Raw genomic sequence first — 57105 nt, forward strand, 5'->3', positions numbered from 1 at the left:
AGCACATCCGCCGACAGGCGCTTGGCGGCGAGCTCGAAGGTGGCCCGGGTACGCGTGGAGTTCTCGAAGAACAGATTGGCCACCGTACGCCCCCGCAGCAGAGGCACCTTCTTGACCTCGGCATCACCGATGCCGCGGAAGTGATCCGCCGTGTCGAGAATCTCGGTCAGGACTGCACGCGGCAAGCCTTCGATATCCAGGAAGTGGCGCATACGCCCCTGCTCGTCAAGCTGGACCTGGGACGGGGAGGCCGCACGCACCTCTGCGCTGGCCTGGGTGAGATCGAACAGGTTCATGCCGCACTCTCCCCGGTATCCACCAACGTCAGACGCAAGGCATCCGGCCCTTCCAGCTTGATGCGCTTGCCGGGCGCCAGGGCCAGACTGGCGCCCAGCGCATCCGGCTGAACCGGCAGTTCACGCCCCGGCAGCTCCAGCAGACAGGCCAGCAATACGCGTCGTGGACGCCCGTAATCGAACAGTTCATTGAGCGCAGCACGCACGGTGCGACCACTCATCAACACATCGTCGACCAGCAGAAGATCGCGATTCTCGATATCCGGCAGCTGTGAGCCCTTGCCGGCGTCCGGCAACCCCTTGTGCCCGAAATCATCTCGCCAGAAACCGATGTCCAGCGTCGCCAACGCTTCGCTGAGCCCCAGACGCTCACGCAGTGCCTGGGCAATCCATACCCCGCCGGTATGAATGCCGACAGGAATCAGCCGCTCACGCTCGATCTCACGACGCTCGAACAACAACTCGAGCTCTTCGGTCATCGCCTCGAGAAGCGCTTCCACATCGGGCAGCGTCTCGTGGTCGTCGTGTACCTCGGAATGTTGCATGGGTATCGCATCCTCATACTTCCGCCAGCGGCGGCAGACAGACAAAAAAAACCCGCTTCCGTGAAGGAAGCGGGTGGGGTATTCAGTAACCGACAAGGTCGCCCTCGCCTCGCTGGCTTGCAAACCAGCTCTCGAGTATCAGCTGAGCGGCGAGGCCATCCACGCCATCATCACGATAGTTGCCGCGGTGACCGCGTTCACGTGCCAGCCCCTTGGCCGCCTTGGTGGAACCACGCTCATCCCACATCTCCAGCGGCTTGCCATATCGGCCGTACAGACGCTTGCCAAACTTGCGGGCACGGCTGCACATCAGGCTTTCGGTGCCGTCCAGCTCCAGTGGCAATCCCACCACGAACAGATCCGGCTGCCACTCCTCGATCAGACGAGTGACCACATTCCAGTCCGGGATACCGTCACGCACGTGCAGAGGCACCAGCGGTGAGGCCGTGCCCAGCATCTCGGTGCCCACTGCCACCCCGATACGGCGCGTACCGAAATCGAAGGCCAGTACCGTCCGGCTGACGACCCGCTCAGCCATGCCCGATCTCCCGTGACATCAGGCTCATGTTGACACCCAGCTTGCGGGCCGCTGCATCAAGGCGCGACTCGCTGTCGGCATCAAAGAGAATGCCGCTGTCGCCTTCGACGATCAGCCAACTGTTCTCCTTGAGCTCATTCGTCAGCTGGTCAGGCTCCCAGCCAGCACAGCCGAGGCAGACCATGAAATCTTCCGGCCCCTTGTTGTCGGCGATCGCCTTGAGAATATCCAGCGAGGTCGTAAGGGCCAGCTCATCCGTCACCTGCAGGCTGGAATCCCATTCCGCGGACTGGCCACGGTGCAGGATGAAGCCGCGGTCCTTGTGCACGGGGCCGCCATAATAGACGACGTCTTCCAGGCACTCGCAGCTGTCCGCCGCGATCTCGAGCTGCTCGAACAGACCACGCATGGTCAGCTTGATGGGCTTGTTGACGATGACACCCAAGGTGCCCTTTTCATCGTGATCACAGAGGTAACTCAGCGAGCCGGAAAAGTTGTCATCATCGAGATGAGGCATCGCCAGCAGGAAATGGTCTCGCAGACTTTGCATGGTCCTCCCGAGGCGTCAGGGCGCGCCAGAATCGTTGCCGGGGCCGAATCGCCAGATGCGGGTGATGGTCAGTTGGCTCATGCCCCTGAGACTCTCATCGAAGGGAGCATAGGGGGCCGCGCCATAGACCGTATCCAGAGCCGCCTGGTCGAGCTCGGCATGTCCCGAGGATTGTAACACTTCCGCGTACTCAAGCTGACCGCTGGGCAACACGACGGCACGAATGCGCAGCTCCCCGCTCAGATTGGCGGGCGCGGGATAGTGGAGATTGCCGAAGGACTGCACCGTGCCGGTCCAGTCATTGATGTAGCGAGCCCGCGCCGAGGCGCGGGCCGCCTTGCGCGAGGCCACATCACCGGCCACCTCGCGGGTCTGGCCCGAGGCCTGGATCGCCCCGACATCCTGCTCGATGGCTTCCTGCTCATTGTCCGGCGTATCCGGCAGGATCTCGGAATGCGAGACCTGCTGTGGCGAATCATTGCGGGTCGCGATGACCTCCGGGATGCGCTCCGGCAACACCAGGGGCACGGCAGCTGCCTCGGGCACCGGGGCCTCGCCGCTGACGGGAGCTCTCTGCTCACCCGCCCGGGGGGGCGTCTGACTGGCTGGCCCGGCTTGCACCGCCGCCTCACGCCCGCTTCCACTGGCCTGCTGATCCTGCTCGGCGACGACATCCGATGTGACGGCACGTGAGCTGGCCTGGCTGACCAGCGTGACGTCGAGCATCACCGGGTCAGGCAATGGCGGCACCTGAGGAGGCACCATCAGGCCACTCCCCAGCAGCCACCAGCCGACCACCGCATGCACCCCCAGTGCCGCGCCCCAGGCCACCACGCGACGATGCATCCGGGTCACCGGCACGTAGGTGATCGGATCGGTCACGCTATGGTTGACTCCCCACCACTCGACGGGTGCTGCCATGCCCCACTCCCTGTCTGCGAAACCCGACGGCAATCAAGCGGACTGCTGCGCCGTGAGGCGTGCCTCGATGGCATCCATCAGCAGCCCGGCGATGTCCGTACCGCGCTGGTCATCGATTTCACGCACGCAGGTCGGGCTGGTGACGTTGATCTCGGTGATGTAATCCCCGATCACGTCCAGACCGACGAACATCAGTCCCAGCGACTTCACCACCGGCTTGACCTGCTCGACCAGCCAGTAATCGCGATCCGTCAGCTCACGCGACTCACCACGTCCTCCAGCCGCCAGATTGCCACGCGTTTCTCCGGCGCTGGGAATGCGCGCCAGACCGAACGGCACCGGCTCACCATCGACCAGCAGGATGCGGGTATCGCCGGCACTGATCTCCGGCACGTAACGCTGTGCCATGATCTGACGCTGGCCACGCAGGGTCAGCTGCTCGATTACCGATCCCAGATTGCGACCATCTTCGGCGACGTGGAAGATACCGCTGCCGCCCATGCCATCGAGCGGCTTGAAGATGACATTGCCATGCTCCGCGTGGAAGGCGCGCAACACCTTGTCATTGGCCGAGACGGTCGTCGGCGGAATGCACTGGGTGAACTGCTGCGCGAACAGCTTCTCGTTGCAGGTCAACAGCGCGGCCGTCGGGTTGACGACCAGCACGCCTTCACGTTCGGCGAAGCCCAGCAGGTGGACCGCGTTCAGGAAGTGCTCGTCGACGGGCGGGTCCTTGCGCATCAGAATCACGTCAAGCTCGGCCAGCGGCGTCGCGACGACCTCGCCCAGCTGATAGAAGTGATCAGGATCCCGATAGACCTCGAGATCCCGCATCCGTCCCATCGCACGGCCATTCTCGAGATAGAGATCTTCCTGCTCCAGGTAATGCAACGACCAGCCACGCTGGGCGGCGGCCCACAGCATGGCCAGGGTGGTGTCCTTCTTGTAGGTGACGCTGGACATCGGGTCCATCACCACGCCGATCTTGAGCTTGCGAGCAGTCATCGAGGCAACCTTCTGACGACACTGCCGACCCAGAGCGCGGCAGATCGCCGAAGCGCTGCTGCAACAGCGTCAGCGCGACCACCGGCGCCGTCTCGGTACGCAGTATCCGTGGGCCCAGCCCCAGGACGTCACACCCCGCGCCAGCCGCCTGGGTGACTTCTTCCGGCGTGAAGCCGCCCTCAGGGCCGATCAGCAGGCTGGCACGCGTCACGCCGCCCTCGCTCTCGGCGGCATTCAGCGCCTCGGCACCGCCCGGCTGCAATATCAGGCGAAGTGGCTCATCGCGCTCATCCAGCCACTGGGCCATGGGAATCGGCGCATGCACCACCGGCACCACGCTGCGACCGCACTGCTCACAGGCGCTTGCCGCCACGCCCTGCCAATGCGCGAGTTTCTTGTCGGCGCGCTCGCCCTTGAGCTTGACGTCGCCACGCGCGGTGTAAAGCGGGGTGATGGCAGCGACCCCGAGCTCACAGGCCTTCTGGATGGCGTAATCCATGCGATCGCCCTTGGAGATCGCCTGGCCCAGATGCACTGCCAGTGGCGACTCGCTGTCATTGGCGACCGCCTCGATCACCCGCACGCTGACCCCCTTGCGGGACACCTCCTCGAGCGACACGCGCACTTCCTGCCCGTGCCCATCGAACAGCTGTGCTTCGCTGCCCACCCGGGCCCGCAACACCAGACCGAGATGGCGTGCAGGCCCCTCGGGCAGTGCAAAGGTCGCCCCGGCGCTGACATGGAGATCAAGATCGGGACAGTGCAGACGAATGGCCATGGGTCATTGCCATCTCACGGCCATTGCTGGCCGTCTCACGGATCAGTGAGCGGTGGCTTCACCCGCCTGTTGCGCTTCACGCTGCTTGCGCTGAGCGTACATGGCTTCGAAGTTGACCGGTGCCAGCATCAGCGGAGGGAAGCTGCCGCGGTTGACCAGATTGTCGACGGCTTCACGCGCGTACGGGAACAGCACGTTCGGGCAGAAGGCCCCCAGGGTGTGATCCAGCTGCTCGGCGGACAGACCGGCGATGCGGAACAGACCGGCCTGCTCGACCTCGGCCAGGAAGGCGGTGGTCTGGTCTTCACCGTTGGAGACCTGGGCGGTGACCTTGATGGACACCTCGAAGAGCTCTTCACCGACCTGCTGGTGCTCGGTATCCAGTTCCAGGCTGACCTTCGGCTGGAACGGCTGGGAGAAGACCGCCGGAGAATTCGGCGCTTCGAAGGACACGTCCTTCACATAGATGCGCTGCAGGGCGAACTGGAGCTGATCCTGAGCCTGTTCGGCACCCTGTGCCGCCTGTGCGTTCTGTTCTTCAGCCATGAGACATATCCTTGAATGTACGGAGAATTATTGTTGGGCCATCGGCCTGCTTCCCGCAGGTCGCTCAGCGAGTCACGACCGGCAGACTGTCGGCTTCCCACTGACCCATGCCACCCTTGAGCTTGACCGCCTGCTTGAAGCCGGCCTTCTCCAGGCGCGCCACCAGCGGTCCAGCGGTCTGACCATGCTTGCAGACGATGATCACCGGACGGTCCTTGTACTTGTCCAGCGGCGTGGTCGCGCTGGCAAGCTGACTGCTGGGAACATTGACGGCACCGGCGATGTGGCCGGCCTTGTATTCCTTGCTGTCGCGGATGTCGATGAAGACACCCTCTTCGCGATTGACCAGTCGCGTGGCCTCGCTGACGCTGACCCCGTGGTTGCCACGCATGGTTTCCATGACGATGAGGGCGACCAGCAGGGCGACGAAGGCGCCCACCAGCAAGGGATGATTCTGCGCGAACTGAAGCAGCTGTTCGATCATGAGACGGGCTAACTCCGCTGTGACGTGCATGCCGGTACGTACGCGGCAAAGGAAATAGACCGCTACCCGAGGTAACGGAGCCAGCATTATACATGACAGCCCCTGTCATGAATGCCCGATAGGGGAATCCAATCTTGCCGATACGCTTCCAGCACTTGCACTCGGCACCTTACCGCCTCTCTAATAGAGGTCAGAATGAGCAGGTAGTTTTATCACTACATCTTGCCTCACCCGTCATTCGTCATCACAGCGAGGAAGTCATGGCAGCTCAAGCACAAGGTCCGCGTCCCGTCGCCCTCATCATTCTCGATGGCTACGGCCACAGCGAGGAAGAGAAGGACAACGCCATTCTTGCCGCCAACACGCCGGTCATGGATCGCCTGCGCCAGCAGTATCCCAGCGATCTGATCCATACCGACGGTGGCCATGTCGGCCTGCCGGATGGCCAGATGGGCAATTCCGAGGTCGGGCACATGAACCTGGGGGCCGGGCGCATCGTCTACCAGGACTTCACCCGCATCACCAAGGCCGTGCGCGAGAATGCCCTCAAGGACAACACTGTCCTGACCGCGCCTCTCGATGCCGCCATCGCGGCTGGCCGTGCCGTGCACCTGATCGGCCTGCTGTCTCCCGGGGGCGTGCACTCCCATGAAGACCACATCCTCGCCATGGCCGATCTGGCCGCCGAGCGGGGCGCCAAGCGCATCTACCTCCACGCGATTCTCGATGGCCGCGACACCGCGCCCAAGAGCGCCGAGGCATCCATCGCGCGTGCCGATGAACACCTGGCAGGTCTCGGACTCGAGGAAGGCCGTGTCGCCACCCTCGTCGGTCGCTACTTCGCGATGGACCGTGACAACCGCTGGGACCGTGTCGAACAGGCATATCGCGTGATCGCCGAAGGGCAGGGCCTCCACGAAGCCGCCAGCGGTGTGGAAGGACTTGCCGCCGCCTACGAGCGTGACGAGACCGACGAATTCGTCAGCGCCACGCGTATCGGCGACGCCGTCCCCATGCAGGAAGGCGATGCTGCCCTGTTCCTGAACTTCCGTGCCGACCGTGCCCGCGAGCTGACCCGCGCCTTCGTCGAGCCGGACTTCTCCGGCTTCGAGCGCACGCCGCCCAAGCTGGCCCATGACGGTCTGGTGATGCTGACCCAGTACGCCGCCGACATTCCGGCGCCGGCTGCCTTCCCGCCCTCCGACCTGCCCAATACCCTGGGGGAAGTGGTCTCCAATCGCGGCCTCACTCAGCTGCGTATCGCCGAGACGGAGAAGTACGCCCACGTGACCTTCTTCTTCTCCGGCGGCCGCGAAGACGAATTCGAGGGCGAGACCCGCATCCTCGTGCCTTCACCGCAGGACGTGAAGACCTACGACGAGAAGCCGGAGATGAGCGCCGGGGAGGTTACCGACAAGCTGGTCGAGGCCATCGAATCCGGCCGTTATGATCTGATCGTCTGCAATTACGCCAATGGCGACATGGTCGGACACACCGGCAAGTTCGATGCGGCCGTCAAGGCGATCGAATATCTGGATGGCTGCGTCGGCCGCGTGGTCGAGGCGCTGGAGAAGGTCGGTGGCGAATGCCTGATCACCGCGGACCACGGCAATGCCGAGCAGATGGTGCACCCGGAGACCGGCAACCCGCAGACGGCGCACACCACCTTTGAAGTGCCGCTGATCTACGTCACCCAGCGTGACGTCAAGCTGGCCTCCGAGGGACGCCTGTGTGACCTCGCCCCGACCCTGCTGACCATGATGGGGCAGGCGGTCCCCGAGGAAATGGACGGCAACGTGCTGGTCGATTATGCCGGTGCCTGATAGCCCCTTGCAGGGCGCGCCGAGTGGCGTACCCGGCGCCTCCCCCGGTCCGGATGCCTGTCTGGCATCCGGACCGGGCAGACGCTACCGATTCTTCAAACGCCGGAGCCCTGTCTCCGGCGTTGTGCTGTCTGCCTGCCTGCTGCTCATGACTCCGCTGCTGGCCCCCTCCTCGGCACTGGCCGCGGACAGCAGCGCGACCCTGACCCAGAAGAAGCAAGCCTCCGAAGCCGACCTCAAGCGTCTCAAGCACGAGATACAGGCGATGCAGGGCGAGCTGAAGGCCACTGCCGCGCGGCGCAGCGATACGCGCAATGGCCTGGAGAAGATCGAGCGCCAGCTCAACGAGACTCGCCAGCAGACCGGCAGACTCGAGGATGAGCGCGACGACATCACGCAGCAACTGACCAGGCTCACGCGCCAGCGTGAGACCCTCATCCAGCAGCAGACGGCGCAGAAGGCTGCCGTGGCCGAGGAGATGGCCGCCCTGTATCGGCTGGGTCGCCAACCCGAATTGAAGCTGCTGCTCAATCAGGATGATCCGGCGCGTCTCGAACGCCTGCAGGTCTATCTGAATCACTTGAGCGATTCGCGCCGGCAGGCGCTTGAGCGCCTCGCCAGACTGGATGCCTCACTGGCCAGTACCCGCGCCAGTCTACTGGCACGCCAGACACGACTGGAGGAGGTGCAGCAAGGCCTCAAGCAGCAAGCCAGCAAACTGATGGCCCAGCAGAATGAGCGCGCCGCTCTGCTGCGCACCCTGGATGCCCGCTATGCCAGCCATGAGGCGAAGATCGCCGAGCTGGATCAGGACCGCGCCCATGCCAACCAGATGATCCAGACGCTCGAGAAGCGCCTCAAGGCCATCAAGAGTGCCCCGCCCCCCAGGACACGCATCACGCGTGCGATGGGCAAGATGGACTGGCCGGCCCCCGGGCGGGTCATCTCGGCCTATGGCGGGGGAGAAGGCGTCAATCGTGATGGCGTGCTGATCCAGGCGTCCCAGGGCACGCCTGTGACGGCGCCGCATGCCGGTCGTGTCGTCTTCGCGGACTGGATGCGCGGCTACGGCAACCTGTTGATCATCGACCACGGCGACAACGTGCTGACGCTCTACGCACATCTGGCAAGCTTCAGCGTCGGCCCCGGTGACAGCCTGTCACGCGGCCAGCAGCTGGGGAGTGTCGGCAGCAGTGGTGGCCGTGACGGTGCCGCGCTGTATTTCGAAGTACGCCGCGCCGGCAAGCCCGTCAACCCGCAACGCTGGCTGTCGAGCCGCTGAGCCAGTCAGCCATGGCGCAACATGGCGACAGGCTAGGCGGCAGGTACCCGGGCGGGATATGCTCGCAGTCATCCGTGACTGCGAGCGTCGGGGTCGCCTCTTCCCCTCTGGCTGAACTGCCAGGCGCTTCGGCATCAGTCGAGCCAGTCTCCGTCGAGAAGGAAATCGCATGTCCGCATCGTCGTCATTCCGTCCTGCCCCGCGTCGCCTGCGTCAGCTGGCGGTCAGCGTGCCGCTGAGCCTTGTTCTGCTGGGCGGCGGAGTGCCGGCCCATGCTGAAGATGGGCCAATGGCCTGCCGCTGGAGGAACTGCGCACCTTTGCCGAAGTCTTCGAGCGCATCAAGCGCACCTATGTGGATGAAGTGGATGACCGCACGCTGCTCAAGAATGCCATGCGTGGCATGCTGGCAGGGCTGGACCCGCACTCGGCGTATCTGGATCAGGATGACTGGCAGGACCTGCGCGAGAACACCGATGGGGAATTCGGCGGTATCGGCATCGAGGTCGGCATGGAGGAGGATGGCCAGCTGACCATCATCGCCCCCATCGACGACACCCCGGCCTCACGTGCCGGCCTCCAACCACGTGACGTGATCCTCAAGATCGACGACACGCCGATGGAGGGTCTGTCGATGACGGAATCCGTCAAGCTGATGCGTGGCGAGGAAGGATCGACCATTCGCCTGCTGGTACTCTCGGAAGGCGCCGACATGCCCCGCGAGGTCGTGCTCAAGCGGGCCATCATCAAGAGCAGCAGTGTCAGTCAGCGCCTGCTGGAGCCGGGATATGGCTACCTGCGCGTCAGCCAGTTCCAGAGCGCGACGGGCGATGAGGCGAAACGCGCCCTTGCGGAGCTGCGCGAGGAAAGCGGCGATGTCGCGCTGAAGGGTCTGGTGCTGGATCTGCGCAACAACCCCGGGGGGCTGCTGTCAGCGGCCGTCGAGATAAGCGACCTCTTCCTCACGAGCGGCCGCATCGTCTATACCGAAGGGCGCCTGCCGGACAGCGAGCTGTCCTTCTCGGCCAGAGCCGAGACACCGGCCGGTGATACGCCGCTGGTGGTATTGATCAACGGCGGGACGGCCTCAGCTGCGGAAATCGTCTCAGGTGCCCTGCAGGACCAGCGCCGCGCCATCATCATGGGCACCGAGAGCTTCGGCAAGGGCTCGGTACAGAACGTGATGCCACTGGGCAACGGCGACGGCCTCAAGTTGACCACGGCACTCTACTTCACGCCCAACGGGCGCTCGATCCAGGCAGAGGGCATCCGCCCGGATGTCGAGGTGGTGCGCGGACGACTGGAGCGCGACACGCGGCGTGATTTCAGCGTACGCGAGGCGGATCTCGACGGACGTCTCGACAATGCCAATGGCGACTCATCGACGCCTTCCAGCAAGGCACCGGACAGCCCGGTGGTCGCCGAAAGTGATTACCAGCTGGGGGAAGCACTCAACCTGCTCAAGGGCATGAACGTGCTGGGTCGCAGCGCGGCTCTCAAGGCCACGCTTCCCGCCACCTCGGAGCAATCACTGTCAGCGTGGTCGGCAGCTCTCCGGCAACTCCCCACGCTCCCCCATCGCCTGGCGCATCAGCAGGCGCTTGAGCTCGACGCTGCCATCCACCCAGCCAAGTCCCAGGTTACGCACCAGGCGTACCCCCGGCTTTCGGCTGCCGAACAGCAGGCGGAAGCCATCCATCATCTTCAGCATCACGGCATTGTCGCTGCGCCGGCGTCGACGATAGCGCTTCAACCAGCGCTCATCGCCCAGTGCGACGCCGCGGCGGTGCCCATCCAGCAGTTCTTCCGCCAGCACGGCGACATCCATCAGGCCAAGATTGACCCCCTGCCCCGCCAGCGGGTGAATGGCATGCGCGGCATCCCCCACCAGCGCCAGCCCCGGCAGCACATAATCCTGCGCATGACGTTGATGCAACGGGAAGCTGAAGCGCTCGGCACTGTATTCCACCGTGCCGAGCTTTCCCTCGAAGGCTGCTTCGAGCTCATGACAGAAGTCCGTCTCGGGCAATGCCAGCAGGCGCTCGGCTTCCTGCGGAGTGGTGGACCAGACGATGGAGCAATGGCGCTGGGCGCCGGATGCCTCGCCCTCGGGATGTGCCAGGGCGGAATTGACCGCCAGCGGCAGGAAGGCCAGCGGCCCGGAGGGCAGAAAGCGCTGGCGGGCGACGCCCTGATGCGAATGCGCCGTGCGCACCGTGGTGACCAACGCCACCTGGCCGGTATCGTGCTCACGGGTCTCGATGCCCGCCAGCTCACGCAGACGGGAACGCGCCCCGTCAGCCGCCACCACCAGCCCCGCCGCGACACTGCTACCGTCGCTCAGTGTCAGGCTTGCTGCCTCGGCCCCCTCAAGTTGGTAAGCACTTACCACCAAGGCTGACCCCGTCCTGGGCAATCCCAGACCGCTGACCCGGACACCATAACGGCGCGTGATCGAGGGACACCGGGAAATCGCTTGCTCAAGCGCGGCCTGAGTGACCCGATTCTCGACGATGTGCCCAAGCTCCGACACGCCGCTTTGCTCGGCACTGAAGCCTATCTCGCCATTGCCTTCGGCATCCCAGACCTGCATGCCGGTATAGGGCATCAGACGACTCTGTGCGATGTCCTTCCAGACCCCCAGGCCGCTGAGCAATTGACGCGAAACCGGCGTCAGCGCACTGACACGCGGCTCCGGTGCCAGCGCCGGCTGCCAGTCGACGATGCCCTCGCGACCCTCGATCAGAAGGACGCGCAGGCCGCCCTGCCCCAACAGCAGCGCCAGCGTGGCGCCGACGATACCGGCGCCCACGATGGCGACATCCACCTCATGCGGTGCATCCAATCTCCGATGCTCGTTCATGCCTGCTCCCTGTTGGCAAGTACTCGCCACGCCTAGCGCTCAATGCCCATCGAGCGCCTTGCCAGCAGGCGCTTGAGCGGTGACACCAGATTCAGGCCGATCAGCCCTGCCGCCCGAGCATGCCCCAGCCAACGACTCTCGACGCCGAACAGGCGGATCAAGCCATCACTGAACAGCACGACATTGTCGCGGTCCGCGCCGCGCCGCGACTCGAAATCACTCAGCACGCTGACATCGCCAGCGGCATCACCACGTGCCTGTCCCGCCGCGATGGCGGCCACCAGATCCGTCACGCCGCGCAGCGCCAGATTGAAGCCCTGCCCTGCCACCGGATGCAGCGAGTGAGCGGCATTGCCGAGCACCGCAAGTCCGGGACGTGTCCCCTCGCTGGCACGTATCAACGACAAGGGATAGGCATGGCGCTGCCCGACCCGCCGGAAACGGCCGGCCCGCTCGCCGAAGGCAGCCTGAAGCGCCTTGAGAAACTCGGGCTCCGGCATGTCCATCAGCGCAGCCGTCTCGTCAGGAGAACGCGTCCAGATCAACTCCATTCGACGGCCACCCAGCGGCAGCAGCGCCATCGGTCCTTCGCTGGTGAAACGCTCATAGGCCACCCCCGCGTGGGGCTGGCTCATCTCGACGGTGGCGATCAGCGCCTGTTGTTCGTAGGCATGCGTCTCGCTATGGATGCCGAGACGCTCCTTGAGCCCCGAGCGCCCGCCATCTGCCAATACGGTCAGTCCCGCCTCGATCAGGCGACCATCCTCCAGCAGCAGGCGGTGCCCCTGCGCACTGACGCTGATCTGCGCCACGCGTGCCGGGCAGTACCAGGTCAGCGGCAGTTCCGCCAGACGCCGATGGAGCACGCGCCCCATCCAGGCATTGGGGATCACATGCCCCAGCGCGGGAACCCCCAGTTCCTCGGCCCGCATGCGTGTGGCCCCGAGATGGCCGCGCTCGCTGACATGGATGGTACGAATCGGCGTGGCGTGCTCACGCATCGCCTCCCACAGCCCGAAGGCGATGAAGCGCTGGCGTGAACCGGCAGCGATGGCACTGGCTCGCGCATCGAAACTGGGCTGGAAACGCCCGGTATCCTCCGCATCAAGGGTGCAAGGGCACAGGCCAGGCTCGCGCCCACCAGGCCACCACCGATGATGACGACATCGAATCGCTCCGGCGCAGACGTTACCGGGGATGCTGCCGCTGGCTCACTCATGATGTCAGGCTCCTTCGCGCATCAGTGCCTCGATGGCCTCGACGGATTTGGGAACCGTGGCGCTCAGCACTTCGTGCCCGTCCGCGGTGACCACCACATCGTCCTCGATGCGAATCCCGATCCCTCGATACTCGGCTGGAATGTCACTGGCGTCCGGCACATAAAGCCCCGGCTCGACCGTCAGCACCATGCCGGGCAGCAACGGACGCGGCTCACCGTTCTCGCGGTAACTGCCGACATCGTGCACATCCAGTCCCAGCCAGTGCGAGGTGGAGTGCAGATAGAAGCGGCGATAGGCCTCATCGGCGATCAACGCCTCCACTTCACCTTGCAGCAGGCCCAGTTCGACGAGGCCGGCGGTCAGGTCATGCACCACCTGTTGGTGAATGCCCACCAACGTCGCTCCCGGCACCACGGCGGCCACTGCACGTTCCTGGGCCTTGAGCACGATCTCGTAGAGACGCTTCTGGGGCTCGCTGAAGTGGCCATTGACGGGGAAGGTACGGGTGATGTCGCCGGCATAGAGTGCGTACTCCGCGCCAGCATCGATCAGCACCAGCTCGCCATCGATCAGCGGAGCACGGTTCTCGATGTAATGGAGCACGCAGGCATTCACGCCACCACCGACGATGCTGGTATACGCGGGTGCCGGGGCGCCCTGCCACTGGAATTCATGCTCGATCTCGGCCTGCAGATGATACTCGTGCAGCCCGGGGCGGCTGGCCCGCATGGCACGGATGTGGGCGCGAGCGGAAATCTCCGCCGCGTGACGCATCAGCGCCAGCTCACGCTCATCCTTGATCAGGCGCTGCTCATGCAACAGCGGGGCGAGGTCTTCAAAGGCGACCGGCGGGCGGGCACCACGACGCACGGCCGCGGCCAGCTCCTCGCGCAGCGATTGCGCCAGCGCCAAGGCTTCGTCGTCCTCGAACAGCACGAAGAGACGCCCACGGCCATCCAGCAGACCGGCCATGACATCCTCACGCTGATCATTGGTGAAGGCCTGGTCGAATCCCGCCTGCGTCACGGCCCCTTCGGCACCGATACGGATACCGGTCCAGGCTTCCGCCAGCGGATCCTTTTCCTGACAGAACAGTACGCTCTCGCCTTCCGCGCGCCCCGGCAACAGCAACAATGCCGCTTCCGGTTCCGGCCAGCCGGTCAGGTAATGAAAGTCACTGTTCTGACGGAAGGTGAACCCACTGTCACGATTGCGCTGTGCCAGGCCGGACGACAACACCAGTACCGCGGCATCACTAGGCAGCTGCGTCATCAGACGCTGGCGACGCGCCGAGAAGTCATCAGCAGTCAGCGCCGCCGGCGCAGGCAGGATTTCAGGGACGATCATGGCGTTCTCCGTCGGGGTCCTCAGTGAGTGTCGTTGCGCGAGCTGACCCCGAGACTGCCTTCAAGTCCGCCTTCCGGCAACTGATCGTCACTGGGCTTCTCGACGTCCGGGTTGCCCGGGTGCTGCTCGGTATACAGCAGCAGGGCCGCCATGCGCACGTGGTCGGCCAGCGCGAACAGATCCGCCTCGTCCTCGGCATTGTCGTCATCCAGGTCCTCGGCGTTGGCCAGGCCGCTCGAGATGGCCTCGACATCGCTCAGCGCATCACGCAATGCCTGGCTCCAGCCCTTGCGGACCTCGCCATCGACGCCTGCCAGCTCTTCCTGGAAGCCCAGCGTCCACTCACGCAGGCTCTGGCCACGCTCGGCCAGGGAGAACATGTCGTCCGGCAACAGCGGCTCGAAGCTCATCTCGCTGGCCGCCAGGCGCTCCTGGTTGCGCGTGCGCCAGCTGAGGAACACCTCGCCCGCTTCACGGGTGGCCGGTTGCTCCACTCCCAATGCGGCACAGACGCGGCTCAACCAGTCTTCCGCGCTGATGTCATCCATCGCCAGGGCAGCGACCAGCTGTCCATCAAGGAAGGAAGGGTTGTTCAGGCTGCCGTGAACCAGGAACTGGTCCGCGACGAGAGAGAAGTCGAAGGTATCGTTGATGATGGCCATGGTGCGGGTCCATTGAGTCGGTGAGAAGACAGCCGCACTGCGCAGCGCGTTGACCCTCCAGAAGCGGCTCTCTATAGTGGCTCGAGAATGCCCCCATCTTACCGCACTGGCCCTCCTTCTGGCTTGCCGTCCTCACTGCGAGGTGACGCCCAGTCAAGGACGCCGCCGTCAATCAGGACGACGCCGGACATGGCCCGAGAGGACTGACATGAGCGACTCCACGACTCCCCGCAATACCACCGAGATCAGCCTGCTCGGCCGCAGCTATACCGTCAGCTGCCAACCCGGCGAGGAAGATGGTTTGACCCGTGCGGCGGCCTACCTGGATCTCGCCATGCAAGGCATCCAGCAACGTGGCAATACCATCAGTGCCGACAAGGTCGCCCTGATGGCCGCGCTCAACATCTCTCACGAACTGATCAACAGCCGCGACAGCGAACGCGCCATGCAGCAGGATTTCGAGACACGCCTCACGGCGCTGGATCGCCAGCTGGATGCGGCCCTCAAGCAGGTACCAGCCGAGTCTGTCCAACGTGCGAAGGCGCGTGCTGATGAAGCAAAAAACGCTTGAGAATCAAACAACTGATAAATTTCAGCAACAGTCTGTTCCCGACAGGATTAAGCCTTGGGCCGGCAGACGGGGTTTGGTAGACTGAAGGAGTTCTCTGGGGTGTACGACAGTTGCCGATGTCCCTCGAGCTTATAAGCTATTCCCAGGGAGTCCACTGCGCAGTGCTGTGTGCATGTCCGTGCGTCGGAAAGCCTGATGCGCTGCGCGGGACTACCCACCTTGAACCGCTGGGTTCAAGGGCCCCCGGTAACACCGGCACCTTGGAGAACCCTGTCTGACGGAGAATGTCAGGCATGCTCAAACCCCCTGCGGCTCGCGCCGCCCTCGCGAATCACTATTCGCCTCCCTCGCTTTCACGTGATGTCACGCTCTGGCCATTGTCCAGCGAGCTTGATCACCCCACTGCGGATCGCCGCGCCCTGAGACGCTTGCTACGCCAACGGCGACGCCAGTTGACGGCCCCCGAGCGCCGTAATGCCGAGCAGGCCCTGTTGCGACGACTGAAGCGTCTGCCGGAACTGCTGCGTGCCCGGGACATCGCCCTGTACCTGCCCAATGATGGCGAGATCGACGCCACCCGTCTGTGCCGATGGCTGCAACGTCGGGGAGCACGCGTCTATCTACCGGTCCTGCGACCCTTCGCGGTCAACTCACTCTGGTTCGTCCGCTACGACGACCATACCCCACTGGTGAGCAATCGCTTCGGCATCGCCGAACCTGACACGCGCTTCGGAGCCCACAAGGGCCGACGCCTGCCGGCCTGGGCATTGGATATCGTGCTGATGCCGCTGGTGGGGTTCGATGAGGCTGGCGCACGGATCGGCATGGGGGGCGGTTTCTATGACCGCAGCTTCGCCTTCACCCGTCGCGCCGGGCCAAGACCGAGGTTGATCGGCCTCGCCCATCACTGTCAGAAGGTGCCGGCCTTGCCGGTACAAGCCTGGGACATACCGCTGGATGCCATCGTCAGTGATCGCGAGATCGTGCGCCCAGGCCGCGAAGGCGGCAGTGCACGATTCAGGAACCCATGACGGTCTGGGCGTAGCCGGTGGCGACGACACCAATCCCGAAAATGAATACCAGGGCCATGACCAGATCGGGCTTGCGTTTCATGAGAGCGGGCTTCTTCTTATATCGTCAGTGGCTTTCGCGTGACGGTTGTCGATGACTGTCTTCCTGACAGTGCCCACGATGATAGGCATCTGACCTGCGTATGACAATCACCATGCAGCCGTATGAATGAACGTTTTTCCACGCTCATGACAGGAAAAGGCGATAGGCCGGATTGTCGCTTTCCTTCCAGAAGCGATAGCCGATCTCCGCGAAATACTTCTCGACCTCGGCGCGATCCCCATTGGGCACCTGCATGCCGATCAGGACTCGCCCATGGGACGCGCCGTGATTGCGATAGTGGAACAGCGAGATGTTCCAGTCCGCAGGCAGATGGGTCAGGAAGTTCATCAGGGCACCAGGACGTTCCGGGAACTCGAAGCGATAGACCTCCTCCTCGAGGTCGCTGCTGGTGCGCCCCCCGACCAGATGACGCGTGTGCAGCTTGGCCAGCTCGTTGTCGGTGAGATCCTCCACCGCGTAGCCCGCCTCACGCAGCTTCTCGACCACCGCTGCGCGGTCTTCCCCGCCCGGCTTGACCTGAACACCGACGAAGACGTGCGCCTCCTCCGGGTTGGCATAGCGGTAGTTGAACTCGGTGACCATGCGCTTGCCGATCACCTTGCAGAACTGCTTGTAGGCCCCGGGGCGCTCCGGCAAGGTGACCGCCAGAATGGCTTCCCGCTGCTCGCCGAGCTCGGTGCGCTCGGCGATGTGCTGCAGGCGATCGAAGTTGGTATTGGCCCCGGAGTTGATGCAGACCAGCGTCTGCCCTTCCGCGCCAGTCTGCTGGATGTACTTCTTGAGGCCCGCCAGCGACAGAGCGCCGCTGGTCTCTGACACGGCGCGCGTGTCCTCGAAGATATCCTTGACCGCCGCGCACATCTCATCGGTATTGACGGTGATCACTTCATCGACGGTATGGCGGATGATCTCGAACGGCGCCTCGCCGATCTGCGCCACGGCCACTCCCTCGGCGAACACGCCGACCTGGTCCAGCACCACACGCTCGCCGGCCTCCATGGCCGCCTTGAGGCAGGCCGCATCCTCAGCCTCGACACCGATGACACGAATGTCCGGACGCAGATACTTCACGTAGGCCGCGACACCGGCAATCAGGCCACCGCCGCCCACCGGCACGAAGATCGCATCGATCTTGCCCGGGTGCTGACGCAGGATCTCCATGCCCACCGTCCCCTGCCCGGCGATCACGTCCGGGTCATCGAAGGGCGGAATGAAGGTGTAGCCATGTTCTTGCATCAATGCCTGGGCATGCGCGAGCGCCTCGGGAAAGGCATCGCCCTTGAGCACCACGCGTGCGCCGCGTTCACGCACCGCCTGCACCTTGATCTCCGGTGTGATACGCGGCATGACGATGACGGCCTTCACGCCCATCAGCTTGGCTGCCATCGCCAGCCCCTGGGCATGGTTGCCCGCCGAGGCGGCAATCACGCCACAGGCCTTCTGCTCATCGCTCAGCTGCGCCATCTTGTTGTAGGCGCCGCGAATCTTGAAGGAGTAGACGGGCTGCAGGTCTTCCCGCTTGATGAAAATCTGGTTGCTGAAACGACGTGACAGCATCGGGGCTGACGAGAGCGGGGTTTCATGGGCGGCTTCATAGACACGAGCCGACAGGATTTTCTTGACGTAGTGTTCGAGCATTATAGGAATGTCCTGATGTGTCGCAGCGCGGGCCGCATGGGTGCGACCGAACCCCCATTGTTATCAGACCGCCGGCGAGAGCGTCCAGCGCCATCGCGACGTTTGCCGTTATAATGTGGCGTTTTCTCGCGTTGCGTCGCCCGGCCACTCTCCACCCCTGCCCCACCGACCCGAGGTATGACATGACCCAGGATGAGCTGAAGCAAGCCGTGGCCCGCGCTGCCCTTGATGAGATCCGCCCGCTGCTGAACCGCGACACCATCATCGGCGTCGGCACCGGCTCCACCGCCAACCTGTTCATCGATGCTCTGGCGGAGGTTCGCCACGACTTTGCCGGCGCCGTCGCCAGCTCCGAAGCCACTGCCCAGCGCCTCAAGGGCCACGGCATCGACGTCTACGAGCTCAACCATGTGGGCACCGTGCCGGTGTACGTGGATGGTGCCGACGAGATCGATCCGCGTCTGGCGATGATCAAGGGCGGTGGTGCGGCGCTGACCCGCGAGAAGATCGTCGCGGCCTGCGCTGAGCGTTTCGTGTGCATCGCCGATGGCTCGAAGCAGGTCGACATCCTCGGTGGCTTCCCGCTGCCGGTGGAAGTCATTCCGATGGCACGTTCCTACGTCGCGCGCGAACTGGTCAAGCTGGGCGCGGACCCGGTCTATCGTGAAGGCGTTCTGACGGACAACGGCAACCGCATCCTCGATTGCTACAACTTCCTGATCGAAGACCCGATCACCATGGAAGCCCGCATCAATGCCATCGTCGGCGTCGTCACCAATGGTCTGTTCGCCGCCCGTGGCGCCGATGTACTGCTGGTCGGTCGCGAGACAGGTGTCGAGCGCATCACTGCCTGAGGAGAGCCCGGTGCTGATGGCAGACAGCCTGCCGATCAGCTCTCCGACGACCATCACGCTGGATAGTGGCGTCAAGGTGCTGCTCAAGCCGGACCACAGCTGGGAGTATCTGCTGGACAGGTGTCAGCTTCCAGGTGTCAGACGCCAGAGCAGCCAGACGAAAAACGGGAAGCCCTGAGGGGCTTCCCGTTTCTGTTTGCGCGCCGGTCGCTCATCGAGAGCGAAGCGGTGATCAGAACTTGTAGTTGATGCTGAAGTAGTTGCCGAAGCCGGTGGTGTCCTGACGCACGCCGGTGGCGGTGGAGCCATCGGTGAAGAACGCCATGTTGTTGTAGTACTTCAGGCCGTAACCCACCGCGAAACGCTGGGTGTGGTAGTAGATGCCGTTGAACCACTCCATGCTGTTGATGCTGCGACCGTCCTGGCTGCCCACTTCATCGGCATCGAACTTGTAGTCCAGATAGCCCTGATAGGCGATGAAGCTACCGTCCTCGAAGTTGACGAACGGCTTGAACCAGTTGGTGGACGCCATGTAGCCGTCCCACTTGCTCTCGTCTTCACCGCCGTAGTTCTCACGCACGTAGCGGGCGTAGAGGTTGAAGCCCATCTTGCCGAACCATGGCACCTGCACATCGCTGCCCAGACCGACATAGTGCTCCCACAGACCGCCGAATGCGCCGTTGTCACCGATGTTGGTGACGGTGGCGATGTAAAGCTCGTCCACCGGGCCGAAGGACAGGTCGTGACCGGTCATGGCGTCCAGCGAGAAGCGCGGGGCCAGCTTGGCGAAGAAGTTGTCGCCGCCATTGAGGTCATCCGAGCTGTCATCGAAGATGTCGAAGAAATCGACATAGCCGTAGAGATCGACGATGCCCGAACGGCCTCCGAATTCCATTTCCAGATAGGTATCTTCACTGTTGCGGAACGGCAGACGGTTGTCCTCGCTGCGCATCAGATTGAAGGTCAGCCACTTGTAGTCATTGGCGTGGATGTCGCCATTGAAATCGGTGGCCTGGGCTGGCGCGGCAGCCGTCAGGAGGGTAGTGGCGGCCAGTGCACTGGCCGCGACGGTCTTGAGCATAGTCATCGCGAAATGATCCTGTCTTGAGTAATCAACTGTTCTGAATTGTTGTGGTTCGGGCTGCGCCGGATTTGCAAAGGGCGCGATGTTAGCACTTCCTCGCAAAAACGATAGGGCGACGTTTGGCGGATCGCCCATCCACTGTGAGATGGGCGACATCCCGATCAGGCCGCCAGCGCCAGGAAGAAGCCGGCGATCGCCGCCGACATCAGATTGGAAAGCGTACCGGCCAGTACCGCCTTGAGACCCAGACTGGCGATCTCATGCCGGCGCGTCGGGGCCAGGCTGCCCAACCCGCCGAGCAGAATGGCGATGGACGACAGGTTGGCGAAGCCGCACAGCGCGAAGGACAGCACAGCCATGGTGTAGGGCGTCATCACCGCACCCGTGGCGGCCACGAGACTGTCGCCACTCAGGTAGGGCGCCAGATTGATGTAGGCGACGAACTCGTTCACCACCAGCTTCTGACCGATGAAGGACCCCGCCAGCGTCGCCTCGCTCCATGGCACGCCCAACAGGAAGGCCAACGGCGCGAAGAGCGCAGCCGAGAATCATGTCGAGACTGCAGCGTGATGTCCTGATAGCCGAACCAGCCGCCGACACCAGCCGAGAATGCCGTTGATCAGCCCGATCAAGGCGATGAAGGCCAGCAGCATCGCGCCGACATTGGCGGCCAGTTTCAGGCCGGAAGACGCACCGGATGCCGCAGCGTCCAGCACGTTGGACGGTGCGATCGTCATCCTTGAGCGAGGCATCCGCCACGGCGATCGAGTCATCCGGCTTGTCAGTCTCCGGGAACAGAAGCTTGGCAAACAGCAAGCCGCCGGGCGCTGCCATGAAGGACGCCGCCACCAGATACTCCATCGGGATGCCCAGCGCCGCGTAGCCACCCAGTACGGAGCCGGCGACGGATGCCAGACCACCACACATCACGGCGAACAGCTCGGAACGCGTCATGCTCGCCAGATGAGCGGCTTGACCACCAGCGGTGCCTCCGTCTGTCCGACGAAGATGTTGGCGGTCGCGGAGAGGGATTCCGTGCGCGACTGTTCCCGAGCACGCGCTGCAGGCCGCCCACCCAGCAGGCGAATCACCCACGTGCATGATGCCGAGGTAGTAGAGCACCGCGATCAGCGACGAGAAGAAGATGATGATCGGCAGCACCTTGATGGCGAAGATGAAGCCGACACCGCTGCCCGGATTGGCCAGACTGCCGAACAGGAAGCTGATGCCTTGATCGGCATAATTGACGACCTGACTGACGGCGCCTGAGACACCGGCCAGCACACCCTGGCCGAAGGAGGTGTAGAGCACGAAGGCACCGATGGCCAACTGGATGGCAAAGGCACCCCCGACGGTGCGCAGGCGGATAGCGCGTCGATTCGATGACAACGCCACGGCGATGAGGATGAGCGATGCCATCCCGACCAGACTCATGAGGGGATTCATTGGGAAGGTCCTGAGCCGCATGAACAACCAAAGCGCTGCACGCCTTGACCGCTTGCAGGCCATCCTGCGCGAGGGCAGCCCACTGCAGCTCAGCGACGCCGCGCAGCTCTGCGGCGTGTCCGAGATGACGATTCGCCGTGATGTCACTCACAGCAACGGGCTGTTGGAGATACTGGGGGGACGCCTGCTGCTGGCGGAATCTTCCGCCAGCAGCGTCTATCGCCTCGACCGCGAGATCGATGCCAGCGCTCCTATCAAGCAAGCGTTGTGCCAGCGACTGGCCAGTCACATCGAGGACGGCGATACCCTGTACGTGGATTGCGGGACGACCCTGGTCCACCTGGCCGCGGCACTGGATCGTCAGATGACACTGACCCTGGTGACCTGCGCCCTGAATGTCGCCAATGCCGTCGGCCACCTGCCCGGCGTGCGACTGGTCATGCTGGGCGGACTGTTTCATCCGGCCACCCAGTCCTTTACCGCCACCGACATGCCGGAAGCCATTCGCCGTCTGGGCATCAACAAGGCATTTCTCTCGGCCGGTGGCGTGCACGCCGAGCGCGGCGTCAGCTGCTTCCACTTTCATGAGGTGGCGGCCAAGCAGGCCGCGCTGGAAAGCGCCATGCAGCGCTTCCTGATCATCGATGCCCGCAAGTTCGAGATGGTACGCCCGGCCTTCATCGCGCCACTGGAAAGCTTCGATGTGGTGATCAGCAATGCCAGCGCCGCAGCGCGCGATTGCCTGGAGGGTCTGGATGCCGACATGGGCGTGACGGCGCAGCTCATCGAGTGCTGAGCGGCAACAGGTCTTCCAGCTGCTGCAGTGTCCCTGCCAGCGCCCCGCGATTGCGGGCTACCCGTTCACGCGCCGCCTGCCCTGCCCGTTGGCGCTGCGACTCATCTTCCAGCAGTGTGATGACGGCCTCGGCCAGCGCCTCGGCATCATCGACGACCTGCAGAGCTCCTTCCGCCGTCATCACCTCGGCGATCTCACTGAAGTTCTCAAGCGATGGGCCACTCAACAGTGGCAGCCCAAGCGCGGCCGGTTCGAGCAGATTATGCCCGCCGATGGGCACCAGGCTGCCGCCGACGAAGGCGACATCGCTCGCCGCATACAGGGCGAGCAGCTCGCCCAGGCTATCGCCGACCAGCACCGACATGTGGCTGCGACGCAGGCAGGTTTCCCCGCGTGACTCACACCAGCTCGCACTCTGTGCGGCGACCGTCTCGAAGCGTTGCGGATGGCGCGGCACCAGCAGCAGCAAGGCATCAGGATGCCGAGCACGCACGGCTGCGTGGGCATCCAGCATCAGGGCATCTTCCCCCTCGTGTGTCGAGGCGGCGATCCACACCCGCCGCCCCTGGAACTGCTCGCGCAGTCCCTTGCCTGCCGCGACGGCCTGTGGCGATATCTCGAGCTCGAACTTGAGTGAACCGACCGTCTTCCCCCGCGCCGCAGGAAGCCCAAGCGCGATGAAACGCTCGAGATCTTCCGGCGCCTTGGCCGTCAGCGCGCTCACCTGCGACAACGTCTCGCGCATCAAGGCCCCGACCTTGCGGTAGCGTGTGAAGGCGCGCGGTGACAGCCGCGCATTGACCACGCTCACGGGTATCCTCTGGCGCGCACAGCTTGCGATCAGATTCGGCCACAGCTCGGTTTCCACCAGCACGACCAGGGCCGGCCGCAGGCGAGACACGAAGCGACGTGCGCTGCAGGGAAAGTCCAGTGGCAGATAATGATGCCGCGCAGGGGCAAGCTCGGGCGTTCCCTCAGGCGTGTGCAACAGGCGAGCCGCCTGGGCAGCCCCCGTCGCGGTCATGGTGGTCACGATCAGCGGGCGGAGGGGATAGCGGCGCCGCAACGCCTCGATGGCGCTGGCCATCATGACCATCTCGCCCAACGAGGCCGCATGCAGCCAGATGGGGCGCTCGCGGTCCGGCGCGGCGGCAGGCGTGGCAGGGAGGATGCCCAGCCGCTCCAGGCGCGAGTGCCGATCATCGTGCTCGCGCCAGACCCGCTGCCAGATGAGGGGAGACAGCAGGGTCAGTGCGGTGCTGTAGAGGCCACGGGCAAGGCTCACGCCTAGTCCTCGCGATCAAGAATGGTGGCGATCATCGCCGTGGTGGAGACGCCATCCTCGAAACCGAGCACACGCACCTCGCCACCGTTGGCGATCACCGCCTCGCCCCCGGCGATCTCTTCGGGACGATAGTCACCGCCCTTGACCAGCACATCCGGCAGCACGGCCTCAATCAGGCGTGCCGGGGTGTCTTCGCTGAAGGGCACGACCCAGGCGACCGCGCCGAGGCCCGCCAGCACCTGCATGCGACGCAGTACCGGGTTGATCGGACGCGTCGGCCCCTTGAGGCGTGCCACCGAGGCATCGTCATTGACCGCCACGATCAGACGGTCGCCCTGACGTGCCGCCTCCTGCAGGTAGGCCACATGACCGGCATGCAGGATGTCGAAGCAGCCATTGGTCATCACCACGCGCTCGCCGCGTGCCTGAGCGGCCTTCACTGCCGGGATGAGCGCGGACTCCTGGATCACGCCGAATTCCGCCAGCTTGTCACCATGCAGCGCGGTGTAGAGCTCGGCGACCGACAGGGTCGCGGTGCCCGGCTTGGCGACGACCAGGCCTGCGGCCAGATTGGCCAGCATCACGGCCTCCGGGAAGGCATGGCCAGCCGCCAGCGCCAGACCCAGCACGCCGATCACGGTGTCACCGGCACCGGTGACGTCATAGACCTCACGCGCATGCGTCGGCAGATGCAGCGGCTGATGGCCCTCGCGGATCAAGGTCATGCCCTTCTCGCTACGCGTCACCAGCAGGGCTTCCAGCTCGAGCTCGGCACGCAGCGCCTCACCCTTCTCGGCCAGTTCCTCATCGCTGCGGCATGGCCCGACGATGGTCTCGAATTCGGTCAGATTGGGCGTGATGATGCTGGCGCCACGATAGCGCGAGAAATCACTGCCCTTGGGGTCGACCAGCACACGCTTGCCCGCCGCGCGCGCCGCGGCGATCAGCACCTCGACCTGATTCAGCGAGCCCTTGCCGTAGTCGGAGAGAATCATCACGCCACTCGCAGCCAGCTCGGCCTCGACCTGGCGCACCAGCGCGCTGGTATCCACCTCGTGCAGCGGCTCCTCGAAATCAAGGCGCAGCAGCTGCTGATTGCGGCTCATCACGCGCAGCTTGGTGATGGTCGGCACGCTGTCACTGGCCTGGAAGCGCGTGATGACATTGGCGTTTTCCAGTGCGCGGGTCAGGATGGCGGCGTTGTCATCCTGACCGACCACACCGGCGAGAGTGGCATGCGCACCGAGCGACGCGATGTTGAGCGCGACGTTGGCGGCACCGCCCGGGCGGTCTTCACTCTCGCCGACGCGCACCACCGGCACCGGGGCTTCCGGCGAGATGCGTGAGGTGCCACCGTGCCAGTAGCGGTCGAGCATCACATCACCCACGACCAGCAGGCGAGCCTGTTCAAGCGCAGTCAGATCAAGCTTCATCAGGCGTCTCCGCGTGCAGAGGGAAATTCAGAAGAAGAGATGTCAGTAGACGAGACAGCCGCGACCGGCAGACGTTCGCAACTCTGGCCGCGAATGACGCCATCGGTGTCCGCCAGCAGCTCAGCGAGGCGCGCGATGACATCCTCGGCGCGGATCAGGCTCATGGCGTCCTGATGGCGTACGCGCTGGCCCCAGTGGATCTCGTCCATCTGCTTGTGCAGATAGGTTTCCACCGCATCCGGATAGCGATTGACCACCAGATGCTGCCAGCAATAGGGCGCCGCACGCTCGGGGTTGGTGGTGGCGTACAGGCCGATCACCGGTGTATTGAGCGCATTGCCCATATGCACGGGGCCGGAGTCCGGCGCGATCACCGCGACGGCGCGATCGATCAGCGCCAGCAGGCCCTTGAGCGAGGTACCACCGATGGCATCGATGACCGCGCCTTCACTGACCAGCGCCTTGATGCGCGCGCCCATCTCGCGTTCCTGCGGGCTGCCGCCGCCGGTCATCACGCTGCGGATGCCGTATTGCTGCCAGGCATGATCGACGACCGCCGCATAGCCCTCGGCCGACCAGTTGCGGAAGTTGCGCAGGCGCGGATTGGCACACGGACTGATGACGAGATAGGGCGCCTCACCGGTCACGCGCGCCGCCTCACCATAGGCCTCGGGCGGCACATCGAGACGCCAGTCGAGCCGGCAGTCCTCGACACCCAGGGCACGTGCGAAGTCCATGAACGACTCCAGCACGTGAGCGCGCTCGCGCGGGGTCAGCTGATGGGAGGTAAAGAGGTACTGCCAGTCCTTGGCGCGCGCACGGTCGTAACCGATGCGCACTCGGGCCTTGAGGCCCAACGACAGGGCGCTGGCCCGCAGCGCCTGCTGCATGTGCAACAGCACATCGAAGTGCGTGTCCTTGAGCTGGCGCCAGATGGCGCGCATGCCCGCAAGGCCGGTGGACTTGTCGTAGACCACGAACTCGACCCCGGTCAGGCCGGACAGTAGACTGTGCTCCCCCTTGCCGACGATCCAGGTAATGCGGGCCTCAGGCCACTGACGCTGCAAGGCGCGTACCGTTGGCACAAGATTGCAGACATCGCCGAGAGCGGAGAGCCGGAGCACGCAGATATGTGCGGGCTGGGCAGGGAGAGGATGCTTCATGCGGATGGCAGTTTTCCGAAATGAGAATGCCCACATTCTATATGATGGCGAAACAGCGCCACAAATGACGCCGGACTGGTTCATGCCATCGTTCTGGCGCGAACACGGCGCCGTGACCGGCGAAGCACCGGGGCGCGGGGCGAGTCTGTTCCTCGATGTCTGTCGTTTGCCCGCTGAGCTGCACCCCGTCCATGCCACTGGCGCCCCGGCTCAACGCTGGGCGCTGCGCCCCTATCGACGCGGGGGGCTGATCGCGAAGATCGCTCGTCAGCGCTACCTCTACACCGGCCTTGAGCGCACCCGCGCCTTCGCCGAGCTGCGCCTGACGGAAACGCTGCATCGCCAGGGGCTGCCGGTGCCAGAGCCGGTCGGCGCCTGCGTATGGCGGCATGGCCTAAGCTACGAGGCCGCCCTGATCACGGTACTGATTCCCGGCGCGCGCGCCTTCGCCGATGATCTGATCGCCCTCGAAGCACAGCGCCTGCCTGCCGGGGCCGAGCTGCCCGAATCCCTGCTGACAGTGCTGGAGACGACAGGTCGCGCCATTCGCGCCGTACATGACGCCGGGCTCGAGCATGTCGATCTCAACGCACGCAACCTGCTGGTCGATGAAGGCGGACGCGCCTACGTGATCGATCTCGATCGCTGCCAGCTGCATGACGAGGCTCCCGCCGACGCACGCTGGCGCGAGAACAACCTCTCACGCCTGGGGCGCTCGCTGGCGCGCTTCACGCCGAGGCACCATGCCACGTGCCTGGCCGCCATTCGCAGCGCCTATCACGAGGCATCGGTGCCCATGCAGTGTACGATAGCGACATGAATCGTCGGCAGGCGCCCCCGACCGCCCCTCCTTCCGATGGCAAGCTGCGCACCGCCGTGCCCATCACCGGCTGCGTCATCACTCTCAATGAAGCCCACAACATCGAGGACTGCCTGCGCTCGCTGGCCCAGGTCTGCGATGAGCTGATCGTGGTCGATTCCGGCTCCACGGATGCCACCTGCGAGCTGGCGCGCGCCATGGGCGCCGTGGTGATCGACCAGCCCTATCTGGGCGACGGGCCGCAGAAGAACGTCGGACCGAGCTATGCCAGCCACCGCTGGGTGCTGTCACTGGACGCCGATGAACGCCTGACCGACGGCGCCGTCAGCGCCATCCGGGAACTGGCACTCGACAGCACGCCCCACGACGGCTTCGCGCTACGCCGTCGCAACTTCATCGGCTCACGCTGGGTGCGACATGCCGGCTGGTACCCCGATTACTGCCTGCGCCTGTATGACCGCGAGAAGCTCGCCTTCCGCGATTCGCGCCAGCACAGCTCCGTTCAGGCCAGCCACCCCTGCGAGCTGGATGCGGACCTCGAGCATTACAGCTTCGCCAATCTGGGTGAGCTGTTCGTCAAGGCCAGTGGCCGCTTCTCGAATCGCGCCGCCAAGATCATGTATCAGAAGGGAAAACGCGCCAACGCCTTCACGCCCTTCCTGCATGCCAGCAATGCCTTCATGCGCAAGTTCGTCTTCCAGGCCGGCTTCCGCGATGGCGTCGATGGCTTCTCGGTGGCGCTGTCCGCCAGCGTCAATGCCTACCTGAAATACGCCAAGCTGCTGGAATTCCAGCGCGACGCCAAGGTGCGTGAGGCGGAAGACTTCAACAAGGTATGGTGACCATGACCTCTGCTTGTGAGCAGGCGGCGTCGCAAGCTCCGTCTCGGCCGCTGCACGTGCGCCACGTCAATCTGGCCCGCGGCTTTCGCGGTGGTGAACGCCAGACGCTCAACCTGATCGCGGACCTGGCGCGACGCGCCAGCCCGGGAGAGAACGGCGAAGCCGGCGCGCCGATCCGTCAGTCGCTGGTGTGCCTGCAAGGCTCGCCATTGATCACCGAACTGGCGGCGCTTGAGCTTGCCGTCACGGTGGACGTGATCGAGATCCACGGGCGCTTCAGGGGCCATCTCGGTCAGCCTCGCGCCGATATCGTGCATGCTCACGAAGCCAAGGCCGTGCACTGGGCGTGGCTGCATCAGCGCCTCACCGGCACGCCTTATCTGCTGACCCGCCGGGTGCCTCAGCCGGTGAAGGACAAGTGGTTCAATCGTCTGACCTATCGCGCCGCCGCCCGCCGGGTGGCGATTTCCTCGGTGATCGAGTCACACCTGCGTGAGCGCCAGTGGGGGGAGACGGCTCTGATTCCCAGCACCCTCGCCCACCTGCCCAGCGATGAGACAGCCGTGGGCAGACTGCGGGAGCGCTTCGGCAATACGCCCGCCGGGGGTCGCTTCGTCGTCGGGCATGTCGGCGCGCTGGTGGACCGCCACAAGGGCCAGCGAGTGCTGATCGAGGCGGCCCGTCAGCTGCGCGACAGTCACCCGCAGCTGCTGTTCGTCTGCCTGGGCGCGGGAGAGGATGAAGCCGCCTTCAAGGCGGAGAGCGCCGATCTGGACAATCTTGTCTGGGAGGGCTTCCACACCAATGTCGGCGACTATCTGGAAGCCTTCGATCTGTTCGCCTTCCCGTCACGCAATGAAGGACTTGGCTCGATCCTGCTCGACGTGATGGACCACGGCGTCCCGATCATCGCAAGCGAGGTGGATGGCATCCCCGATATCGTGCATGACGATGCCACCGGCGTGCTGGTGCCCACCGGCAATGCACCCGCGCTGGCTGCCGCCATCGTGGCACTCGGCGATGACGCACCACGTCGAGAGCGGCTGGTCGCGGGCGCGCGGGCGCATCTGGCACGCTTCACCCCCAGCGCCATGGGCGAGGCCTATCTGGGGCTTTATCAGCGACTGGCACGCTAGACCGCTTCTCGCCTCAGGCATCTATCGCCCAGGCATCTATCGCCCAGGTACCTGTCGCCCAAGTACCTGCTGGGGCTTTTTCGTTTTTATAAACAACAGGTTATCGGCTCAACTGCCGGAATTTGCATCCTCGAGTCCACGCAGATCCGGCCACCCCTCATCCACTCCCAGCACGGGATAGGTCTTGGGGTCCAGCGGGCCGGGTTCGCTTTCGGGACGACACTCTTGCAGCGCAGCCTGCAGACGCCGCAGAGCCTCATCACCTTCGGCACCGGCGGTCACCTTGTCCCAGAACTCACGATGTACCGCCTTGATGACGACAGGCACGCGGGGCACTCCCACCTGCTGCGCCATCGCCAGGCGATGCAGGCCACGATTGATCTTGAGCAGACGGCCATCACGCGTCACCGCGACGCCCATCTCATCCTTGGTGATGCCCTGGCGGAAGCCATTGGCGGCCATGTCCTGCAGATAACCGCGATAACAGCGCAGGTAACCGAGAATCTGTTCCTCACTGTCCATCAGCAGGCCATCACGCGGCGATGCCCAGGGCTTGCCCGCCTCCAGCAAGGCCTTGAGCTGCTGATAACGCTCGGTCACCGTCAGATCATCACCATGCTCGATCAGGTCACGCATCAGGCGCGAGCGTGAGCCGAAGCGGAAGGCGCCACGCCGCAGGTCCCAGTCACCCTCCCAGATGAAGGCATTCGAGGAAGGCCGCTTGCGCTTGTCACGCCCGAAGTTGACGTCGCGCACCAGTTCACGCGGATTGATCCACAGTGTCAGCGCCTCTGGTCCCATCACGTCTTCCACGGCATGTCGCGGCAAGCCACGCTGCTCAAGCCCCTGATGGCGCGAGCGATGCCGGCACCAGCGCACCAGCCATGCCCGGCTGAACGGCAGTACCAGGTGCTGCTCACACCAGGCACGCCACGCCTCGATACGCTGTGCACGCGTCATCGCCCCGCGCATCCGCGGATGGATCAGATCATCCGTCGTACGATTCTTCGGCAAGCTCACCGCTCATCCTCATCCAGCGCGATCGCCGTCAGCAATCGCTCAGGCGCGATGTGATTCAGGCAGTTGGTATGCCCCAACGGACAGACGCGCTTGAAACACGGTGAGCACTCCAGCGCCAGCCAGTGAATCTCGCGATTGGCCGTCAGCGGTGGCGTGTAATGTGGTGACGAGGAGCCGTAGATGCCCTGGATACGGGCCCCTACCGCGGCCGCCACATGCATCAGGCCGGAATCATTGCTGACCACTTCCCGACACTCGGCGATCAGATCCACCGCATCCGCCAGTCGCGTCTTGCCACACAGGTTGTGGACGCCGGCCAGCCCCTGGGCAATCTCCTCACCGGCCGCCACATCCTTGGGACCGCCAAAGATACGCACCTCCGCCCCGGCCTGCGTCAGTGACTCGGCAAGCTCGCGAAAGTGCGCCAGTGGCCACTGCTTGGCCGGCCCGTATTCCGCGCCCGGCATCATGCCGATGATGGGGGCCGGTGGCGCACTCAGGCCCAGCTCCTCGCGCAGACGCCGCTGATTGGCGCTGTCGGTGACGAGACAGGGTTCGGGGATGCGCTGCGGCGGGTTGGCCTCGTCCAGCGGCAGGCCCAGTGAGGTGAAGCGCTTGACGGTCTGATCGAGAATCGACTTGTCGAGCTTGCGGCACTCGGTGAGCAGGCCGTGGCGCTGCTCACCGGTGAAGCCGACCCGCACTGGAATACGCGCGAAGAATGGCACCAGCGCCGACTTCCAGGAGCGCGGCAGCACGATGGCGCGATCGAAACGCCCGCGCAGCGAGCGCCCCAGTCGCCAGCGCGCCTTGAGGGCGAAGTCGCCATGCCCCGCCGGCAGTGCCAGCGCTTCCTCGACCTCGGGCATGCGCTCGATGATCGGTTGCGACCAGGCGGGCGCCAGCACACTGATCCGGCAGCCGGGCGAGCGCTGCTTCAACGTCATGAACAGGCTCTGCGCCATCACCATGTCGCCGACCCAGCTGGGCCCGACCACCAGAATGCGCTCACTCATGCCTTGCTCCTCTTCACGGCCAACCCTCTTTGCGGATGCGCTTGCCCTGCCCCATCGCACTTGCGATGCAGGCGCCCATGCTCATTCCACACGCGCTTACCCTCAGTCCACACGTGCTCAGTCCACACGTGCTCAGACTCAGCGATTCAGCCATTCGAGATAGGCGCGAGTGCCCTGGGCAACGGTCTTGAACTCGACGTTGCAGCCGGCCTTGCGCAGCTTGCCGATGTCGGCACGCGTGAAGCTCTGGTAGCGGCCCTTGAGGTTTTCCGGGAAGTCGATGTACTCGATCTCGCCCTTCTCGTAGTACTCGATGACGGTCTCGGCGATCGCCTTGAACGGCTCGGCACGGCCGGTGCCCAGGTTGAAGATGCCGGAGGCTTCCGGGTGATCGAGGAACCACAGATTGACGTCGACCACATCACCGACGTAGACGAAGTCACGGCTCTGCATGCCGGCTTCATAGCCATCGTAGGCGCCGAACAGCTTCGGGTTCTCGCCCGCCTTCACCTGGGTGTGATGGTGGTAGGCGACGCTGGCCATCTTGCCCTTGTGCTGCTCACGCGGGCCATAGACATTGAAATAGCGGAAGCCGACCACCTGGGTGGTCAGGCTGTCCCAACGCTGGCGCACGTGCTGATCAAACAGCAGCTTGGAGTAGCCGTAGACGTTGAGCGGCCCTTCGAACTCCGGTGTTTCCTTGAAGACCTGGCTGTCGCCATAGGTCGCCGCGGAGCTCGCGTAGAGGAAGGGAATCTGATTCGCCTCACAGAAGTTGAGCAGCACCTTGGAGTACTCGAAGTTGTTCTCGAGCATGAACTGGCCGTCCCACTCGGTGGTATCGGAGCAGGCGCCCTCGTGGAAGATCGCCTCGATCTTCGGCAGCTCGGCATACTCACCCATCAGGCTCGACTGGACGCGAATCAGGAAATCGTCCTTGTCGAGATAGTCGGCAATGGTCAGATCCGCCAGATTGACGAACTTGGTGCCGTCACTCAGGTCATCCACCACCAGGATATCGGTACGGCCGCGATCATTGAGTGCCTTGACGATATTGGCACCGATGAAGCCGGCGCCTCCGGTAACGACGATCATTTGAGCTCCCATAGCCTCTCAGAGGCTTGTAGGCAATACGCGCGTGCAGGGACGCGACGCATCAGAATTTGGAAATGGCACGCACTCGGTTACGTCTGCGGCCTATAACCCGATAAGCGGGGATTGTATACTTGGCAGTTCTCGAATTCATGGGCCAACGGGCTTCACCAATGACACAGCCAGACGTGAAAACCTTCCAGGGCCTGATTCTGGCCCTGCAGCAATACTGGGCCGAACAGGGTTGCATCATCCTGCAGCCATTGGATATGGAGGTTGGCGCGGGGACTTTCCACCCGGCGACCTTCCTGCGCTCCATCGGTCCTGAAACCTGGAACGCTGCCTATGTGCAGCCTTCCCGCCGTCCCACCGACGGCCGCTACGGCGAAAATCCCAATCGCCTGCAGCACTACTACCAGTTCCAGGTGGTGATGAAGCCGTCACCGGCCAACCTGCAGGAGCTCTATCTGGGCTCGCTGGAGCGTCTGGGCATTGACCCGCTGGTCCACGACATCCGCTTCGTCGAGGACAACTGGGAATCCCCGACGCTGGGCGCCTGGGGACTTGGCTGGGAAATGTGGCTCAACGGCATGGAAGTGACCCAGTTCACCTACTTCCAGCAGGCAGGCGGCATCGAGTGCTTCCCGGTCACCGGCGAGCTGACCTACGGTCTCGAGCGCATCGCGATGTACCTGCAGGACGTGGACAGCGTCTACGACCTGATCTGGACCACCGCACCGGACGGCTCCGTGGTCACCTACGGCGATGTCTTCCTGCAGAACGAGAAGGAGCAGTCCGCCTACAACTTCGAGCACGCTGCCGTGCCGGAGCTGTTCGCTGCCTTCGATCACTGCGAGAGCGAATGTCAGAAGCTGCTGGCGGCCAACCTGCCGCTGCCGGCCTATGAGCAGGTGCTGAAGGCCTCCCACACCTTCAACCTGCTGGATGCGCGTCACGCCATCTCCGTCACCGAGCGTCAGCGTTACATCCTGCGCGTGCGCACCCTCGCCCGCGACGTGGCCCACGCCTATTACGACTCGCGCAAGGCCGCTGGCTTCCCGCTGGCACCACAGGCACTGCGTGACGAGCTGCTCGCCGCCGATGACACCACTACCGAGGGAGACGCGTCAGCATGACCTCCGTGAATACCCTGCTGATCGAACTGGGCTGCGAAGAACTGCCGCCGGGTGCCATCGATGCACTCGCCGACGGCCTGGCCAATGGCCTGGCCGATGGCTTGCGTGAGGCCGAAGTCGCCTTCGGTCAGGTCCGCGCCTACGCCACACCACGTCGTCTGGCGGTGATGATCGAGTCGCTGGCCGAGCGTCAACCGGACCGCGAGATCGAGAAGCGTGGCCCGGCCAAGGCTGCGGCCTTCAAGGATGGTGAGCCGACCCGCGCCGTGCAGGGCTTCGCTCGCTCCTGCGGTGTCGAGGTCAGTGATCTGATCGAGCTGGAAACCGACAAGGGCACCTGGCTCGGCTATCGTCATACCCAGCCGGGCGAGCATCTTTCCGCCCTGCTGCCGGCCATGCTGGAACAGGTCGTCGCTCGCCTGCCGGTGCCGAAGAACATGCGCTGGGGTGCCTCACGCATCGAGTTCTCTCGTCCGGTGCATTGGCTGGTCGCGCTGTACGGCAGCGAAGTGATCGAGGCCAGCGTGCTGGGCCTCGAGGCAGGCCGCACCACCTTCGGTCATCGCTTCCATGCCCCGCAGGCCATCACGCTGGCGCACGCCGAGGACTACCTCGACGCGCTGGAAGATGCCCGCGTGCTGGCCAACCGTGAAGTACGCCGTGAGCGCATCCGCGAACAGGTCCAGGCCGAGGCGGAAGTCTATGGCGCCAATGCCGTCATCGAGGAAGCCCTCCTCAACGAGGTCAATGGTCTCGTGGAATGGCCGGTCGCACTGACGGGCACCTTCGATGAGCGCTTCCTGGAAGTGCCGGCGGAGTGTCTGATCTCCTCCATGAAGGCCAACCAGAAGTACTTCCACCTGCTGGACAACGACGGCAAGCTCAAGCCGGCCTTCATCACCATCTCCAATATCGAGAGCAAGGACCCGCAACAGGTCATCTCCGGTAACGAGAAGGTGATTCGTCCGCGTCTGGGCGATGCCGCCTTCTTCTACGAGACCGACCTGCGCAGCACGCTGGAATCGCGTCGCGAGAAGCTCGAGAGCGTCGTCTTCCAGCAGAAGCTGGGCAGCATGGCCGAGAAGGCCCGTCGCAGCGAAGCCGTGGCCCGCCACATCGCGGAACGCATCGGTGCCGATGTCGAGCACGCCGCACGCGCCGCACAGCTGGCCAAGACCGACCTGGTCACCGAGATGGTGCTGGAGTTCCCGGAACTGCAGGGCATCATGGGCCACTACTACGCCCGTCACGATGGCGAAGATGCCACCGTCGCGCGTGCGCTGGAAGAACAGTATCTGCCGCGCTTCGCCGGCGATGCGATTCCCGCGACCAAGGCCGGCATGGCGATCGCCCTGGCGGACCGTCTCGACACCCTGACCGGCATCTTCGGCATCGGTCAGCGTCCGACCGGCGCCAAGGACCCGTTCGCGCTGCGTCGTGCCACCATCGGGGTGCTCAACATCCTGATCAAGGGCGAACTGGACCTCGACCTGCGCGAGCTGCTGACCGTCAGCGCCGAGCAGCATCGTGACCTGCCCAAGGCCGAAGGACTGGTCGAGGACGTGCTCGAGTACATGCTCGATCGCTTCCGCGCCTGGGCCAATGACGAGGGCATGGGTGCCGAACTGTACCTGGCCGTGCGTACCCTGAAGATCAGCAACCCGCTGGACTTCGCGCGTCGTCTGCGTGCCGTGCACGCCTTCGGCGAACGCCCGGAAGCCGCCGCTCTGGCAGCCGCCAACAAGCGCGTCTCCAACATCCTCGCCAAGGCCGAGCACGATGGCCGCACCGAGGTGGACACGAGCCTGTTGAGTGAGCCGGCCGAGCAGGCACTGGCAGAGGCCCTCAAGGCACGTGGCGCGGAAGTGGCACCGCTGTTCGCGGCGGCACGCTACCAGGAAGCCCTCGATACGCTGGCCAGCCTGCGCGAGCCGGTCGATGCCTTCTTCGATCAGGTCATGGTCAACGCCGACGATGCCGCCGTGCGCGCCAATCGCCTGGCGATGCTGGCCAGTCTGCAAGGCCTGTTCATGGGTGTGGCCGACATCAGCCTGCTGACCCAATAAGGGCTGCCGGCCCACGGTGTCCCCGACATCGGTATATGGCAGTCTCTGCAAAAGAACCCCGCCACGGCGGGGTTCTTTTGCATCCAGCCTCCTCCAGTATAGAAACAGTGTTCGAAAAGCGTGACAGCCTGTCGCACCCCCCTGACAAGCAGCCCGGCTGACGCCCCTGACTGCCCTGAGGTGAAGAGTTGACCATGCAAAAACTGATCGTGCTCGACCGTGATGGTGTCATCAATGAAGACTCCGATGCCTTCGTCAAGAATGCCGAGGAGTGGATCGAATACCCCACCTCCATTCAGGCCATCGCTCGCCTGACGCGAGCGGGCTATACCGTAGCCGTCGCGACCAATCAGTCCGGCATCGCTCGCGGCCACTTCGGTCACCGGGAACTCGACCAGATGCACGACAAGATGATGCAGCTGGTGAAGGAAGCCGGTGGCGATATCGCCCACATCGCCTACTGCCCGCATGGCCCGGATGATGGCTGTGATTGCCGCAAGCCGGAACCCGGCCTGCTGCACCAGATTCAGGACGCTCTGCAGATCCCGGACTTCGAAGGCGCCTGGATGCTGGGCGACAGTCTGCGCGATCTGGTCGCTGGCCAGAAGGCCGGCTGTCGCGCCGCGCTGGTGATGACCGGCAAGGGCCAGAAGACACTGGCCGATGGCGAGGGCCTCAAGGACGTGCTGGTGGTCGCCAACCTGGCCGACTTCACCAACCGCCTGCTGGATGGCGAGCTCAACCACGCCATGTCGGATGGTGAGCCGGGAAAGTCCCAGCGCCGCTGCGTGAGCTGTGAAGCCGCTGCCGAGAGCTATCTGTGAGACACACATGCCGCGCGCACTCCCTGCGCCGGCATGTGCTTGCCCCTCTATTCAATAGCGGCGATATGCTACCCTTCAGACATGAATCCGGGCAGGCAATGGCCTGCCCATCTCACTCCCTCATGCTGGAGGCCTCGTATGCCACTGCTGGATAGCTTCACAGTCGACCACACCATCATGAAAGCCCCTGCCGTGCGCGTGGCCAAGAAGATGGGAACCCCCAAGGGCGACAACATCACCGTCTTTGATCTGCGTTTCTGCGTGCCGAATGAAGAGATTCTCTCCGAGAAGGGCATTCACACGCTGGAACATCTGTTCGCTGGCTTCATGCGCGAGCACCTCAATGGTGATGGCGTCGAGATCATCGACATCTCGCCGATGGGTTGCCGTACCGGCTTCTACATGAGCCTGATCGGCGAGCCGGACGAAGCCCGGGTTGCCGCTGCCTGGTCTGCCGCCATGCAGGACGTGTTGAACGTCGCACGCCAGGAAGAGATTCCGGAGCTCAACGTCTATCAGTGCGGTACTGCACAGATGCATTCTTTGGAAGAAGCCAAACAGATCGCCAGCAACATCCTGTCACGCGATATCGGCATCAATCGCAATGATGAGCTGAAGCTGGACGAAGGCTTCCTCAATCAGGCGCATTGAGTCTTGAGACACCAAGTCTTGAGATACCAAGCCTTGAGGCACCGGACTTGATCAGCCTGTCGAGTGCGCCGGGTCCTTGAACGAAAAAGCCCGCTATCTGACCTGATCAGATAGCGGGCTTTTTTCATGCCGCAACATCCCGAGCGAGTGACGCGAATGCCCGATTCCAACAGCCATGCCTTTGATTTCACGACTTTCCTGGCAGACAAGGAAGCGTGGTCAGCACCGAATGAACTCGTCCCCTACCGCTGTCGCGATGGCAGCAGCCTGGGCTGTCGTCACTACCACCCGACGCGGATTCCAGCGAGCACGACACACCTCATCCTGCTGCATGGTTCCAGTGCTGACAGTCGCTACCTCGCCTCACTGGCAACGCATCTGGCCACTGAGGGGTATCACGTCCACACGCCTGACTTGCGTGGCCATGGCCCGACGCCTGCCCGGCGCGGCGATATCGATCACCCGCTGCAGCTCGAGGAGGATCTTGAAGATCTGATCCGCTCACTGGATCTCCCCGCCGACGCCAGCTTGTGGATCGCCGGGCACTCTGCGGGAGGCGGCCTGGCACTGCGTTTCGCGGCATCCGCTCTGGAACACGGGCTTGCCGGCATCCCGTTGGCTGGCCTCATTCTGCTGGCTCCCTATCTGGATCACCTCGCTCCCAACATGCGTCGCGATTCCCGCTGGGCACAACCGCGGATAGCACGCATGCTGACATGCATGCTCTTGAACAAGCTGTCCATCCATCGCCTGGATCATCTCGAGGTAGTCACCTTCAACATTCCCGCTGAATATCGCGATGCCAACACCACGAGCGCTTACTCCTGGCGCTTGATGACAGGCCTCAATCCACGCCATTACCAACGAGATCTCGAGACTCTGTCACGGCATCACGTGCCCTTGCTGGCATTGATCGGTGATCAGGATGAGGCGTTTCACGCCGACCGACTCGAGGAATGCCTGCAGCCGCAACATCCCGCCGCGCACGTCACGATACTCGAGGACGTGGATCATCTGGGGCTGGCGACGGCAACCGTCACGGCAGAGCGTATCGCTGAATGGCTGACACGACATCAGACGTCGAGATTGGCCACCAGGGCGAAGCGCTCGATAAAGTCACGACGCGGCTCGACCTCATCTCCCATCAGGGTGTTGAACATCTGATCGGCACCGATCGCGTCTTCGACCGTCACACGCAGCATGCGGCGTGATTCCGGATCCATGGTGGTTTCCCACAGCTGGTCCGGATTCATTTCTCCCAGCCCCTTGTAGCGCTGGATGCTGAAGCCACGCGCCGCTTCCTTCATCAGCCAGTCAAGTGCCTCGTAGAAGGTGACGACCTCCTTCTTGCGCTCACCGCGTGAGACATAGCTGCCCGCCTCCAGCAAGCCTTCCAGCATGGAGCCCAGCTCGCTGATCTCACGGTAGTCCGCGGACTTGAAGAAATCGACGTCCCACAGATAGTCACTGCTGACACCGTGCGCCGTCAGTGTGACTGCCGGCAGATAGAGGTTACGCTCACTGTCATGGCTGAGGCTGAAGCTGTAGTGCGGGCCGCCCTCATAGGCGATCAGATCATCCATTTCCTTCTGGAGACCATCGATCCAGCCCTGCACCATGGCTTCATCCTTCAGTGCCGACTCATCCAGATGCGGGGCATGCACGATCTTGCGCAGCACGGCAGACGGATAGACGCGCGCCAGACGATCGATACGCTTCATCACGCCGCGATACTGATTGACCAGTGCTTCGAGCTGAGCGCCAGCGATACCCGGCGCATCGGCATTGACGTGCAGCTTGCCGCCGTCCAGCGCCGTGGCTGTCAGGTAATCCTGAAGCGCCTGCTCATCCTTCAGATACTGCTCGTGCTTGCCACGCTTGATCTTGTAGAGCGGTGGCTGCGCGATGAAGATATGACCACGCTCGATCAGCTCCGGCATCTGACGGAAGAAGAAGGTCAACAGCAGCGTACGAATGTGCGAACCATCGACGTCAGCATCCGTCATGATGATCACGGAGTGGTAACGCAGCTTGTCAGGATTGAACTCCTCCCGACCAATACCGCAGCCCAGCGCCGTGATCAGCGTGCCGACTTCTGCAGATGACAGCATCTTGTCGAAGCGCGCCTTCTCGACGTTGAGGATCTTGCCCTTCAGCGGCAGGATCGCCTGGGTACGACGATCACGACCCTGCTTGGCGGAACCGCCGGCAGAATCACCCTCGACCAGATACAGTTCGGAAAGACTCGGGTCCTTCTCCTGGCAATCAGCCAGCTTGCCCGGCAGCCCCGCGATATCCAGTGCGCCCTTGCGACGCGTCATGTCACGCGCCTTGCGGGCCGCTTCACGCGCACGTGCCGCATCCAGCATCTTGTTGACGATGGCCTTGGCTTCGTTGGGCTTCTCGATCAGGTACTCGGAGAACAGACGGCCCATTTCCTGCTCGACCGCTGTCTTGACCTCGGAGGACACCAGCTTGTCCTTGGTCTGCGAGGAGAACTTCGGATCCGGCACCTTGACCGAGATGATCGCGGTCAGGCCTTCACGGGCATCATCCCCGGTGGTGCCGACCTTGGACTTCTTGAGCAGCCCTTCCGCCTCGATGTAGCTGTTGAGGGTACGGGTCAAGGCTGCACGGAAGCCCGCCAGGTGAGTTCCGCCATCCCGCTGAGGGATATTGTTGGTGTAGCAGAAGATGTTCTCGGAGAAAGCATCATTCCACTGCATCGCCACCTCGACACCGATACCGTCCTCGCGCTCCATTTCAAAATGGAACACCGGATTCAAGGCTGCCTTGTTGGTGTTGAGATGATCCACGAACGCCTTGAGACCGCCCTCATAGTGGAAGAGCTCTTCCTTGCCGCTACGCTCGTCGATCAGACGAATCGCCACACCTGAATTCAGGAAGGAGAGTTCCCGCAGACGCTTGGCCAGAATCTCGTAGTGAAACGCGATGTTGCCGAACGTCAGCGGTGAGGGCTTGAAGCGCACCAGGGTGCCGGACTTCTCGGTGTTGCCGACCACTGCCAACGGGGCCTCTGGCACGCCGTGACGATAGATCTGCTCATGGACCTTGCCCTGACGCCAGATGGTCAGCTTCAGCTCTTCGGACAGCGCGTTGACGACGGATACGCCAACGCCATGCAGGCCGCCGGAGACCTTGTAGGAATTGTCATCGAACTTACCACCAGCGTGCAGCACCGTCATGATGACCTCAGCTGCGCTGACGCCCTCTTCCTCATGAATCTCGGTCGGCACGCCACGGCCGTTGTCGCTGACGGAGACCGACTCATCGGCGTGGATGACCACGCGGACTTCGCTACAGTGCCCTGCCAGCGCCTCGTCGATGGAATTATCCACCAGCTCGAACACCATGTGATGCAGCCCCGTGCCATCATCGGTATCGCCGATGTACATCCCGGGGCGCTTGCGTACGGCATCCAGGCCCTTGAGGACCTTGATGCTCGATGAGTCGTAAGCCTGTTCGCTCATTGGCTTCTCCGTCGTGAAGTCATTCCGTGTGCAGTCGCCCGTGTTCCACGTGAAACATTCTGACATCCGTGCCCGGCAGCCAGACCCGATCCAATGCTTCGGGTTCGACACAGGTCACGAAGACCTGACACTCGAGGCTGGCCAGCAACTGGCAGAAGAGTCGGCGATGTTCGCCATCCAGTTCTGCCGGCAGGTCGTCGATCAGATAAACACAGGTACGTCCGTTCATTTCCTCAAGCAACCGCCCTTGAGCCAGCTTGAGTGCGCTGACGACCAATTTCTGCTGGCCACGGGACAGCACCTCTACCGCAGGGCGGCGCCCGAGACGAATGCGTAGATCAGCGCGCTGCGGTCCGGTCTGGGTAAACCCCATGTGGCTATCGCTGTCACGCCCTGCTGCCAGCACCTCTCCTAGAGAGCGCTTCGCATCCCAGCCACGTTGATAACGCAGACTGAGATCCGGCAGCTCGATCAGCTCAGCGAGAGTTGCCTGAAACAGGGGGGCCAGCGCTTGCATATATTCCATGCGCAGGGCATCGAGACGCTCACTCCAATGAGCAAACTCACGATCCCAGACGTTCAATGCCTGAACGTCCATCTTACCATGTCTGAGTAGCGCGTTCCGATGTTTGAGCGCACGGCGAACCCGCTGCCAGACATCGAAGAAATCATGTTTCACGTGAAACACGCCCCAATCGAGAAACTCGCGGCGTGCCGATGGCGAGCCTTCCAGCAGCCGGAATGCATCCGGATTGATCAGCTGCAAGGGAAGCGCCTGCGCCAGCTGCGCCACACGCTCGACCTTCTCTCCATCCAGTCGCATCTCGAGGCCATCTGCAGCCTGCTCACGGCGCACTCCCAGCGGGCGAGGGGGATCCCCTGCCAACCGACCGAACAGCGTCATGCCGGGCATATCGTGCGCGATGGCATGCTTCAGCTTGTGGGTGCGGAAGGAACGTGCCAGTCCCAGCACATGCACACCTTCCAGCAGGCTCGATTTCCCGCTGCCGTTGGCGCCGCTCACCAGGTTGACCCTCGGACCCGGCGCGATATCGACAGGCGCAAGGTTACGCAGGTTCTGGAATTGCAGACGTTCAAGCGCCATGGCGACCTCAGTCAGGACAAATGAAGACGACGAAGACTTTGCGATAATTACGAATCAAGCACATGATTTTTAACGACTTTACACTATTACAGACGCATCGGCATGACTACGTAACGCGCATCACCGCCGCCCGGCTCTTCCAGCAGCGCAGAGCTGTTGGCATCGGAAAGCGTCAACTGGACACGATCCGAATCCAGCACGCCCAGAACGTCGATCAGATAGCCGACATTGAAGCCGATCTCCAGACCACCGCCTTGATAATCCAGTGCGATGTTCTCTTCGGCTTCTTCCTGCTCCGGGTTGTTGGCCAGCACGCGCAGATTGCCGGCCTCCAGGTACAGGCGGACACCACGATACTTCTCGTTGGAAAGAATCGCGGTACGTGACAGTACCTGCCGCAGCTCGGCACGCTCCGCCACGATGACCTTGTCACCGCCACGCGGCACGACACGCTCGTAATCCGGGAACTTGCCGTCCACCAGCTTGGAAGTGAAGGTGAAGTCGCCGGTCTGCGCCCGGACGTGAGTCCCGCTGACGGTGAGCGTCAGCAGCTCATTGCTGCCGTCCAGCAGACGCGTCAGTTCCAGAATGCCCTTGCGGGGAATGATCAGCTTCTGGGACTCGGCAACACTGATGTCAGCGGCCTGCTCACATACCGCCAGGCGGTGTCCATCAGTGGCCACGGTGCGCACCAGATTGCTGGTCAGTTCCAGCAGCATGCCGTTGAGATAATAACGGACATCCTGCTGCGCCATGGCAAAGGAAGTGGCATCGATCAGATGCTTGAGCGTGCCGCGCGGCAGGCTGATGGTGATATCACCCTGACCATCATCGATGTTGGGGAATTCCGCGACCGGCAGCGTCGAGAGCGTGAAGCGTGAACGACCACTGCGCAGGATGGCACGGCCTTCCTCGAGCGCCAGGATGATCTCGCTGCCTTCCGGCAGCGACTTGCAGATATCCATCAACTTGCGCGCTGGTACCGTCGCGGAACCCGGCTCATCGACACGGCTGGGCTCGACACGCCCGATCAGCTCGACCTCCAGGTCGGTCCCCGTCAATGACAGTTGCTGATCAGACACCTCCAGCAACACGTTGGACAGCACCGGCAGGGTTTGACGACGCTCGACCACACCCGCCACCAGGGACAGCGGGCGCAGCAGGGCTTCACGCGAAATGGCAAATTTCATGGAGACTCCACTCTCTGGAAACGGGAGAAGCCCGGTGCACTAAGCGCCGGACAGGTTGACCTCACCCTCTCGGCGCTGCGTGGCAACTGAATCAGCTGGTCAGAAGACGCAGCAGATTCTTGTAGTCTTCGCGAATGTCGGCGTTCTCTTCGCGCAGTGAGGCCACCTTGCGGCAGGCATGCAGCACTGTCGTGTGGTCGCGTCCACCGAAGGCATCGCCGATTTCCGGCAAGCTGTGATTGGTCAGCTCCTTGGCAAGTGCCATGGCGACCTGACGCGGACGTGCCACCGAGCGCGAGCGACGCTTGGAATGCAGATCGGAAATCTTGATCTTGTAATACTCGGCCACGGTGCGCTGGATATTGTCCACACCCACCTGCTTGTCCTGCAATGCCAGCAGATCCTTCAGGGATTCACGGATGAAGTCCTGGTTGATCGCACGTCCCATGAAATGGGAGTCCGCGATGACCTTTTTCAGGGCACCCTCGAGCTCACGCACGTTGGAACGGATCTTCTGGGCAATGAAGAAGGCCGCATCATGAGGCAGGTCGACCTTCGCCTGGTCCGCCTTCTTCATCAGGATCGCGACACGAGTCTCAAGCTCCGGCGGCTCGATGGCCACTGTCAGCCCCCAACCGAAGCGGGACTTCAGGCGCTCTTCGACACCATTGATCTCCTTCGGATAGCGATCCGAGGTCAGGATCATCTGCTGTCCCCCTTCCAGCAAGGCATTGAAGGTATGGAAGAACTCTTCCTGAGAACGCTCCTTGCCGGCAAAGAACTGGATGTCATCGATCAGCAGCGCATCCACCGAGCGGTAGAAACGCTTGAAGTCATTGATGGCATTGAGCTGCAGCGCCTTGACCATGTCAGCCACGAAGCGCTCGGAGTGCAGATAGACCACCTTGGCATTCTCGCCACCCTGCTTGGCCAGATGGTTGCCCACCGCATGCATCAGGTGGGTCTTGCCCAGACCGACGCCACCATAGAGGAACAGCGGGTTGTAGGCGCCACCCGGGTTCTCAGAGACCTGACGGGAGGCGGCACGTGCCAGCTGGTTGGACTTGCCTTCGACGAAGGTTTCGAAGGTGAAATTCGGATTCAAGCCACTGGAATGCTTGAGGCTGCCTTCTACCTGCACCTGCCGCGCATTGCGACGCGGTGCCGCCTCCTGCGCACCGTCACCCGCCATCTCACGCTCTTCTGCGTAATTGCCACGCGGGGGCGTATGCACTGACGGCGCACGCGGGCTCGGCATCTGGCCGGGCGCAGGGGCCTGAGCGGACACCGATGAAGTCGATGCCCCCTCTGGCCGCGGATTGGAGACCGTGCGGCGGCTTCCCACGCTGAGCTCGACCTTGGGCGGTTTGCCCGGAGCAAGCTCACGCAAAAGCTCATGAATCCGCTTGAGGTACTTGTCATTGACCCAGTCGCGTACGAAGCGATTGGGGGCGAGCAGGCACAGCTCTCCGCCGTCACCTTCCTCAGCCTGCAAGGGACGAACCCAGGTGTTGAACTGCTGTGAATTCAGCTCGTCTTGCAGGGCGTCAAGACATTGTTGCCAAAGTGCGAGCGACACGCGACCTCACATCCAGTGATCAAAGGGGCGGCCATTGTATAGGCCAAGCCACGAGTTATCCACACGACATCGGCAGGGAAATCCACTGTGGACAACCTGGGTATGGATTTTTTTGGCCCTGCACACGTGCTCCGTGGCTGGCTCGATAGCCGTGAGAAACGCCAGCTGACGGGCGGCGTGGCACGAATCAGCAGTGAAATGTCGGGAAACGGCTGTGGACAACTTCTCACGCGACATTGCAAGCGACTTGCAGATTCACTAGAATCCCTGCCCCTGACCAATCTGCCCTGTCCTCATGTGGATACAGGGCAACATTCGTTGACCTTTTCCAAACAACCACGTGGGAAGAAGCAGCTATGAAACGCACATTTCAGCCGAGCGTCCTGAAGCGCAAGCGCACACACGGTTTCCGTGCTCGTATGGCGACCAAAGGTGGCCGTGAGGTCATCCAGCGTCGTCGTGCGAAAGGCCGTAAGCGTCTGAGCGCCTGATCGAGGCCCGGATGTCCCGTCAGGGATTTCCCCGGCAGCTTCGCTTGCTGACTGCCGGGGATTACCGGCACGTCTTCGATCACACCACCCTCAAGGTACACGGCAAGGGGCTTCTGGCTCTGGCGTGTCCGAACGACCTGGGACATGCCCGCCTGGGGTTGGTGTTCAGCAAGAAGAACGTGCGCCGTGCCGTAGATCGCAACCGCCTCAAACGTCTGACACGCGAATCCATTCGCCTCCGCCAGCATCGCCTTCCGGCCGTCGACATCGTCGTATTGGCCAAGCGAGGTGTGAACGAGCTGGACAACGAGACACTGCATCGCCAGCTTGACGGCATGTGGGCTCGTCTGGAGAAGGATGCCAGACGTCTGAAAGCGGCCAAGTCAACGCCACCTGCCTGACGCGACACCTCTCCGGTGCGTCCGGCATGTGGCGTTTTTTTCGTTATGCGCCCCACCGTTCGTACCCGGACTCATCTGACTCCCCGCCAGATTGATTCACCCTCCACCGGGTATACACAATGGATGTCAAACGATTACTCCTCGTGATTCCGCTTGCGGTTGTCGCCTATCTGCTGGTCGTCCAGTGGAACAAGGATTACGACCAGCCCGCTGCAGAGACACAGGCTCCCCAGGTGGCCTCTCAGGCTGCCAACGCCACTGCCCAGGGCCTTGAGGCTCCGAGCAGCAGCAATGCTTCCAGCGGCGATACCGGTCTTGCAACGCCGGACAGTGCGACCAGTACTCCGAGCAACAGCCTGATCGAAGTCAAGAGCGATGTGCTGGACCTGCGTATCGACCCGCAGGGTGGCGACGTCGTCTATGCCGCCCTGCTCGAGCACAAGCAGAACAACACCTCTGAAGCTCCCTTCGTCCTGCTGTCTGACAATCAGTCACGCAGCTACGTGGCCAAGTCCGGCCTGCAGCTGGATGGTCACAAGGGACGTATCGCCTTCTCCGCCGATAGCAACAGCTACCTCATGGGCGAGAATGACGATAGCCTGCAGGTGGATCTGAAGGCCGACGTCAACGGCGTCGCGATCATCAAGCGCTTCACCGTCAGCAAGGACAGCTACCAGCTCAAGGTTGACTATCTGCTGGACAACCAGTCCCAGCAGCCGGTCGGTGCACGCTTCATCGGTCAGCTGGCTCGCGACAACAGTGCCGACCCGTCCACCGGTGGCGGCATGGGCATGAAGTCCTATCTGGGTGCGGCCTTCTCGTCAGAAGAGAACCACTACCAGAAGGTGGATTTCGAAGATATCCAGGACGGCAGCTTCAAGAATGTCGACATCCAGGGTGGCTGGGTCTCCATGATCCAGCACTACTTCGTGTCTGCTTGGGTGCCGGCTGACAATCAGAAGAATCTGTACTACACCAGCGTCGACAAGCAGAACCGCAACGTGGCGGCCTTCGCCAGCCCGACCACTCAGGTCGCGGCCGGTCAGCAGGCTGAGCTCGGTGCCACCCTGTACGTCGGACCGAAGGATCAGGACCAGCTGGAAGCGACCGCGCCCTATCTGGAACTGGTGGTCGACTTCGGTTGGCTGTGGTTCCTGGCCAATCCGCTGTTCTGGCTGCTGGAGCACATCCACGCGCTGGTCGGCAACTGGGGTGCCTCCATCATCCTGCTGACCGTGCTGGTGAAGGTCGTGCTGTTCCCGCTGTCCGCGACCGCATACCGCTCGATGGCCAAGATGCGCAAGATGGGCCCCGAGATGCAGCGCATCAAGGAGAAGTACGGCAGCGACCGCCAGAAGGTCTCCCAGGAGATGATGAAGTTCTACCAGACGGAGAAGATCAATCCGCTGGGCGGCTGTCTGCCGATCGTGATCCAGATGCCGGTCTTCATCGCCCTTTACTGGATGCTGATGGAGTCCGTCGAACTGCGTCACGCACCGTTCATGCTGTGGATTCAGGATCTTTCCGTGAAGGATCCGCTGTTCATCCTGCCCATCGTCATGGGTCTCACGATGTTCATCCAGCAGCTGCTGAACCCGACGCCTCCGGACCCCACCCAGGCGAAGATCATGAAGATGCTGCCCATCGTCTTCACCTTCTTCTTCCTGTGGTTCCCGGCAGGTCTGGTGCTGTACTGGATCGTCAACAACACGCTGTCGATCGCTCAGCAGTACGTCATCACCCGTCAGATCGAGAATGCCGAGCCGACCAAGAAAGGCGCATGATGCCTTTCAGGTTCGCCTGACATGACTCACCCACGACCCTCGCCTCTGGCGGGGCCTCGCTTGCTGTCGCGGGGCGTCAGCCGCGACAATAGCGCCCATCCCCTACACCTTCATTCCGGCTTCGTGCCCGAGGTTTCTGCATGTCTACCGCCTACCAGCCTGACTCCATCGCGGCACTGGCCACTCCGCCCGGCCGTGGTGGCGTCGGCATCATCCGTGTCTCCGGGCCGGCCTGCCAGGCCATCGCCCAGGCCATGCTGGGCCAGTGCCCCCCGCCGCGTCATGCCCACTATGGCCCGTTCATGGGACTGGACACCCAGGGCAACCCCATCGCCCTCGACGAAGGCATCGCGCTCTACTTCAAGGGCCCGAATTCCTTCACCGGCGAGGATGTGCTGGAACTGCAGGGGCATGGTGGCCCGGTGATCATGGATCTGCTGCTGGAGCGCTGCGTGCAGCTGGGCGCACGCCTGGCACGCCCCGGTGAGTTCAGTGAGCGTGCCTTCCTGAACGACAAGCTGGATCTCGCCCAGGCCGAAGCCATCGCCGACCTGATCGATGCCAGCTCACGCGCGGCGGCCGAGAATGCGCTGCGTTCGCTCAAGGGCGAGTTCTCGACGCGTGTCAGTGCGCTGGTACAGCGCCTGATCGAGCTGCGCATCTACGTCGAGGCCGCCATCGATTTCCCGGAAGAGGAAATCGACTTCCTGGCCGACGGGCATGTCGCGGCGCGTCTCAATGAGGTCAAGGCCGAGCTGATGGGCGTGCGCGCCGCCGCCAACCAAGGTGCCCTGATGCGCGAGGGCATGACGGTGGTGATCGCCGGCCGCCCCAATGCCGGCAAGTCGAGCCTGCTCAATGCGCTGACCGAGCAGGACACCGCCATCGTCACCGACATCGAAGGCACCACGCGCGACGTGCTGCGTGAGCACATCCACCTCGATGGCATGCCACTGCATGTCATCGATACCGCCGGCCTGCGAGACACCCCGGATGCCGTCGAGCGCATCGGCGTGCAGCGCGCCTGGGACGAGATCGAGAAGGCGGATCGCGTCCTGTTGCTGGTCGATGCCGCGACCACGCCAGCCACCGACCCGATGGAGATCTGGCCGGAATTCGTCGCACGCCTGCCGGATCCGTCACGCCTGACGCTGGTCCGCAACAAGATCGACACCAGCGGCGAGACGCCCGGGTTGACCAACGTCACTGCCATCGAGGATGGCGATGCCGAGCAGGCACGTCATCAGGCCAGCGTGGTGCGCATCTCGGCGCGCGACAATCAGGGCCTGGATGCCTTGCGTGATCACCTCAAGGACATCATGGGCTTCACCGGCACGGCCGAAGGTCGCTTCAGCGCCCGCCGCCGTCACCTGGATGCGCTGGAGCGTGCCGGCGAGTCTCTCGACAACGGTGAGGCCCAGCTGCTTGGCGCCGCGGCGGGGGAGCTGCTGGCCGAAGACCTGCGTGCTGCCCAGATGGCGCTGTCCGAGATCACCGGTGAATTCTCGGCCGATGATCTGCTCGGGGAAATCTTCGGCAGCTTCTGCATCGGCAAGTGATCCCGCCGGACTGACCTTCTCCTCCCGAAAGCCTCCCGCCGCCAGCGCTTGCGTCTGGCGGACAGACTCTCGTTATACTGCCTCTGCCGAACATCTCCGAGTGGCGAAGATGGGCAGGGGCAGACAGGGAGTCGACATGGCGGGACGCGCAACATCGAACAGGCCGCAGGATTCCCATCGCGAGTCCCGTGACTCCAGCACCTCACTCCCGCCGAACCCCGCCGCCGAGCTGAGCACAGGGCCTCTTCCCGAGGCCCCATTGCGACATCTGCTGCTCGATTTCTTCACCCGCCACTGGCCCCGCTACCTGCTGGCCATCGCGTTCCTGATCGGGGTCGCGGGGCTGAATCTGCTGCTGCCGTGGGCCATCGGCGCCACCATCGATGCCCTGCGTGATGGCAGTCTGGATCATGATGCCCTGCTGACCCGCCTGTGGTGGCTGGTGGCAGCGGGCCTCGCGCTCTACGCCCTGCGCTATGCCTGGCGCGTGGCGCTGTTCGGGACCGCCTATCGGCTGGGGACGGAGCAGCGTGATGCCTTTCACGCCAAGCTGACACGCCTGGACCCCGGCTTCTATCAGCGTCATCGCACCGGAGACCTGATGGCGCACGCCAGTCAGGACATCGATGCCGTGGAGATGGCCGCCGCAGAAGGTGTGCTGTCCAGCGTCGATGGCGCCATGACCTTCGTACTGGTGCTGGGCATCATGCTGTTCGCGATCGATGTGCCGCTGACATTGCTTGCCTTGCTGCCGTTCCCCTTCATGGCCTGGGCCTTTGCCCGAATCTCCCGACGTATCGGACTGCGTTTTCGCGAATCGCTGGAACGCTTCTCGGACCTCAACGACCAGACCCAGGAAGCCTTCGCCGGCATTCGCATGCTCAGGAGTCATGCGCTGCTCGATGACGAAGCCCGCGCCTTCTCGAAACGCGCCGCGGCCGCCGAACGCGTGGATTATCGCGTCCAGACACTCGAGGCCGCCTTCAGCCCCGTGGTGTTTCTCTCGCTCTCGATGGCCACCTTGTTGACGCTGGGCATCGGCAGCTGGCGCTATCTCCAGGAGGCCATCACGCTTGGACAACTGACCAGCTTCTCGCTCTATCTCGCCCAGTTGATCTGGCCGATGTTCGCGCTCGGCTGGTGCCTGAACATCCTGCAGCGTGGTGCGGCGGCCGCTCGTCGCCTGGCCATCTTCCATGCGGCCCCGGAAGCGCTGCAGGATACCGGCACACGGGATGAGGTGAGCGACCACTCACTCCGCCTTGAGATCAAGGAATTCCTCTACCCTGGAAGCCAGCAGCGTGCTCTTGGACCGATCTCGCTTGAGGTGGCGGCAGGGGAAAGCCTGGGAATCGTCGGTGCGACCGGCAGCGGCAAGTCCACGCTGCTGCGCCTGCTGTCTCGCAGCTGGCCGCTGTCAGACGACCAGGGAACGCTGACACTGGGAGGTCACCCCGCAAGTGAGTACACACTTCGCGCATGGCGTGGCCAGTTCTCGCTCGTCCCGCAGGATCCCTTCCTGTTTGCGCTCTCGGTGGCCGACAATGTCGCCCTCGCGTGTCCCGAGGCCAGCCATGCGCGGATACACCAGGCGTTGAGCGCCGCCGCCTTCGACAATGATCTCGCGCGTCTTCCCGCCGGGCTCGATACCATGATCGGCGAGCGTGGCATCACGCTCTCCGGCGGTCAGCGTCAACGCTTGGCACTGGCGCGCAGTCTGCTCACCGAGGCTCCCATCCTGCTGCTGGATGACACCCTGTCCGCCGTGGATCAGGTCACCGAGCGCACCCTGCTGACCACGCTGGCACGTCTGCAACACTCTGAGCGCCAGGGACGACGGCGCACGCTGATCATCAATAGTCATCGTCTGTCAGCCGTCCAGCGCTGTCAGCGCATTCTGGTCCTCGAGGACGGGCGCATTCTCGAACAGGGCAATCACCAGACGCTGCTCGAGGCGCGTGGCGCCTACTGGCGACTCTGGCAGGCCCAGCAGGCAGACCGGGACAGCGATGCACCGCAGGGAGTGCGCTCATGAGTCACACGCAATCCGAGGCTCCCGTGGCATCACGCTTGCTCAGCCGTCGTCGCCTGATACTGCTGTGGCAACCGCTGAGGCAGCGCCTGGGGGATGTCCTGCGCGCGCTGTCGATCCTGATCGTTGCCACGGCGCTGGACGTCCTCGGCCCGTGGCTGACACAGCGTTACCTGGATGAGCACCTGATTCCCGGCAATCTGGCCCCCGAGGCGCTGGCAGGGCTGATGGGTCTGTACCTGATCACCCAGGGTGGGGCAGCCGCCGGGCGCTATCTGCAGCAACTGCGCTTCGCACGCCTGGCGCTCGCCAGCGTGCGCGATCTGCGTGAGCGAGTCTTCACTCACCTGCTCCATCAGCCACTGACGACATTGGATACTCTGGCGGCCGGTGAACTGGTGGCACGCGTGACCAACGATACCGAGTCCCTGAAGGAGCTGTATGTCGGAGTGCTGGCCACGCTGGTCGGCAACGTGGTGCTGCTGATTGGCATACTGTCCGCCATGGCGTTGATGGATGGCACCCTCGCGCTCATCGCGATGGCACTGATTCCGCTTTCCGTCGGATTGATCTGGCTCTATCAGCGTTTCTCCGGTCGTGCTGCCAGTGAAGTACGCCGACTGCGCGCCTTTCAGAATGCACGTATCGCCGAGGCGATCGGCGGGATGAGTGTCCTGCAGGCCAGCCACCAGACGACGCGCTTCGGCGAGCGCTATCATCGCCTCAATCTCGCGCAATATTCAGCGCGCATGCGCACGGTACGCGTCTCGGGCCTGTTGCTGCGTTCCGCCATCGACCTGATGGCCATGCTGATCACGCTGACACTGGTCGCGGTCTTCGGGCTGCGTGAACTGGGCGGAGGCGCTGAGCTGGGCGTGCTGTATGCCTTCATCGCCTGGCTGGGGCGCATCAGCGAACCGCTGATCGAGATTACCCAACGCCTGCAGGTCTTCCAGTCAGCGCTGGTAGCCGCCGGACGTCTGGAAGAAGTGCTGGAGACTCCACGGGAAGGGGAAGCGCCGGGGACGTTGGCGAGTGGTCACTATCAGCTCGAGCATCTGACCCACTGGCACCAGGGAGCAGAAGCCCCTGCGCTGGATGGCATCACGCTCACGATCGAAAGTGGTGAATTTCTGGGGGTCGTCGGCCCGACCGGCAGTGGCAAGTCCACCCTGCTCGACCTGCTCAGTGGTCAGCGCCCGGCTCACCGCGAGCAACTCCGGCTGGATGGACGGCCACTGGGAGAGTGGTCAGCACACCAACGCGCAGCGGCCATCGCCATCGTTCCCCAGGAGCCCTTCATCCGTGCCACGACATTGCGCGACAACCTGCTGCTGGGGCGCGAGATCAGCGATTCACGGCTGGACATGGTGCTGGACAAGGCACACCTGACGCCGCTGATCCGCGGACTGCCGGAGGGCCTCGACACGCTGCTGGGCGAGCGAGGCCTGAGCCTTTCCACCGGGGAGCGGCAGTTGCTGGCGCTCGGCCGTGCTCTGGTGGCCACCCCACACGTCCTGCTGCTGGATGAGGCCACCGCCAGCATCGACAGCCATACCGAGGCGCTGCTGCAGCAGGCGCTGCAGGAGTTGCGCGGCGAGGTGACCCTGATCGTGGTGGCACATCGTCTGGCCACGGTGCGGGACGCAGATCGATTGCTGGTGCTGGAACAGGGGCGCGTCACGCAGCTGGGGTCACACGAAGAATTGATGACGACGCCCGGCCTCTACCAGCGCCTGTGGCAGGAAGATATTCCCCACTGACCTTGTCGGGGCTTCCCTTGGTCGCCTTGCCCTTCATGGCATTGTGTTCCTGCTTCTCACGCAGGGCACGCGCCTCACGGGCATCCAGCGGCTTGCCGACGTCGCTGGTGTCTTCAGGACGCTGCCTGGCGGCATACTTCCTGGGCAACTTGGTGGTGCTGGAAGAATTGACCTGACCATCGCGGCCAATCGCCGGCGTACTGCGCTTGCTGACGCGAGTAGAGCCTTCACGGCGCCCCTTGCCCGGCATGCTGGAAGACCAGTCGCTCCAGCTGGCAGAATCCTTGCCTGCAGCCTTGCCCGCCATCTCGCCCTTGCCACGCGGTTGTGCCGGCTCGGGGCGTGACGTCGACTTGCGCTCGGCGGGCTTTTCGCTGACCCGCTTCTCACTGGGGGCGGAATGCCCATGCACCTGGTCCTTGATCTGCGCCTTGATGCTGGTCTTCGGCTTGGCCGTCGCGGAATGACGCTTGCCCTTGGCCTTGGGCGTCGCGCTGTCATTGCGGACGCGCGGCTTGGCCCAGCCTTCTCCGCGCTTGAGCTTCTCACGCTTGGGCTTGGCCTGAGTCACTTCCACGTCGGCGTCGCGCTTGACCTTCTGGTTGAGCTTGCGCAGCGCCAGCAACCGCTCGCGCGGCATCGGCTTGGGTTCGCTGCGCGCTCGTGCGACCTCTTCCGACAACCACCACAGGCCCTTGTGCTCGACGGCAACGGACTGCGGAGCCGGCAGTGCGCCCTTGAGCACCTCGACCACCTCCTGCATGGCATCAGAGAACTGACGATCGAACTGCCACGGAGGATTGATCACCAGCATGCCAGAGCCATACATGCCGTGATCGCCCTCGGGCGAGTCAATCACCAGCTCGCTGCGCCACATCGGCGCGGGCGACTGCTTCTTGAGGCGCTCGAGCAGGTCATGCTGACGACCGGCCGGCAGCAGCGGATACCAGATCATGATGGTGGCATGACGAGACTTGCGCAGCGTCTCGACCACGACATCCGCCACATCACGGTAATCGTTCTTGAGCTCGTAACTGGGGTCGATCAGCACCGCGACACGCGGCGTGGTGACCGGCACTGCTGCCAACAGGCCAGACAGCCCGTCCTGCTGGCGGCGCATCACCTTGCCAAGACTGTCACGCTGCACCGGCGCCTGGTCGAAGTGGTAGATCTCACCCGGATGCAGTTCATACGCCAGCAGCCTGTCCCCCTGACGCAACGCCTGGCTCAACCACCAGGGCGAGCCGGGATAAACGCTCAACGTGGACGGCGCTCCCTTGCCACTCTCGGGCTGCATGTCGGCCAGCCTGGCCAACCAGCGTGCCAGTGGCTTGTCCGTTGCACCCGGGGCAGGTTCGCCCGCGTCCGTCAGCCAGCGATCGCGCACCTGCCACACTGGCAACACGCCCTGCTCATACTCGCGCAATTGCTCTGTTTCACGTGCCGCCAGGGGATACCAGCCGCGTCCGGCATGGGTATCGATGAACGTAACAGGCGACTCTTTACGTAATAGATGCTCGGCGAGCGTATTGGCCAGCAGGTGTTTGTGGAGATCGGCGAAGTTGCCGGCATGATAGGCGTGCTGATAGGCGAGCAAATGCGCCTCCTTGATACGGCGATGTCAGCGGCATAAGACCGCTGAAGGGGCTGAAGGATAGCAGAGATGGTCACTTGTCACCCCAAAAGCCGTCCTTCACAGACGACAAGGCCCACGCCGAAGCGCAGGCCTTGTCTGAGACTCAGCTTTCCAGCGGAGTCAGAGTGATCTCGACGCGACGGTTCTGTGCACGACCGGACTGGGTATCATTCGATGCCACCGGGCTGGCTTCGCCATAACCACGCATGTTCAGACGATTGAAGGCGATGCCACCACTGGCCAGATAGTTGCCGACCGCCTGGGCACGCAGCTCGGACAGATTCTGGTTGTAGTTGCTGGCACCGGTAGAATCGGTATAGCCCGCGATGTTGACGCGAGTCTCGTCATATTCCTTGAGGACCGTGATCACACCATCCATGACCGGCTGAATCTGGCCGGACAGAGTGCTGGAATCGGAACCGAAGGTGACGTTGGACGGCATGTTGAGGATGATCTGATCGCCGACACGGGTCACGCTGACGCCGGTGCCCTGCAGCTGATCACGCAGCTTGGCTTCCTGGACATCCATGTAATACCCGATGCCACCACCGGCTGCCGCGCCGGCTGCCGCGCCGATCAGCGCCTTGTCGAGACGATGGTTGCCACTCTTGGTCGCCCCGGCGATGGCACCAACGACAGCCCCGATACCGGCACCCTTGGCCGTACTGGAGGTCTGCTGCTCATTGGTATACGGGTTGGTCGTGGTGCAACCCGCCATCGCGACGGCAGCTGCCAGCGGCAGGGCCAGGAGTACGGACTTCTTCATGGTAACGCTCCCTATCTTCACTCTCATGGATGGCAAGACGACATCGGCGTAGTGCCACATTCTGGTGTGATCATGCCTGATCGTTCAGGTGTCGAACATGGCCAGCAGGTCATTGAGGAACAATAAGCCCTGCGGCGAGGCACGCAACAGCGCGTCATCCTCAACGATAAGCCCGCGCGCGCGCGCCAGACTCAGCCCCGGCTCCAAGGCCTCGCGCTCAAGCCCGGTCGTGCGGCGCATCTCCTCGAAGCTGACGCCATCCGTCAGACGCAGCGCATTCATCATGAACTCGAGTGCCAGCTCTTCCGGGGCGATCTCCTGCTGACCGGCAATGAAGCCACGCGGGTCCTGCATGCGACGCAGATAGGCCTGGGGCTGCCGGCTCTTCCAGCGTCGCTGGAGCTGCAGCTCGCCAGTGAAGTTCCCGCTGCTGTCCGTCTTCGCCAGCGTCAGCTTGCCGTGCGCGCCCGCACCGATGCCGAGATAATCTCCGAATTTCCAGTAGTTCAGGTTGTGGCGTGCCCCTCGCCCCTCAAGGGCGTAGGCGGAAATTTCATAGCGACGGAATCCGCCGCTTTCCAGCATCTCGTGACCATGATCCTGAATGTCCCACAGCAGATCATCTTCCGGCAGCACCGGGGGGCGCGAGTAGAACTCGGTATTGGGCTCCAGCGTCAGTTGATACCACGAGAGATGAGTGGGCTTGAGCGCCAGTGCGCGCTGGATGTCATCCAGCGCCGTTTCCAATGTCTGTCCCGGCAGGCCATGCATCAGGTCGATGTTGAAGTTGTCGAAACCGGCGGCACGTGCGCTGGCAACCGCCCGTTCGGCCTCCTGTGCGGAGTGGATACGCCCCAGTACGCTGAGCTGTTCCGGCTGGAAGGTCTGTACCCCGATGGACAGCCGATTGATGCCGGCAGCGCGATAGGCAGCGAAGCGGCCTTGTTCCAGCGTGCCGGGATTGGCCTCCAGCGTGATCTCGCATCCCTCGGACAGTGCCACGCGCTCGCGAATGCCATCGAACAGCCGCTGATAGGCCTGCCCGCTCAGCAGGCTCGGGGTCCCGCCACCGATGAAGATGCTTTGCAGTTCACGCTCAGGCTGCCCCTGGAGGCATTGGAGATCCTGGTCCAGATCCGCCAGCAGTGCCGTGATGTACTCCACTTCCGGTAGATGGGCATCGCGGCCCACACCGTGGGAGTTGAAATCACAGTAAGGACATTTGCGCACGCACCACGGCACATGAATATAGAGGGATAACGGCGGCAACGACTCGACGGACATCAAGCGCTCTCACTTGCAGCGGTCAATGCTTGAAGCAGCTGTTGCATGGCACGGCCCCGGTGACTGAGTCGATTCTTGGTGGATGCCTCAAGCTGTGCCGCACTCATGCCCTGCTCTGGCAACCAGAAGAGGGGGTCATAGCCGAAACCGCCATCACCACTCGGAGCGGTCAGCACCCGGCCCTCCCAGCTGGCCTGCACGATGATGGGGACAGGGTCTGCCGCATGCCGAAGGTAGACCAGCACACACCAGTAGCGCGCCGTACGCGCCTCCTCCGGCACACCTTCCAGCGCTGACAGTAAGGCCGCATTGTTGTCCTGATCTCCCTGGCCTTGCTGACGACGCGAGGCGAAACGTGCCGAGTAGATACCGGGCTCGCCGTCCAGCGCATCGACCTCGATCCCCGAATCATCGGCCAGCGCCGGAAGTCCGGTGATGGCGGCGGCATGACGCGCCTTGATCAAGGCATTCTCGACGAAGGTCAACCCGGTCTCTTCGGCATCACTGACACCCAGCTGGCTCTGAGGAATCGGGGCAATACCCAGTGGAGCCAGCAAGCGAGCGAATTCCCGCAGCTTGCCAGCATTGCCGCTGGCCAGCACAAGTGATGAGGCAGACATGAACATCTCCGGGGTGGTGTCAGAAGAAACGTGCGGCAGGAGTGCCCCATGCAAACGACCAAAGTCCTGTTCGTGACCGCCTTGTCTCCACAGACTGAGCTGTTTGTCGATTATCTGCATGAACAGCTTCAATGCTCCGTGGAAGCCTGCGACAGGGAGGCCGACACGCCTGCCACGCCGAATCTGGTGCTGATCGACAGCGCACAATGCGATCTGGCGAAGATGACCCACTGGAGCTCGCTTTCCAGGTCAGCCGCATTCAATGTCGAGCATGAGGACGCTGCCATCGCCCTGCTTTTGCATGTTCCCTTGAACGGCATCTTCTACCGACATGATAATCTTTCTCAGATAAGTCAGGGTATAAAGGCGATGCTGGACGAGGAGATATGGTTATCGCGAAAATTGATGCAATCGCTGATTCGTCATTATCGTCAACAACAACAGATCGCCTTCCAACCTGTCATGGGATTGACGCAAAGGGAACTGGAAATATTATCCCTGATCGCCACTCGACAGAGTAATGTCGATATTGCTCAAC

At 63.2% G+C, this 57105-nt stretch carries 50 protein-coding genes, 1 other RNA gene and 6 pseudogenes (2 of these 57 running past the window's edge); 25 read left to right on the forward strand and 32 right to left on the reverse strand.

The genetic code is table 11. The features are described 5' to 3' along the window. From CU110_RS15290 to CU110_RS15330, 9 genes and pseudogenes are all read right to left on the reverse strand, one after another. A protein-coding gene (locus CU110_RS15290; RefSeq protein ID WP_084209529.1) for an aspartate carbamoyltransferase catalytic subunit crosses the window boundary here: on the reverse strand, positions 1-296 show its 5' portion. It extends 757 nt beyond the left edge of the window; only the first 296 of its 1053 coding nucleotides appear in the window; its start codon is at positions 294-296; its stop codon lies off the left edge, out of view. Continuing rightward, positions 293-841 carry a bifunctional pyr operon transcriptional regulator/uracil phosphoribosyltransferase PyrR gene (pyrR, locus tag CU110_RS15295; RefSeq protein ID WP_127736567.1) on the reverse strand — a complete coding sequence of 183 codons (549 nt, stop codon included), beginning with the start codon at positions 839-841 and terminating at the stop codon, positions 293-295. The genes CU110_RS15290 and pyrR overlap by 4 nt, the downstream gene beginning before the upstream one ends. 82 nt (positions 842-923) lie before the next feature. Further along, complete coding sequence (gene ruvX, locus CU110_RS15300; RefSeq protein ID WP_077379660.1) at positions 924-1379, reverse strand: Holliday junction resolvase RuvX; 456 nt, start codon at positions 1377-1379, stop codon at positions 924-926. Continuing rightward, a complete protein-coding gene (locus tag CU110_RS15305) occupies positions 1372-1929 on the reverse strand; it encodes a YqgE/AlgH family protein (protein ID WP_084209530.1) in 558 nt (185 codons plus the stop codon). Before CU110_RS15305 ends, ruvX begins: the two co-directional genes overlap by 8 nt. Positions 1930-1944: 15 nt before the next feature. Next, positions 1945-2850: a TonB family protein gene (locus tag CU110_RS15310; protein ID WP_077379664.1), complete on the reverse strand. Its 906-nt coding sequence runs from the start codon at positions 2848-2850 to the stop codon at positions 1945-1947. A gap of 33 nt (positions 2851-2883) precedes the next feature. Continuing rightward, entirely contained in the window at positions 2884-3855 is a 972-nt protein-coding gene (gene gshB / locus CU110_RS15315) for a glutathione synthase (RefSeq protein ID WP_077379666.1), read from the reverse strand. Positions 3856-3907: 52 nt separating this feature from the next. Continuing rightward, positions 3908-4633, reverse strand: a pseudogene (locus tag CU110_RS15320) (16S rRNA (uracil(1498)-N(3))-methyltransferase); the annotation flags it as partial. 42 nt (positions 4634-4675) lie between these two features. Continuing rightward, on the reverse strand, positions 4676-5179 hold the full coding sequence (gene secB / locus CU110_RS15325; RefSeq protein ID WP_077379671.1) for a protein-export chaperone SecB: 504 nt from the start codon (positions 5177-5179) through the stop codon (positions 4676-4678). A 64-nt stretch (positions 5180-5243) separates the two neighbouring features. Beyond that, positions 5244-5663: a rhodanese-like domain-containing protein gene (locus CU110_RS15330; RefSeq protein WP_077379673.1), complete on the reverse strand. Its 420-nt coding sequence runs from the start codon at positions 5661-5663 to the stop codon at positions 5244-5246. Between the two features lie 260 nt (positions 5664-5923). Here CU110_RS15330 and gpmI point away from each other — a divergent pair, with 260 nt between their 5' ends. The 3 genes and pseudogenes from gpmI to CU110_RS15345 all read left to right on the forward strand — a co-directional run. Then, positions 5924-7486 carry a 2,3-bisphosphoglycerate-independent phosphoglycerate mutase gene (gene gpmI / locus CU110_RS15335; protein ID WP_084209532.1) on the forward strand — a complete coding sequence of 521 codons (1563 nt, stop codon included), beginning with the start codon at positions 5924-5926 and terminating at the stop codon, positions 7484-7486. Between the two features lie 148 nt (positions 7487-7634). Next, positions 7635-8768, forward strand: coding sequence for a peptidoglycan DD-metalloendopeptidase family protein (locus CU110_RS15340; protein ID WP_164850390.1), 1134 nt, complete (start codon positions 7635-7637; stop codon positions 8766-8768). Between the two features lie 169 nt (positions 8769-8937). Further along, positions 8938-10253, forward strand: a pseudogene (locus CU110_RS15345) (S41 family peptidase); the annotation flags it as partial. Between the two features lie 48 nt (positions 10254-10301). On the opposite strand, the gene CU110_RS15350 reads toward CU110_RS15345, so the two are convergent. The 4 genes and pseudogenes from CU110_RS15350 to CU110_RS15365 form a co-directional block, all read right to left on the reverse strand. Then, positions 10302-11630 carry a UbiH/UbiF/VisC/COQ6 family ubiquinone biosynthesis hydroxylase gene (locus CU110_RS15350; protein WP_084209535.1) on the reverse strand — a complete coding sequence of 443 codons (1329 nt, stop codon included), beginning with the start codon at positions 11628-11630 and terminating at the stop codon, positions 10302-10304. A 32-nt stretch (positions 11631-11662) separates the two neighbouring features. Next, positions 11663-12849: pseudogene (gene ubiH, locus CU110_RS15355) on the reverse strand (2-octaprenyl-6-methoxyphenyl hydroxylase). A 4-nt stretch (positions 12850-12853) separates the two neighbouring features. Then, positions 12854-14194, reverse strand: a complete 1341-nt coding sequence (gene pepP / locus CU110_RS15360) for a Xaa-Pro aminopeptidase (protein WP_084209855.1) — start codon at positions 14192-14194, stop codon at positions 12854-12856. A 23-nt stretch (positions 14195-14217) separates the two neighbouring features. Continuing rightward, positions 14218-14859, reverse strand: coding sequence for a UPF0149 family protein (locus CU110_RS15365; protein WP_077379685.1), 642 nt, complete (start codon positions 14857-14859; stop codon positions 14218-14220). A 208-nt stretch (positions 14860-15067) separates the two neighbouring features. Here CU110_RS15365 and CU110_RS15370 point away from each other — a divergent pair, with 208 nt between their 5' ends. From CU110_RS15370 to CU110_RS15380, 3 genes are all read left to right on the forward strand, one after another. After that, positions 15068-15430, forward strand: coding sequence for a cell division protein ZapA (locus CU110_RS15370; protein ID WP_077379686.1), 363 nt, complete (start codon positions 15068-15070; stop codon positions 15428-15430). Between the two features lie 88 nt (positions 15431-15518). Beyond that, a non-coding RNA gene (gene ssrS, locus CU110_RS15375) (6S RNA) lies at positions 15519-15701 on the forward strand. Positions 15702-15723: 22 nt separating this feature from the next. Then, on the forward strand, positions 15724-16461 hold the full coding sequence (locus CU110_RS15380; RefSeq protein WP_127736570.1) for a 5-formyltetrahydrofolate cyclo-ligase: 738 nt from the start codon (positions 15724-15726) through the stop codon (positions 16459-16461). A gap of 226 nt (positions 16462-16687) precedes the next feature. Here CU110_RS15380 and ilvA read toward each other — a convergent pair. Beyond that, positions 16688-18223, reverse strand: a pseudogene (gene ilvA, locus CU110_RS15385) (threonine ammonia-lyase, biosynthetic); the annotation flags it as partial. A 161-nt stretch (positions 18224-18384) separates the two neighbouring features. Between ilvA and rpiA the strand changes: the two are divergent. Next, positions 18385-19056, forward strand: coding sequence for a ribose-5-phosphate isomerase RpiA (rpiA, locus tag CU110_RS15390; RefSeq protein ID WP_077379692.1), 672 nt, complete (start codon positions 18385-18387; stop codon positions 19054-19056). Between the two features lie 10 nt (positions 19057-19066). Beyond that, on the forward strand, positions 19067-19234 hold the full coding sequence (locus tag CU110_RS15870; protein WP_164850391.1) for a hypothetical protein: 168 nt from the start codon (positions 19067-19069) through the stop codon (positions 19232-19234). A gap of 54 nt (positions 19235-19288) precedes the next feature. Here CU110_RS15870 and CU110_RS15395 read toward each other — a convergent pair whose 3' ends face one another. From CU110_RS15395 to CU110_RS17410, 3 genes and pseudogenes are all read right to left on the reverse strand, one after another. After that, entirely contained in the window at positions 19289-20143 is an 855-nt protein-coding gene (locus tag CU110_RS15395) for an outer membrane protein OmpK (protein WP_077379697.1), read from the reverse strand. A 158-nt stretch (positions 20144-20301) separates the two neighbouring features. Beyond that, a pseudogene (locus tag CU110_RS17405) lies at positions 20302-20913 on the reverse strand (nucleoside transporter C-terminal domain-containing protein). A gap of 177 nt (positions 20914-21090) precedes the next feature. Next, on the reverse strand, positions 21091-21231 hold the full coding sequence (locus CU110_RS17410; RefSeq protein ID WP_240665422.1) for a hypothetical protein: 141 nt from the start codon (positions 21229-21231) through the stop codon (positions 21091-21093). A gap of 4 nt (positions 21232-21235) precedes the next feature. Between CU110_RS17410 and CU110_RS17415 the strand changes: the two genes are divergently transcribed. Beyond that, the gene (locus CU110_RS17415) at positions 21236-21409 is read left to right on the forward strand and encodes a hypothetical protein (protein WP_240665423.1); all 174 of its coding nucleotides are present in this window, start codon (positions 21236-21238) and stop codon (positions 21407-21409) included. Here the strand turns inward: CU110_RS17415 and CU110_RS18135 are convergent. Continuing rightward, positions 21404-21649 (reverse strand): annotated as a pseudogene (locus tag CU110_RS18135) (Na+ dependent nucleoside transporter N-terminal domain-containing protein); the annotation flags it as partial. The gene CU110_RS17415 and the pseudogene CU110_RS18135 sit on opposite strands and share 6 nt — an antisense overlap. Here CU110_RS18135 and CU110_RS15405 point away from each other — a divergent pair. After that, the gene (locus CU110_RS15405; RefSeq protein WP_077379702.1) at positions 21606-22382 is read left to right on the forward strand and encodes a DeoR/GlpR family DNA-binding transcription regulator; all 777 of its coding nucleotides are present in this window, start codon (positions 21606-21608) and stop codon (positions 22380-22382) included. The pseudogene CU110_RS18135 and the gene CU110_RS15405 sit on opposite strands and share 44 nt — an antisense overlap. Here the strand turns inward: CU110_RS15405 and waaA are convergent. The 3 genes from waaA to CU110_RS15420 are packed head-to-tail and all read right to left on the reverse strand — an operon-like array spanning position 22369 to position 26263. Beyond that, positions 22369-23667 (reverse strand): lipid IV(A) 3-deoxy-D-manno-octulosonic acid transferase, encoded by a 1299-nt coding sequence (gene waaA / locus CU110_RS15410; RefSeq protein ID WP_127736573.1) that lies wholly within the window; start codon positions 23665-23667, stop codon positions 22369-22371. The genes CU110_RS15405 and waaA overlap by 14 nt on opposite strands. Before the next feature lie 2 nt (positions 23668-23669). Continuing rightward, entirely contained in the window at positions 23670-25100 is a 1431-nt protein-coding gene (hldE, locus tag CU110_RS15415) for a bifunctional D-glycero-beta-D-manno-heptose-7-phosphate kinase/D-glycero-beta-D-manno-heptose 1-phosphate adenylyltransferase HldE (protein ID WP_084209539.1), read from the reverse strand. Further along, positions 25100-26263, reverse strand: a complete 1164-nt coding sequence (locus CU110_RS15420) for a glycosyltransferase family 9 protein (RefSeq protein WP_084209540.1) — start codon at positions 26261-26263, stop codon at positions 25100-25102. Before CU110_RS15420 ends, hldE begins: the two co-directional genes overlap by 1 nt. A gap of 4 nt (positions 26264-26267) precedes the next feature. Here CU110_RS15420 and CU110_RS15425 point away from each other — a divergent pair, with 4 nt between their 5' ends. Genes CU110_RS15425 through CU110_RS15435 form a run of 3 tightly spaced genes read left to right on the forward strand, consistent with a single transcriptional unit; the run spans position 26268 to position 29061 of the window. Beyond that, positions 26268-27083 (forward strand): 3-deoxy-D-manno-octulosonic acid kinase, encoded by an 816-nt coding sequence (locus CU110_RS15425; RefSeq protein ID WP_346427148.1) that lies wholly within the window; start codon positions 26268-26270, stop codon positions 27081-27083. Further along, positions 27080-27925, forward strand: a complete 846-nt coding sequence (locus CU110_RS15430) for a glycosyltransferase family 2 protein (RefSeq protein ID WP_127736579.1) — start codon at positions 27080-27082, stop codon at positions 27923-27925. Before CU110_RS15425 ends, CU110_RS15430 begins: the two co-directional genes overlap by 4 nt. 2 nt (positions 27926-27927) lie before the next feature. Continuing rightward, the gene (locus tag CU110_RS15435) at positions 27928-29061 is read left to right on the forward strand and encodes a glycosyltransferase family 4 protein (protein WP_127736583.1); all 1134 of its coding nucleotides are present in this window, start codon (positions 27928-27930) and stop codon (positions 29059-29061) included. Between the two features lie 108 nt (positions 29062-29169). Here CU110_RS15435 and CU110_RS15440 read toward each other — a convergent pair whose 3' ends face one another. The 3 genes from CU110_RS15440 to rfaD form a co-directional block, all read right to left on the reverse strand. Next, positions 29170-30075, reverse strand: coding sequence for a hypothetical protein (locus tag CU110_RS15440; protein ID WP_127736586.1), 906 nt, complete (start codon positions 30073-30075; stop codon positions 29170-29172). A 2-nt stretch (positions 30076-30077) separates the two neighbouring features. Beyond that, positions 30078-31097: a lipopolysaccharide heptosyltransferase II gene (waaF, locus tag CU110_RS15445; RefSeq protein WP_084209545.1), complete on the reverse strand. Its 1020-nt coding sequence runs from the start codon at positions 31095-31097 to the stop codon at positions 30078-30080. 138 nt (positions 31098-31235) lie between these two features. Further along, positions 31236-32192: an ADP-glyceromanno-heptose 6-epimerase gene (gene rfaD / locus CU110_RS15450; RefSeq protein WP_077379721.1), complete on the reverse strand. Its 957-nt coding sequence runs from the start codon at positions 32190-32192 to the stop codon at positions 31236-31238. 170 nt (positions 32193-32362) lie between these two features. Between rfaD and glyQ the strand changes: the two genes are divergently transcribed. The 5 genes from glyQ to CU110_RS15475 all read left to right on the forward strand — a co-directional run bounded on the left by glyQ (position 32363) and on the right by CU110_RS15475 (position 38030). After that, a complete protein-coding gene (gene glyQ / locus CU110_RS15455; protein ID WP_103751491.1) occupies positions 32363-33325 on the forward strand; it encodes a glycine--tRNA ligase subunit alpha in 963 nt (320 codons plus the stop codon). Beyond that, positions 33322-35391, forward strand: coding sequence for a glycine--tRNA ligase subunit beta (gene glyS / locus CU110_RS15460; protein ID WP_084209546.1), 2070 nt, complete (start codon positions 33322-33324; stop codon positions 35389-35391). The genes glyQ and glyS overlap by 4 nt, the downstream gene beginning before the upstream one ends. A 194-nt stretch (positions 35392-35585) precedes the next feature. After that, on the forward strand, positions 35586-36215 hold the full coding sequence (gene gmhB / locus CU110_RS15465; protein WP_084209547.1) for a D-glycero-beta-D-manno-heptose 1,7-bisphosphate 7-phosphatase: 630 nt from the start codon (positions 35586-35588) through the stop codon (positions 36213-36215). Positions 36216-36353: 138 nt separating this feature from the next. After that, positions 36354-36866: an S-ribosylhomocysteine lyase gene (luxS, locus tag CU110_RS15470; protein ID WP_077379728.1), complete on the forward strand. Its 513-nt coding sequence runs from the start codon at positions 36354-36356 to the stop codon at positions 36864-36866. A 156-nt stretch (positions 36867-37022) separates the two neighbouring features. Next, positions 37023-38030 (forward strand): alpha/beta fold hydrolase, encoded by a 1008-nt coding sequence (locus tag CU110_RS15475; RefSeq protein ID WP_164850392.1) that lies wholly within the window; start codon positions 37023-37025, stop codon positions 38028-38030. On the opposite strand, the gene gyrB is transcribed toward CU110_RS15475, so the two are convergent. From gyrB to dnaA, 4 genes are all read right to left on the reverse strand, one after another. Continuing rightward, positions 37940-40357 (reverse strand): DNA topoisomerase (ATP-hydrolyzing) subunit B, encoded by a 2418-nt coding sequence (gene gyrB / locus CU110_RS15480; RefSeq protein ID WP_084209549.1) that lies wholly within the window; start codon positions 40355-40357, stop codon positions 37940-37942. The two genes, CU110_RS15475 and gyrB, sit on opposite strands and share 91 nt — an antisense overlap. A gap of 19 nt (positions 40358-40376) precedes the next feature. Then, the gene (gene recF / locus CU110_RS15485; RefSeq protein ID WP_084209550.1) at positions 40377-41462 is read right to left on the reverse strand and encodes a DNA replication/repair protein RecF; all 1086 of its coding nucleotides are present in this window, start codon (positions 41460-41462) and stop codon (positions 40377-40379) included. A gap of 86 nt (positions 41463-41548) precedes the next feature. Then, positions 41549-42652: a DNA polymerase III subunit beta gene (gene dnaN / locus CU110_RS15490; protein ID WP_084209551.1), complete on the reverse strand. Its 1104-nt coding sequence runs from the start codon at positions 42650-42652 to the stop codon at positions 41549-41551. A gap of 91 nt (positions 42653-42743) precedes the next feature. After that, on the reverse strand, positions 42744-44231 hold the full coding sequence (dnaA, locus tag CU110_RS15495; protein ID WP_077379738.1) for a chromosomal replication initiator protein DnaA: 1488 nt from the start codon (positions 44229-44231) through the stop codon (positions 42744-42746). Positions 44232-44587: 356 nt separating this feature from the next. Between dnaA and rpmH the strand changes: the two genes are divergently transcribed. The 6 genes from rpmH (at position 44588) to CU110_RS15525 (ending at position 52261) form a co-directional block, all read left to right on the forward strand. After that, complete coding sequence (gene rpmH / locus CU110_RS15500; RefSeq protein ID WP_043331656.1) at positions 44588-44722, forward strand: 50S ribosomal protein L34; 135 nt, start codon at positions 44588-44590, stop codon at positions 44720-44722. A gap of 11 nt (positions 44723-44733) precedes the next feature. Further along, positions 44734-45123: a ribonuclease P protein component gene (rnpA, locus tag CU110_RS15505; RefSeq protein ID WP_077379742.1), complete on the forward strand. Its 390-nt coding sequence runs from the start codon at positions 44734-44736 to the stop codon at positions 45121-45123. A 119-nt stretch (positions 45124-45242) separates the two neighbouring features. Next, positions 45243-46907: a membrane protein insertase YidC gene (yidC, locus tag CU110_RS15510; protein WP_077379744.1), complete on the forward strand. Its 1665-nt coding sequence runs from the start codon at positions 45243-45245 to the stop codon at positions 46905-46907. Between the two features lie 140 nt (positions 46908-47047). Then, positions 47048-48466, forward strand: a complete 1419-nt coding sequence (gene mnmE / locus CU110_RS15515; RefSeq protein ID WP_084209553.1) for a tRNA uridine-5-carboxymethylaminomethyl(34) synthesis GTPase MnmE — start codon at positions 47048-47050, stop codon at positions 48464-48466. A 259-nt stretch (positions 48467-48725) separates the two neighbouring features. Continuing rightward, positions 48726-50501: an ABC transporter transmembrane domain-containing protein gene (locus CU110_RS15520; protein WP_240499627.1), complete on the forward strand. Its 1776-nt coding sequence runs from the start codon at positions 48726-48728 to the stop codon at positions 50499-50501. Beyond that, entirely contained in the window at positions 50498-52261 is a 1764-nt protein-coding gene (locus CU110_RS15525) for an ABC transporter transmembrane domain-containing protein (protein WP_240665424.1), read from the forward strand. Before CU110_RS15520 ends, CU110_RS15525 begins: the two co-directional genes overlap by 4 nt. On the opposite strand, the gene rlmJ is transcribed toward CU110_RS15525, so the two are convergent. From rlmJ to rdgB, 4 genes are all read right to left on the reverse strand, one after another. After that, positions 52179-53858, reverse strand: coding sequence for a 23S rRNA (adenine(2030)-N(6))-methyltransferase RlmJ (gene rlmJ / locus CU110_RS15530; protein WP_127736592.1), 1680 nt, complete (start codon positions 53856-53858; stop codon positions 52179-52181). The two genes, CU110_RS15525 and rlmJ, sit on opposite strands and share 83 nt — an antisense overlap. A 142-nt stretch (positions 53859-54000) precedes the next feature. Beyond that, complete coding sequence (locus CU110_RS15535) at positions 54001-54663, reverse strand: OmpA family protein (protein WP_077379755.1); 663 nt, start codon at positions 54661-54663, stop codon at positions 54001-54003. 84 nt (positions 54664-54747) lie between these two features. Next, positions 54748-55947, reverse strand: coding sequence for a radical SAM family heme chaperone HemW (gene hemW / locus CU110_RS15540; RefSeq protein ID WP_077379757.1), 1200 nt, complete (start codon positions 55945-55947; stop codon positions 54748-54750). After that, on the reverse strand, positions 55947-56567 hold the full coding sequence (rdgB, locus tag CU110_RS15545) for an RdgB/HAM1 family non-canonical purine NTP pyrophosphatase (RefSeq protein ID WP_077380010.1): 621 nt from the start codon (positions 56565-56567) through the stop codon (positions 55947-55949). The genes hemW and rdgB overlap by 1 nt, the downstream gene beginning before the upstream one ends. A gap of 48 nt (positions 56568-56615) precedes the next feature. Here rdgB and CU110_RS15550 point away from each other — a divergent pair, with 48 nt between their 5' ends. Further along, on the forward strand, positions 56616-57105 hold the 5' portion of the coding sequence (locus CU110_RS15550) for a LuxR C-terminal-related transcriptional regulator (protein WP_127736595.1). The gene runs 170 nt beyond the window's last position; 490 of the gene's 660 nt are visible here — the first part of the coding sequence; its start codon is at positions 56616-56618; its stop codon lies off the right edge, out of view.

The organism is Cobetia sp. ICG0124 (assembly GCF_004006355.1).
Lineage (GTDB): Bacteria > Pseudomonadota > Gammaproteobacteria > Pseudomonadales > Halomonadaceae > Cobetia > Cobetia marina.

Bases quoted from the DNA above. Each gene is read 5' to 3' on its own strand.
- pyrR (WP_127736567.1), bottom strand. From the start codon at position 841: ATGCAACATTCCGAGGTACACGACGACCACGAGACGCTGCCCGATGTG.
- ruvX (WP_077379660.1), bottom strand. From the start codon at position 1,379: ATGGCTGAGCGGGTCGTCAGCCGGACGGTACTGGCCTTCGATTTCGGT.
- CU110_RS15305 (WP_084209530.1), bottom strand. From the start codon at position 1,929: ATGCAAAGTCTGCGAGACCATTTCCTGCTGGCGATGCCTCATCTCGAT.
- CU110_RS15310 (WP_077379664.1), bottom strand. From the start codon at position 2,850: ATGGCAGCACCCGTCGAGTGGTGGGGAGTCAACCATAGCGTGACCGAT.
- gshB (WP_077379666.1), bottom strand. From the start codon at position 3,855: ATGACTGCTCGCAAGCTCAAGATCGGCGTGGTGATGGACCCGATGTCC.
- secB (WP_077379671.1), bottom strand. From the start codon at position 5,179: ATGGCTGAAGAACAGAACGCACAGGCGGCACAGGGTGCCGAACAGGCT.
- CU110_RS15330 (WP_077379673.1), bottom strand. From the start codon at position 5,663: ATGATCGAACAGCTGCTTCAGTTCGCGCAGAATCATCCCTTGCTGGTG.
- gpmI (WP_084209532.1), top strand. From the start codon at position 5,924: ATGGCAGCTCAAGCACAAGGTCCGCGTCCCGTCGCCCTCATCATTCTC.
- CU110_RS15340 (WP_164850390.1), top strand. From the start codon at position 7,635: ATGACTCCGCTGCTGGCCCCCTCCTCGGCACTGGCCGCGGACAGCAGC.
- CU110_RS15350 (WP_084209535.1), bottom strand. From the start codon at position 11,630: ATGAACGAGCATCGGAGATTGGATGCACCGCATGAGGTGGATGTCGCC.
- CU110_RS15365 (WP_077379685.1), bottom strand. From the start codon at position 14,859: ATGGCCATCATCAACGATACCTTCGACTTCTCTCTCGTCGCGGACCAG.
- CU110_RS15370 (WP_077379686.1), top strand. From the start codon at position 15,068: ATGAGCGACTCCACGACTCCCCGCAATACCACCGAGATCAGCCTGCTC.
- CU110_RS15380 (WP_127736570.1), top strand. From the start codon at position 15,724: ATGCTCAAACCCCCTGCGGCTCGCGCCGCCCTCGCGAATCACTATTCG.
- rpiA (WP_077379692.1), top strand. From the start codon at position 18,385: ATGACCCAGGATGAGCTGAAGCAAGCCGTGGCCCGCGCTGCCCTTGAT.
- CU110_RS15395 (WP_077379697.1), bottom strand. From the start codon at position 20,143: ATGACTATGCTCAAGACCGTCGCGGCCAGTGCACTGGCCGCCACTACC.
- CU110_RS15405 (WP_077379702.1), top strand. From the start codon at position 21,606: ATGAACAACCAAAGCGCTGCACGCCTTGACCGCTTGCAGGCCATCCTG.
- hldE (WP_084209539.1), bottom strand. From the start codon at position 25,100: ATGAAGCTTGATCTGACTGCGCTTGAACAGGCTCGCCTGCTGGTCGTG.
- CU110_RS15420 (WP_084209540.1), bottom strand. From the start codon at position 26,263: ATGAAGCATCCTCTCCCTGCCCAGCCCGCACATATCTGCGTGCTCCGG.
- CU110_RS15425 (WP_346427148.1), top strand. From the start codon at position 26,268: ATGGCAGTTTTCCGAAATGAGAATGCCCACATTCTATATGATGGCGAA.
- CU110_RS15430 (WP_127736579.1), top strand. From the start codon at position 27,080: ATGAATCGTCGGCAGGCGCCCCCGACCGCCCCTCCTTCCGATGGCAAG.
- CU110_RS15435 (WP_127736583.1), top strand. From the start codon at position 27,928: ATGACCTCTGCTTGTGAGCAGGCGGCGTCGCAAGCTCCGTCTCGGCCG.
- waaF (WP_084209545.1), bottom strand. From the start codon at position 31,097: ATGAGTGAGCGCATTCTGGTGGTCGGGCCCAGCTGGGTCGGCGACATG.
- rfaD (WP_077379721.1), bottom strand. From the start codon at position 32,192: ATGATCGTCGTTACCGGAGGCGCCGGCTTCATCGGTGCCAATATCGTC.
- glyQ (WP_103751491.1), top strand. From the start codon at position 32,363: ATGACACAGCCAGACGTGAAAACCTTCCAGGGCCTGATTCTGGCCCTG.
- glyS (WP_084209546.1), top strand. From the start codon at position 33,322: ATGACCTCCGTGAATACCCTGCTGATCGAACTGGGCTGCGAAGAACTG.
- gmhB (WP_084209547.1), top strand. From the start codon at position 35,586: ATGCAAAAACTGATCGTGCTCGACCGTGATGGTGTCATCAATGAAGAC.
- luxS (WP_077379728.1), top strand. From the start codon at position 36,354: ATGCCACTGCTGGATAGCTTCACAGTCGACCACACCATCATGAAAGCC.
- CU110_RS15475 (WP_164850392.1), top strand. From the start codon at position 37,023: ATGCCCGATTCCAACAGCCATGCCTTTGATTTCACGACTTTCCTGGCA.
- gyrB (WP_084209549.1), bottom strand. From the start codon at position 40,357: ATGAGCGAACAGGCTTACGACTCATCGAGCATCAAGGTCCTCAAGGGC.
- recF (WP_084209550.1), bottom strand. From the start codon at position 41,462: ATGGCGCTTGAACGTCTGCAATTCCAGAACCTGCGTAACCTTGCGCCT.
- dnaN (WP_084209551.1), bottom strand. From the start codon at position 42,652: ATGAAATTTGCCATTTCGCGTGAAGCCCTGCTGCGCCCGCTGTCCCTG.
- rpmH (WP_043331656.1), top strand. From the start codon at position 44,588: ATGAAACGCACATTTCAGCCGAGCGTCCTGAAGCGCAAGCGCACACAC.
- rnpA (WP_077379742.1), top strand. From the start codon at position 44,734: ATGTCCCGTCAGGGATTTCCCCGGCAGCTTCGCTTGCTGACTGCCGGG.
- yidC (WP_077379744.1), top strand. From the start codon at position 45,243: ATGGATGTCAAACGATTACTCCTCGTGATTCCGCTTGCGGTTGTCGCC.
- mnmE (WP_084209553.1), top strand. From the start codon at position 47,048: ATGTCTACCGCCTACCAGCCTGACTCCATCGCGGCACTGGCCACTCCG.
- CU110_RS15525 (WP_240665424.1), top strand. From the start codon at position 50,498: ATGAGTCACACGCAATCCGAGGCTCCCGTGGCATCACGCTTGCTCAGC.
- CU110_RS15535 (WP_077379755.1), bottom strand. From the start codon at position 54,663: ATGAAGAAGTCCGTACTCCTGGCCCTGCCGCTGGCAGCTGCCGTCGCG.
- hemW (WP_077379757.1), bottom strand. From the start codon at position 55,947: ATGTCCGTCGAGTCGTTGCCGCCGTTATCCCTCTATATTCATGTGCCG.
- rdgB (WP_077380010.1), bottom strand. From the start codon at position 56,567: ATGTCTGCCTCATCACTTGTGCTGGCCAGCGGCAATGCTGGCAAGCTG.